This is a genomic window from Moraxella caprae DSM 19149 (genome assembly GCF_000426885.1).
GTDB lineage: Bacteria > Pseudomonadota > Gammaproteobacteria > Pseudomonadales > Moraxellaceae > Moraxella > Moraxella caprae.
This window is the reverse complement of record NZ_AUGF01000006.1, coordinates 1-57,671: the sequence shown is the minus strand read 5'-3', so window position 1 is coordinate 57,671 and position 57,671 is coordinate 1. Positions and strand designations below refer to the sequence as shown.

Sequence of the window (57,671 nt, the reverse complement as noted above, 5' to 3'; positions counted from 1 at the left end):
GATGACCGCTTGCCAATGCACGCCCAACGCCACCAAATCATCCACCACCGCCATGTTATGCTCGGCACGGAAAAACTCATGGATATTTTTGGCGGTAATCTCGCCAATGTCCATCACCTTTAACAGCTCGTCTACGCTTGCCGATTGTAATTTATCAAGCTCGCCAAAATGCTCGGCTAAGTTTAATGCCGTACTCTCGCCCACCCCACGAATGCCTAAGGCAAAGATAAAGCGTGGCAGGGTTGTAGCTTTTGATTTGTTAATGGCGGATAACATATTGGCAACCGACTTTTCGCCCAAGCCTTCTAGGTTTTGTAAAACTTCCACCTTATCCGCCAAACGATAAATGTCCGCCACAGTCTTAATTAGTCCCATATCAAAAAACTTAATGAGCCACTGCGAACCCAAACCGTCAATGTCCATCGCCTTTCGTGAAACAAAATGTATTAAAGCTTCTTGGGCTTGGGCGGTGCAAACAAGTCCGCCCGTACAACGTGCCAAAGCTTCGCCGTCTGGTAGCACCACGGGCGAATCACAGACAGGGCAAGCGGTCGGCAAATGTATCGCACGCATGTTGTCATCACGCAGATCACTCATCACGCCTGAGACTTTGGGAATCACGTCCCCTGCCCGATGAATGCTCACAATGTCGCCTATCATGACCCCAAGCCGTCCAATCTCGCCAAAGTTGTGCAAGGTAACGTTGCTCACGGTAACACCCCCGACATTGACAGGGTCAAGTTTGCCCACAGGGGTAAGCTGTCCTGTCCGTCCCACTTGCCATTCTACGTCCAAAAGGCGTGTCGTGGCGGTCGTGGCAGGGAATTTGTAAGCGGTTGCCCAACGTGGTTCACGACTTAAAAAACCCAAATCATCTTGTAGGGCAAGCAAGTTTACCTTAACCACCATGCCGTCAATCTCAAAGGGCAAATCATCTCGCCCTGCTATGGTCGCTTGATAAAAGTCATCAATATCTTGTAAATTTGCCACGACTTTAAAGGGCGACACATCAAACCCCTGCGACTGCAAAAAGCTCATCGCCCCGCTTTGGGTCGTGATGTCATCGGGCAAGCCTTGATTGATCGAATAGCCATAAAACGCCAATGGACGGGCTTTGGCAATGGCAGGATTTAGCTGACGCAATGACCCTGCGGACGCATTTCTGGGGTTGGCAAATGTTTTCTCGCCACGCTTTTGGCTTTCATTGTTTAATTTTAAAAATCCTGCTTTTGGCATTAACACTTCGCCACGCACTTCTAAGAGCTTAATGTCCCTGCAATCATCAAGCACCAGTGGCAAGTTACGAATGGTGCGGACGTTGTGCGTGATGTCTTCGCCCACCCGTCCATCCCCACGAGTTACGGCTTGACTAAATACGCCATTGATATATTTTAAAGACACCGCCAAACCATCCAGTTTAAGCTCCATTTCAAATTCGGGATTTTGGTTTTTGCTGTCCAAACGGTCATTGACACGGCGGATAAAATTTGCCATGTCATCGGCATTAAACACGTTACCAAGCGACAACATAGGCAAATCGTGTGTGATTTGGGTGAAAAACGGCAAGGGCGTATCGCCCACGTTATCGGTCGGGCTGTCGGATTGTTTTAGCGTGGGAAAATCATTTTCTAGCTCAATCAACTTGGCACGCAAACTGTCATATTCGCCGTCTGTAATGGTTGGGTTGTCTAGCACATAATAGGCGTGGTTATGGCGTTTTAGGGCGGTGATGAGCTGTCGCATTTGGGCGATAATCGCTTTATCGTCATTGGCAGGTGTATTGGCAGATAAGTTGGCAGAAGTAAATAAATCAGTCATGGTGTTTTTAGGATTTTAATTGAATAATTTAAAAATAGGTAAATTTTAACGTTTAAAAAACCGCCCTATCAAAGACGGCTTTTCAATCATGGTTGATTAACGGTAATCAGCAACTTTGGCACGCAGTTTTGCCAAATACACCCCGTCTAAGATATAGCCTTCATCATCATGCACATCGGCATTGATGTCTTTGGCTATCATCTGAGCGACCGACACCATGCTGTCAAAACCACGCAAGGCATGGGGGTGTGGCAAAGACAAGAACAACGATAATGCACTAAAATGACTGTCAGTTAAGGTGTTTAAATCAAAGCCTTCCACCGAACCGTCATAGCCCACACCCAACATGCTAAACCACAGCTTGCCCGTGCCGTCTTCACGCTCATAACGATGATACATGTTCATCACGCCATATTTTAGCCCATAGGCTCTAACGATATCAAGCACCGCCCTGCCTGAGAGTCCATTGTATTGGTCTTTGGGGGTGATGACGACCGTGACTGTCTCTTGGGCGTTGAGCAAGGGGTCGTTGTCTTGGTCAAAGGCTTGCTGTTCTTCGAGATGACGGTCAAGCACAGGCGAGTTTTGGACAAAGTCACTTGACGGCTCGGTAAACCGCTCTTTTTTAATGGGTTCATCGGCTAGTATGTCGGCATCATCATCTTGGGGGGCGTTATGAGCATTAGGGTCTTGGCTTGCGACCATGGCAAGGCTTGACAGGGCGTCCGCTTTGGCCTCATCAGCCAGCTCTCGCCCTGATTTGACAGGCTCGGCACTGACCGTCTCATTTTGGCTCTGTGTTTCCACTGATAGTGCCGACTGCCCCCGCTCATCTCGGGGCAAAATCGGCAAACCGTCCTTGTACGCCAATGTCTTGGTATCGCCTTCAAAATCCTTGGCAAGCATACTGCGGATAATCAACCATAGCCCCAGCAAAATGACCAATACAATGACTATCGTCAAAAAAGTACTCATAGCACCAAATCCCAAAAATCTTTTTCAAATAAATTTTGTTAGTTTATCACGCCTGCTTGATTTAGTCATCTACTTTGGCGGTAAAATTTTGGTATTTGAGTATAAAATTGGCATAGCAAAGCACACTCACAAATACCGCCCCACCATGTCCGCCATGAGCTTGATATGTCGCTCATCGGTATTTAGGGCAGGGATATATTGATACGACTTACCGCCAGCGTTGATAAAGTTATCACGGTTCTCCACCGCCAGCTCTTCTAAGGTCTCCAAGCAGTCAGCAGAAAAGGCAGGGCTTAGCACTTGTACTGATATGCCTTGATTGCCCCATTCGGTCAGAAGCTCATCGGTGTAGGGTTTGAGCCATTCTTGGGCTCCAAAGCGTGATTGAAAACTGATTGCCCATTCATGCGTGGCTAGCCCTAACTCGCTTGCCACTAGCACTGCTGTTTTACGACACTCATCGGCATAAGGGTCACCCTTGTCAGCATAGGGCTTAGGAATGCCGTGAAAGCTCATGAGTAGTCTGTCCGCTCGCCCATGCTGTGCCCAAAATTTGCGGATACTGTCCGCCAACGCCTGTATATATAACGGGTGGTCGTGATAGTCTCTGGTAAACTGCACGGCAGGCATATTACGCTTTTTCATGCAATACTCTGCCACTTTATCAAACACCGCCCCTGTGGTCGTTGCCGAATACTGTGGATACAACGAAAAGACGATAAAGTCATCATAGCCTTTGTCTTGTAAATCCGCCATGACCGCCTTGATGTTAGGATTGCCATAAGTAGTCGCAGGGACAACAGGGACGTTTTTGCCCTGCTTGGCAAGGTGGTCTTGGAGCAGGCTTGCTTGCTGTTTTAAAATCGCTAGCAGGGGCGAGCCGTCTTTTGTCCACACGCTTTGATACGCATGAGCGACACGTTTGGGACGAGTGGTTAATACAAACAGATTAAGGATAATTTGCCAAATAAAGGGCGGAATCTCAATCACCCGAGTATCGGACAAAAACTCACGCAAATAACGGCGAACCCCCTGTGGGGTTGGTTCGTCAGGCGTGCCTAGATTGACAAGGATAATGGCGGTTTTCATGAATGTTTATCATTTAAAAGTTTAACTTAGTTTATCATTTTTTGGAAAAATTGCGAGAATTATTTGACAAATTTTATCATTGAGAAATTTAATGAAATTTTAATCATCTTTGGATAATCTCATAAAATCCCAATCACTCATTTTTATCAATCACATGACCCCATTTGGCATCATAATCCGCCTTTTGCATTTTATAAATTTCAAATACACACAGCTCATCACAGCCATTATCACAGCATTCATAATCTTCGGGCGGTTCGGGTGGGGGTGGAATGCCGTTTGAGATTTCGGTTTCTAATGAATGGTCGCTTATAATGGTCTTCCGCGGTTTAGGTAAATGATTTTTGATAATTATTTTGATAAATGGTATTATACCCCCTAATTAAGCCTTTTTAAACTTTTTAAACAAATAAAAGCCACATCATGAACACCCAAACCGCCCTAACCCATGCCCTAACCGCCCTGCACCCCACGCACATAACCTTAGATAACGAAAGTCATATGCACGCAGGGTACTTTGACGGTAAAGAGAGTCATTTTAAACTCATCATCGTCAGTGATGAATTTGTCGGCAAACGTCTGGCGTCTCGTCATCAGCTTGTCTATGGTTTGGTCAACCCCTATCTGACCACACAAGGCGGTACGGTACACGCCCTTGCCATTCACGCCTACACGCCTGATGAATGGGCAAGCCTATCATCTGCCCCAAACAGCCCCAACTGTGCCGGACAAAATAAATAATCCCAGCCTTTATACTTTACACACCCTTTTTAAATAGGTATCTTTATGAAAAAAACACTCATCTTACTGACAGTTGTCGCTGTCTCTCTCACAGGCTGTGCCACCACCAACATCGCCCCCCAATACGTCAATCCTGCCAATTATCAAGGCCATGATTGCACCGTCCTACAAAGCGAAGTGGCACGCATTAGCCAAACCGCCAAAGCCACCGAAAATCAAAACATCGGACTGTCCGCCACAGGTATCGGCATTGGTCTTGCTGGCGGTCGTGGCGGTATCTACCCAACCATCAGTGTGGGGGCAGGGCTTGGCGGTGGGGCAAGACAAGCCAAAACCAACACCCTAGCCAAACTCTATGGCGAGCATGATGCGATGATTGTCGCCGCCCGTCAAAAAGGCTGTGCTTTTGCTCAAAATGTCAAGATTTATGGCGAGTAATTAGAGCGTACCTGTCTTTTATATTTGCAATAAAAAACAAGATTTGGTCATGTAGTTTATTTCTACAATATTTCTAAAATTGACATTATGTGATAAAGGCTCAACACGCTCTAGTTAAAAAGGACTTGCCATGCCCCACGCAAACACCTCCAACACCCAAAACCTATTTTCCATGATAGGCTTGGTCATCGGCTGTGTGCTGTTTGGGCTTGGCAGTCTGATTGTCGCCCATGTGGATGGCGTGGGGGCGTATGCCATGGCGTTTTGGCGACTGAGTGTGTCGGCTGTGATATTTTTGTCGCTTGCCCCGAATTTCGCCAGCCGTTTCCTGGTTCACGCCGTGCGGTGGTTTTGGCACTCATCTCAGGCGGTGCGTTGGGGCTTGATTTGGGGCTGTGGCATGAGAGCATCTATGCCGTAGGGCCGGGCATTTCTACTTTATTAAACAGTTTGCAGATTTTCTTTTTGGCGTTCATCGCCTTTCTTTGGTTTGGCGAAAAACAGACCAAATTACAACTGTTTAGCTTAGTGCTTGCGTCCATTGGCGTGGCACTCATCGCAAGCCCTGAATTTGCTCACAACTCGTCCGCTTTGTGGGGTTTTGTATCGGGTATTTTGTCAGGGGCGTTTTTGGCGGTGTCCATGTCCTTTGTCAGACGCACGCATGAAGTGGCAGATGTGGCGATTTTTCCCATGATGACTTTGGTGGGCGTGGGCGGTACGTTGGCTCTGTTGCCACTCATGCTGATGTTTGATGTGGGCAAAATCATGCCAACCACACTGCCCGAATGGGGCTGGATATTGGTCTATGGGGCGGTCATGCAGTGCATGGCGTGGGGGCTGATTGCGTATTCTATCCCAAAAATCACCTTGTCTTTGACGGGGCTGTTGCTTTTGACTGAACCTGTTGCCACGCTCATCATTGATTATTTTTGGCTAGATAAACCGATTAACGCCATGCAATGGGGTGGGGCGTTTTTGGTGATGTTCGCCATTTATTTGGGTTCGCCTAGAAAGGGGTAGTTAAAAAACGGCGGTAAATTGGGCAAGGAATTTACCCAATTTACCGCCGTTTTGAATTATTGTCCCAACACCGTTTTAATCAACTTTTCGGCATTGGCAAGGGTATTTGCCACATCAGACGGCTGTATTTGACTACCTTTAATCAGCTCATTGGTAGGGGTGTAGATGACTTGCACTTGTCCGTTTGTTTCGGTGATGAGTACTTTTAAGGGTAGCACTAAGGCAAACGCAGGGTCTTTTTGCATGAGTGGCGTACCTGCTTTGGGGCTGCCGTAGATAAGGACGGTGGCAGGTTGCATGTTCATGCCAACTTCTTGGGCAGATTTGGCGTGGTCAATGACGGCAAACACGGTCATGCCCTTGCTTTCAATGGTGGATTTTAGGCGATGAACGGTGGTATCAAAATCATAAGGACTGTTTAGGGTGGCGTGGGTCATGGCGATGGCTTTTGTAGGTTCGTGAACAGGATTGGTGGTGGCACACGCACCAAGCGACAAGGCTAGGGCGAGCAGGGGTAGGGCGAATATTTTCATGATAATTTCTTAAAAATAAAAATATCCTAACACCAAATGAGGTGAAAGTAAAGCCAAAAATTTTAGTAAAATTTTAAAAAAATACTTGCAAATGCCAAAAATATGTATATAATAGCAGTCCTTAACACCCTTAGGCGACTGGCTCAATTGGTAGAGCAGCGGACTCCAAATCCGCAGGTTGGGGGTTCGAGTCCCTCGTCGCCTGCCATCTTTTTATTTCCCCCTTTTTTTTAATCATCACTTCCTTATTTTAAGGAAATCTTTTGCATGAGCGACAATAAGAATAATCCCCAAAACGACACCAAAAGCGATTTAGAAACTCGCTTGGCAGACGCCAAAGCCACTGCCGAGAGCCTACTAAATAAACGCAAAGCCGTTGTCGTCTCCGAAGAAAATGTCGTTGATGTGGCAACCACTCGCTCTGGCGTAGACATCGTGCTGTGGCTCATCGCCATTGTTGCTTTAATTAGCTCTACACTCATTTCTACCTATTTGCCACGTTATTGGGCACCTGCCACCGAGTCAATCACTCAGCTACTTATCACGGCAGGACTTGTATTGTTAGCGGTGATTTGTCTTGCTTTTACCCATCAAGGGCGAGCCTTTAATGTATTGCTAAAAGATGCAGGCATTGAGCTTCGCCGTGTGACATGGCCGACCAAAAACGAGACCTTTAAATACACATGGCAGGTCATTGTGGTGATGATTATCGTGGGTTTTATCGTGTGGCTACTGGATAATTTATTTAATTATCTGCTTGGGTTTATTTTGCATTAATCTTATCTCTTATCGGCTTATATCATTAGGAAAATCATCATGCGTTGGTATATCATTCAAGCATTTTCAGGTTACGAAAAACAAGTTCAACGTGCCTTAATTGAACGTATCAAAAGAAGTGAGCTGTCCGAGTATTTCGGTGATGTGCTTGTGCCGACCGAAGAAGTGATTGAAATGCGTGATGGCAAAAAACGCACTGTTGAGCATAAACTATTCCCAGGTTATGTGCTTATTGAGATGGAAATGCGTGAAGATACATGGCACGTGGTCAAAGACTGCCCGAACATCTCAGGCTTTATCGGTGGTACCAAAGACCAACCTGCACCCATCACCAAGGTCGAAGCCGACCGCATTCTAAACCGTATCAACAAAGGTGCAGATGCTCCAAGACCGAAGACCATGTTTGAGCCAGGTGAAGAAGTGCTTATCATTGACGGGCCTTTTGCCGACTTTAAAGGCATGGTCAAAAAAGTGGATTATGAAAAATCCAAACTATCTTTGACGGTCAGCGTGTTTAGTCGCCCAACAGACGTTGAGATTGAATTTACAAAAGTTGAAAAAACAGTTTAATTTTTTATAAAAACCTGTTATAATAGTCTTTTAGCTCTGGACAGATGTTCGGGGCTTTTGATTGACAGACAAATCAGCACCGAGCTGATTGTCATTTAGGTGAATTTGAAAGCATTTTCAGATTTGAACATCATGGGGAGCTATTTTAGCGTTATCACCCACCATTGGAGAGTATTCTCATGGCAAAGAAGATTGATGGCTACATCAAGCTACAAGTGCCTGCTGGCAAAGCAAATCCATCGCCACCTATCGGTCCTGCTTTGGGTCAAAAAGGCGTGAACATCATGGCGTTCTGTAAAGAATTTAACGCCGCTTCTGCAAACATCGAACCAGGTCTGCCAATTCCTGTGGTTATCACTGTATTTAATGACAAGTCATTTACGTTTGTGATGAAGTCACCACCTGCGGCAGTATTGCTACGTAAAGCAGCTGGCATTGCCAAAGGTTCTGCTGTTCCTAACAAAACCAAAGTTGGTACAGTAACTCGTGCTCAACTAGAAGAAATTGCCAAAACCAAAGAAGCGGATTTGACCGGTGCTGACCTAGACGCAGCGATACGTACCATCGCTGGTACTGCTCGCTCAATGGGTCTTAATGTGGAGGGTGTGTAATGGCTAAGCTAACCAAGCGTCAAAAGCTAATTGCTGAAAAAGTAGATAGCAACAAACTATACACCATCGAAGAAGCGGTTGAGGTTCTAAACAGCCTACCTGCCTCTAAATTCAAAGAGTCTATCGACATCGCCATCAACCTAGGTGTTGACCCACGTAAATCAGACCAAGTGGTTCGTGGTGCGACCAACCTACCTGCTGGTACTGGTAAAACCAAACGTGTTGCGGTATTTGCCCAAGGTGCTGCTGCTGACGCCGCTAAAGAGGCAGGTGCGGATGTTGTTGGCTTTGAAGACCTAGCAGAGAGCATTAAAGCGGGCAACCTTGACTTTGATGTGGTCATCGCTTCTCCTGATGCGATGCGTGTTGTTGGTCAGTTGGGTACTGTATTGGGTCCACGCGGCTTAATGCCAAACCCAAAAGTTGGTACAGTCACTGCCGATGTTGCTACTGCGGTTAAAAACACCAAAGCAGGTCAGGCTCAGTATCGTGTAGATAAAGCAGGTATTATCCATGCTTCTATCGGTCAAGTAGGCTTTACTGGTGAGCAAATCGAGCAAAACGCAACTGCTCTACTAAATGACCTAAAACGTGCTAAACCAGCAACTTCTAAGGGTATTTATATCAAGAAGATTACGCTATCTAGCACCATGGGTCCTGGTCTTGCCATTGACCCAGTACCACACCGTGCCAACAAATAATCCTTGATGGATTTGGGCGAAAAATCACAAATTGCTTGCTTTTTGAGATTTTTCGCTTATAATGGTGCAATTTTGTGACAAGTTACCCGTATGACTTACTCATAAAAACAGATTTTAAGACATTAGCTCAGCACAACGGGTTGTGCTGTCTAAGACCGTAGGTGTTGGTGGTTATTCTTAAACATCAGCCTAATGAATGGGTAAAATCATTCGCCTACGCAGACGGTGAAAATCTCGCCGTATATTCGGTGCAAGTCTTTATTTATATTGGCTTGTAAAATTAATTATCACTTAGTGATAAATATGGAGACAACCCATGGCACTAAATCTTCAAGACAAACAAGCAATTGTTGCTGAAGTAAATGAAGCTGCCAAAGTTGCCCTATCTGCTGTTGTTGCCGATTCTCGTGGCGTGACAGTGGGTCAGATGACCGAACTTCGTAAACAAGCTCGTGCAGCAGGCGTTGAGATGCGTATCGTACGTAACACGCTACTACGTCGTGCCTTAGAAGGTACTGACTATGCTTGCATGAATGATGTTTTCGTAGGTCCTACCTTGATTGCATTTTCAAATGAACACCCAGGTGCTGCGGCACGTCTGTTCAAGGAATTTGCCAAAGGTAATGACAAGTTCGAAATCAAAGGTGCAGCTTTTGAAGGCGAATTTATTGATGCAAAATCTATTGATAAACTCGCAACCCTGCCTACTTACGACGAAGCGATTGCACGTCTGATGGGTACCATGAAAGAAGCCGCAGCGGGCAAACTGGCTCGTACACTTGCCGCTCTTCGCGACAAAATGGAAGCCGAAGCCGCTTAATCTTAGACATCGGTTATCGCTTTTATTTAATCAAACTTTTTATTCAATCTTTATTTCATAGGAATAATTGCTATGTCACTAACTAACGAACAAATCTTAGATGCTATCGCAGCTAAATCAGTTATGGAAATCGTTGAGCTTATCTCTGCGATGGAAGAAAAATTCGGTGTATCTGCTGCTGCTCTAGCTGCTGCTCCTGCTGCTGGTGGCGACGCTAGCGGTGCTGCTGAAGAAAAAGATGACTTCAACGTTGTTATCACTTCTGGTGGCGACAAGAAAGTTGCTGTTATTAAAGTAGTGCGTGAAGTTACCGGTCTAGGTCTAAAAGAAGCCAAAGACCTGGTTGAAGGTGCACCACAAACTATTAAAGAAGGTGCTTCTAAAGCTGAAGCTGAAGAGCTTAAGAAGAAACTTGAAGAAGCTGGTGCTTCTGTTGAACTTAAATAATCTAAGTTTAACCGCTTAACTCATTTTTCTTAGATTGATAATCATCAATTTAACACAAGAAATTTGATAAAAACCCCATTTTGTTATTGCAAGATGGGGTTTTTTACTGTATAATTGGGTATTTGACCTTTTGTGTTAGCACGGTCTTTTAAGCTGGTGTCAGCACACTTCAAAAAGGACAAACGCTCCCTATGCACAAGCCATATTTTCAAAGTTTTTGATAAGCTAAATGCGATATCGTGTTTGGCGTGTTTTTGTGTCTTTGATATTTAAAAATGTAGGGCAAAAGAGCGGTGGTTAATTTTTTGAAGGCTGGTAGTTTTCTGGTACTCAATCAGAGTGCTTTTCTTAGTTTAACGTAAGGATTCTTAATGGCATATTCTTATACTGAAAAAAAACGTATTCGTAAAAGTTTTTCTCGTCTGCCTGATGTGATGGACGTGCCGTACTTGCTCGCCATTCAGGTGGATTCTTACGAGCAGTTTTTACAAGAACACAAAAAACCTGCTGCCCGTGCCAACATCGGTTTGCAAGCAGCGTTTTCATCAATTTTTCCTATTACCAGTCATTCTGGCAATGCTGAGCTACAATACGTTGAATATTATCTGGGTGAGCCTGAGTTTGATGAGCGTGAATGTATCATGCGTGGCTCAACCTTTGCTGCTCCCCTACGCGTCAAAATTCGCCTAGTAGTCAAAGACAAAGACGCCAAAGACAAAGAAAGCAAAGCAGCAATTAAAGACATTCGTGACCAAATCGTGTACATGGGTGAGATTCCGCTCATGACCGATAATGGTACGTTCATCATTAATGGTACTGAGCGTGTGATTGTTTCACAACTTCACCGTTCACCCGGTGTGTTTTTTGACCACGACAAAGGCAAATCGCATTCTAGCGGTAAGGTACTTTATAACGCCCGTATTATTCCTTATCGTGGTTCATGGCTTGACTTTGAATTTGATGTCAAAGACTTGGTGTATGCCCGTATCGACCGTCGTCGTAAATTGCTTGCAACCATCATCTTGCGTGCCATTGGCATGAATACAGAAGATATTTTGTCTACATTCTTTGAGACTGTGGATGTCTTTAAAGGTGATAACGGTTTTGAAGTTGAGCTTGTACCTGAGCGCCTACAAGGCGAGATGGCACAGTTTGACATTGTCTCGCCTGAAGGCAAGGTCATTGTTGAGCAAGGTAAGCGTATTAACGCCCGCCGTATTAAGGAAATCCAAGCGTCTGGCATGACCAAATTGGCGGTGCCTGACGAGTATTTGTATGAGCGTATCCTTGCCGAAGACGTGATTTATCATGATGAAGTGCTTGCCCGTGCCAACAGCTTGATTGACCATGAATTGCTGGTTAAGCTGGCTGATAAGAACATCAAAGGCTTTAAAATCTTGTTCACCAATGACATCGACCACGGGGCGTATATCGCTGATACACTGCGTGCTGACACGATTACCACGCGTGAAGAGGCGCTCATTGAGATTTATAAGGTCATGCGTCCAGGCGAGCCGCCAACCTTGGAAACTGCCGAAAAACTGTTCGAATCGATGTTTTTTAGCCATGAGCGTTATGACTTATCAAACGTTGGTCGCATGAAGTTTAACCGTCGTTTGGGCCGTGATTTTGTAGACAGCGACAGTATTGACGTGCAACGTGAGCAGGGCGTGTTGTCCAATCAAGACATCATTGATGTCCTAAAAGAGCTGATTGAGATTCGTAACGGTCGTGGTGAGGTTGATGATATCGACCATCTAGGTAACCGTCGTATTCGTTCGGTGGGCGAGATGACCGAAAACCAATTTCGTATCGGTTTGGCTCGTGTGGAGCGTGCGGTCAAAGAGCGTCTGACCGTTGCCGAATCTGACAACTTATCGCCCCAAGACTTGATTAACTCTAAGCCTGTGGCGGCGTCTATCAAAGAGTTTTTTGGTTCATCACAGCTGTCTCAGTTCATGGACCAAAATAACCCCCTGTCAGAGATTACGCACAAACGTCGTGTCTCCGCCTTAGGTCCTGGTGGTTTGACTCGTGAACGTGCAGGCTTTGAGGTGCGTGACGTACATACCACGCATTATGGTCGTGTGTGTCCGATTGAAACGCCCGAAGGTCCAAACATTGGTTTGATTAACTCATTGGCGGTCTTTGCCAAAACCAATAACTTCGGCTTTTTAGAAACGCCTTACCGTCGTGTTGTAGATGGCAAAGTAACCGATGACATCGAATACATGTCCGCCATCGAAGAAGTGGGTACGGTTGTTGCCCAAGCAGACTCGCCCATGAATGAACACGGCGAGCTGACCGAAGAGATGGTGATGGTGCGTTATCATGGCGAATCGGTGCGTATGAGTCCCGATAAAGTAACGCACATGGACGTCTCGCCACGTCAGGTTGTGTCGGTGGCGGCAAGTTTGATTCCGTTTTTGGAGCATGATGACGCTAACCGTGCCTTGATGGGTTCGAACATGCAACGTCAAGCCGTACCAACCTTGCGTGCTGACAAACCGCTTGTGGGTACAGGCATGGAGCGTCACGTGGCTCGTGACAGTGGCGTGTGCGTGGTTGCCAAGCGTGGCGGTGTGATTGAAGATGTTGATGCCAGTCGTATCATCGTGCGTGTCAATGAATCTGAGATGACCGCAGGTGAGGCAGGCATTGATATTTATAACCTTATCAAATACACTCGCTCCAACCAAAACACCTGTATCAACCAACGTATTATTGTCAATGCCGGCGACGTGATTGCTCGTGGCGACATCTTAGCTGATGGTCCATCTACTGACCTAGGCGAGCTTGCTTTGGGTCAAAACATGCGTGTGGCGTTCATGCCGTGGAATGGTTATAACTTTGAGGATTCTATTTTGCTCTCTGAGCGAGTGGTGCAAGAAGACCGTTTCACCACGATTCATATCCAAGAGCTGACCTGTGTGGCTCGTGATACCAAGCTTGGACCAGAGGAGATTACAGGCGATATTCCAAACGTAGGCGAGGCTGCTCTATCAAATCTTGATGAAGCGGGTATCGTTTATATCGGTGCCGAGGTAGATGCAGGCGACATTTTGGTGGGTAAAGTAACACCAAAAGGCGAAAGTCAGCTGACGCCCGAAGAAAAACTGCTACGTGCCATTTTTGGTGAGAAAGCGGCGGATGTCAAAGACACGTCTTTGCGTGTGCCATCATCAACCAAGGGTACGGTCATTGACGTGCAAGTCTTTACCCGTGATGGATTGGAAAAAGACAGTCGTGCCAAGGCTATTGAAAAAGCCATGCTTGATGACTATCGCAAAGACCTAAAAGAAGAACTTGTGATTTTTGAGGCGGCAGCACGTGGTCGTATCATCACACTATTAGATGGCAAAAAAGTCTCAGGCGGTGCAGGCTTTAAAGCAGGCACGGTGCTGACAGGTGCTGACATGGAGAGCTTGCCCTTGGAGACTTTGCTTGACATCCAACCTGCCGAAGAAGAGATTTCTGAGCGTCTAACTCAAATTGCTGAGTATCTAACTGATAAGCAAAAAGAGATTGATGAGAAATTTGCTAAGAAAAAAGCCAAACTAACCGCAGGCGATGACCTAGCTCACGGCGTACAAAAAATCGTCAAGGTCTATCTGGCGGTAAAACGTCGTATCCAACCTGGCGATAAAATGGCAGGTCGTCATGGTAACAAGGGTGTTGTCTCTCGTATCATGCCCGTTGAAGACATGCCTTATGACGAAAACGGCAATCCTGTGGACATCGTGCTAAACCCACTGGGTGTACCATCTCGTATGAACATCGGTCAGGTGTTGGAGACGCATTTGGGGATGGCGGCACGTGGCTTGGGTGATAAGATTAATGCCATGTTACGCTCGCAAGCCGCTGTTGGCGAGTTGCGTGAATTCTTGGATAAGATTTATAACCAAGTTGGTGGCGAGCAGGTGGATTTGGACAGTTTGTCCGATGAAGACATCCTAGCCATGGCTGAGAATTTGCGTGCTGGTGTGCCAATGGGTACGGCGGTCTTTGATGGTGCCAAAGAAACCCAAATCAAAGAGCTGTTGGAGCTTGCAGGGCTTGATAAATCAGGTCAGCAAACGCTATATGACGGACGCACTGGTAAGAAGTTTGACCGTCCTGTCACGGTTGGCTACATGTACATGCTAAAACTTAACCACTTGGTTGATGATAAGATGCATGCCCGTTCAACTGGTTCTTACTCACTGGTTACTCAGCAACCACTTGGTGGTAAAGCCCAGTTCGGCGGTCAGCGTTTCGGTGAGATGGAAGTGTGGGCGTTGGAGGCATATGGTGCAACCTACACCTTGCAAGAGATGCTGACTGTGAAGTCGGATGATGTTGAGGGTCGTACTCGCATGTATAAGAACATTGTGGACGGTGAGCAGTACATGAATCCCGGCATGCCTGAGTCGTTTAACGTACTGACCAAAGAAATTCGCTCTTTGGGTATTAACATTGACCTAAAAGAGAAAAAGTAATTGCTGTTAAGTTAGGTGCTTGTCTTTGATAAGCACCAGCTTGCGATGACATAAAACTAAGCGGAGAAGTCATTTGAAAGATTTATTAGACATCATGAAAGGCCCTGCTGATGGCGGGGTAAAAGAGTTTGACAGCATTCAAATTTCTTTGGCAAGCCCTGACACCATCAAATCATGGTCGCATGGCGAAGTCAAAAAACCAGAAACCATTAACTACCGCACCTTTAAACCTGAGCGTGACGGTTTGTTTTGTGCCAAAATCTTTGGACCTGTCAAGGATTTTGAGTGTTTGTGTGGCAAATACAAACGTCGCAAATTTCAAGGTATCATTTGTGAAAAATGTGGCGTAGAAGTGACTGCCGCCAAAGTTCGTCGTGACCGCATGGGTCATATCGAGCTTGCTTCGCCTGTTGCCCACATTTGGTTCTTAAAATCCTTGCCAAGCCGTATCGGTCTACTGCTTGATATTACCTTGCGTGATATCGAGCGTGTGCTGTATTTTGAAAGCTACATCGTCACCGACCCTGGCATGACAGGTCTTGAAAAGTACCAACTGCTAGATGATGAACAATATTTTAATGCCTTAGAACAATACGGCGATGAGTTCATTGCCAAGATGGGTGCAGAAGCCGTTCAAGACTTGCTAAAAGATATTGATGTCGATGGCGAGATTGATGAGCTGCGTGCGACCATTCCCCAAACAGGCTCTGAGACTAAACTTAAAAAGATGTCAAAACGCTTGCAACTATTAGAGGCGTTCCGTGATTCGGGTAACAAGCCTGAATGGATGGTGATGACAGTTTTGCCTGTATTGCCACCTGATTTGCGTCCATTGGTACCACTTGAAGGCGGACGTTTTGCCACGTCTGATTTGAACGATTTATATCGCCGTGTCATTAACCGTAATAACCGCCTAAAACGCCTGTTGGAGCTAAATGCCCCCGACATCATCGTGCGTAACGAGAAGCGCATGCTTCAAGAAGCGGTCGATGCTTTGCTTGATAACGGTCGTCGTGGACGTGCCATCACAGGTTCAAACAAGCGTCCATTAAAATCGCTTGCAGACATGATTAAAGGTAAGCAAGGTCGTTTCCGTCAAAACCTTTTGGGTAAGCGTGTGGATTATTCAGGTCGTTCGGTGATTGTGGTAGGTCCAACCCTACGTCTGCACCAATGCGGTTTGCCTAAGAAAATGGCATTGGAGCTATTTAAGCCGTTTACTTACGCAAAATTATTGCAAAACAACATTGCCCAGACCATCAAAGCTGCCAAAAAAATGGTAGAGCGTGAAGAGCCTGTGGTGTGGGATATGCTCGCTAGCGTCATTCGTGAACATCCTGTGCTACTGAACCGTGCCCCAACACTTCACCGTCTAGGCTTGCAAGCCTTTGAGCCTGTGCTTATTGAGGGTAAAGCCATTCAGCTCCACCCACTTGTGTGTGCGGCATTTAACGCTGACTTTGACGGCGACCAAATGGCGGTACACGTGCCATTGACCCTAGAAGCTCAGCTTGAAGCTCGTGCCTTGATGATGTCTACCAATAACATCCTATCGCCTGCTAACGGCGAGCCGATTATTGTGCCATCACAAGACGTGGTGCTCGGTCTGTACTACATCAGCCGTAGCCATGTCAATGCCAAAGGCGAAAATATGGCGTTTAGTACGGTCAATGAAGCCTTGCGTGCCATCGGTTCTGATGACTTATCTGTCAATGCCAAAATCAAAGTACGTGTTACTGAGACGATTTTGGATGAAAGAACTGGCGAGAAAAACACCAAGACCGAAATCAAAGACACGGTTGCAGGGCGTTTGCTGATTTGGAACATCATGCCAGAGGGCATGGCATTTGAAGAATGCAACAAAGAGATGACCAAGAAAAACATCTCTAAACTGCTAAACTCATGCTATCGCAAACTGGGTGTTAAAGAATCTGTTCTGTTTGCTGACCATTTGATGTATCTAGGCTTTGCCCAAGCGACCTTATCAGGTATCTCAATCGGCATGGAAGACATGGTGATTCCGCCGAACAAGAAAGAGATTGTTGATACTGCGGACGCTGAGGTGCGTGAGATTGAACAGCAGTTTGAGGGTGGTTTTGTTACCGCAGGTGAACGCTATAACAAAGTGGTTGATATTTGGTCTCGTACGTCTGATAAAATCGCCAATGCGATGATGGATAACTTATCGACTGATGAAGTGGTGAACAGTCAAGGTGAGATTGAGAAAGAAAAATCCTTTAACTCTATCTACATGATGGCAGACTCGGGGGCTCGTGGTAGTGCCACGCAGATTCGTCAGCTTGCTGGTATGCGTGGCTTGATGGCAAAACCAGACGGTTCTATCATTGAGACACCGATTAAAGCGAACTTCCGTGAAGGCTTGACGGTATTGCAGTACTTTATCTCAACACACGGTGCCCGTAAAGGTCTTGCTGATACCGCCCTAAAAACTGCTAACTCGGGTTATCTGACCCGTCGTTTGGTAGACGTAGCACAGGACTTGGTGATTACGCATGATGACTGTGGCACCGATGCAGGACAGCTTATGACCCCCGTGATTGATGGTGGTGAGATTGTTGAGCGTTTGGGTGACCGTGTATTGGGTCGTGTGACCGCCAAAGATGTCATCAATCACGATGGCGAGGTAGTTATCCCCACAGGTACGCTGATTGATGAACGTCTGGTTGAAGTGCTGGACAACAACGCCATTGACGAGGTGTATGTACGTTCAGTTATCACCTGTGAAGCAATGCAAGGCGTATGTGCTAAGTGTTATGGTCGTGATTTGGCTCGTGGTCATCTTGTCAATATCGGCGAGTCAGTTGGTGTTATGGCAGCCCAGTCCATTGGTGAACCAGGCACACAGCTAACCATGCGTACGTTCCACGTGGGTGGTGCGGCAAGTGCAGCATCAGTAGACAACAGCGTATCAGTGGGCAATAACGGTACAGTGCGTTTTCATAACATGAAAACCGTAGAACACACTGATGGTCATTTGGTGGTCGTCTCTCGTTCGGCAGAGATTGGTGTGGCAGATGCCCAAGGTCGTGAGCGTGAGCGTTATAAAGTGCCTTATGGTTCTAACATCTTGGTGCGTGACGGTGCCGAAGTGGGTGCAGGCGATGTTATTGCCAAATGGGATCCGCATACTCATCCAATCATCACCGAGTTTGCCGGTACAGCACGATTTAGTGATATTGCCGATGGCATGACCGCAACGGTTAAGGTGGATGAAACCACGGGCATGAGCTCCTTTGAGATTTTGGCAAGTAAAGACCGCCCAAGTCTCTCCAAAGACTTACGTCCTGCCATCATCCTAGATACGACAGATGGGCGTGAAGTGGTATACTTCCTACCTGCTGAGACCGTGATTCGTGTGTCAGAGGGCGAAACGGTAACCGCAGGTTCGGTGCTAGGTCGTGTGCCACAAGCCACATCAGGTACCAAAGACATTACCGGTGGTCTGCCACGAGTGGCTGATTTGTTCGAAGCTCGTAAACCAAAAGACCACGCCATTATGGCAGAGGTGAGTGGTACGGTGTCATTTGGTAAAGAAACCAAAGGCAAAAACCGCTTTGTCATCACCGATGAAGAGGGTAACGAACACGAAGAGCTCATTCCAAAATGGCGTCAAATCAACGTCTTTGAGGGCGAGCATGTCGAGCGTGGTGAGATTGTCTCTGATGGTCCACAAAATCCACATGACATCTTACGCTTAAAAGGCGAGACGGCATTGGCGAATTACGTGGTTAATGAGGTCCAAGAGGTTTATCGCTTACAAGGCGTGAAGATTAACGATAAGCACATCGAGGTTATCGTTCGTCAAATGCTCCGTAAAGTAGAAGTGATTGATGGCGGTGATTCTAGCTACTTCAAAGGCGACCAAGTGGAATACACCAAAGTGCGTGCCTTAAACGAAGAGCTTATCGCCAATGACAAATTCCCAATCGTTTATGAGCGTCAGCTACTAGGTATCACCAAAGCATCGCTTGCCACCGAGTCGTTTATCTCGGCAGCGTCATTCCAAGAGACCACACGTGTCTTGACGGCGGCGGCAACGATGGGTAAAGTGGACGATTTGTCTGGTCTCAAAGAGAACGTGGTGGTTGGTCGCTTGATTCCTGCTGGTACTGGTTTGGCGTATCATCAAAACCGTCAACGCCTTGCTGAGCGTGGTTTGGAACCGGTCATTACCGTAACCGAAGACCTGTACACCAAGCCTGCTGACCCACTACTGGCTGGAACAGATGTTAAAGATGACTTTGCAGCGGCATTTGCCAGTGAATTTGGTCAAAGTGAATAATCTCTAACAATAAAAAAGCTCGCTTAGGCGGGCTTTTTTATGCCTTCTAAAATTCAAAACCAAAACTGATACAGCTAACAAATTTGAATTTTACTACGGAAACCGCAGTGCTTTTTCATTTTGTAGAGCGTGCTTTTTATCAAGGCAAATTGCCATTCATTTGATGGATTATGGGTAATCTGTGTGTTGATTTTAGGGCGTGCCTGCCTTTGGTATTTGCAATGAAAATCACGAAAAATCGCCCGTTTTTCAAGGAAAAAACTTGAGGCTGTGAGTCTTCTATCAGACAAGTTTTGGACTTCGAGCCACAAGATTTAGCCATTTTTCATGCAAAAATTAATTTAAAATGTTAGGTTTTTAACTTATTGTATAAAAATGTTATCAATGGTAGGCACGCCTAATATTTTTAAAAATTTATTTAACATAATATTTTAAAATAGTCCATTTTCATTTGTTTCTCAACCAATCATCAAATTATCATTTATACTAATGATATATCAATAAAAAATTATGAATAAATTCTTTTTTATCAAAATAAATCGTTTTTCATTTGAGTGAAAATTTGCCATACTATGCCCAACTTATAATTTTTCATTATCTACCAATAGGATAATCTCATGAAAATGATTAGCGTGGTGTTAAAACCATTCAAGTTAGACGCAGTGCGTGAGAGCCTATCGGAGCTTGGCGTTGCGGGTATGACGGTTAGCGAAGTCAAGGGTTTTGGTCGTCAAAAAGGACATGCCGAGATGTATCGTGGGGCGGAGTATGTGGTGGATTTTTTGCCAAAAATTCGTCTGGACATTGCTGTTAGTGATGACATGGTACAAAGTGTGGTGGCATCTATCATGAGCGTGGCACAGACAGGTTATATCGGTGATGGTAAGATTTTTGTTATGCCGTTAGAGCAGGTGATACGCATTCGCACTGGCGAGATGAATGAGCAGGCTCTATGACTGGGTGAATGATGGATTGGTAAATTTAATAAAGGGTGATTATGAAAATTTTAGCAAACAAATGGCAAATCGGCTGGCTACTGCTACTTACCACAACCGTCCAAGCTGATGACGGCATCAACCACGGCAATAGTGCGTGGGTGCTGACCGCCACGGCGTTGGTGCTGATGATGACTTTACCAGGTTTGGCACTGTTTTATGCTGGCATGGTGCGTAAGAAAAATATCTTATCAACCATGATGCACAGCTTTGGGGCGACAGCGGTGGTGTCGGTGCTGTGGGTGGCGATAGGTTATTCGTTGGCATTTAGTGATGGTGGTGCTTTGCAAGGGTTTATCGGTGGCACAGCACACGCCATGCTCTCTGGGGTAGGCATTGCCGAGAATAGTGGTGATATTCCTTTGGCGTTGTGGGTGATGTTTCAGATGACATTTGCGGTGATTGCGGTGGCGATTTTGGCGGGGTCATTGGCAGAGCGGATGAAATTTGGCTCATTTTTGTTGTTCTCAGGCTTGTGGGTATTGCTTGTCTATGTGCCAGTATGTCATTGGGTGTGGGGCGGTGGCTGGCTGACAGGCGATGCGTTGGACTTCGCCGGCGGGACGGTTGTTCATATCAATGCCGGTGTGGGCGGTTTGGTGTTGGCACATCTGCTTGGCAAGCGTCAAGACTACGGGGGAGCCAACCTTGCACCGCACAACCTTGTCTATGCCTTAATTGGTGCAGGGCTATTATGGGTAGGGTGGTTCGGCTTTAACGGTGGTTCGGCTCTGGCAGCAGATGGCGTGGCAGCGATGGCAATCATCGTCTCGCAGGTGGCGGCAGCGATGGGGTTATTGACGTGGCTGTTGTGTGAATATGTGGTGCGTAAACGGGCATCGGCACTGGGCGGTGCATCAGGGGCGATAGCAGGTTTGGTGGGCATCACGCCAGCGGCAGGATTTGTGGGTGTGTCAGGGGCGATGGCGATAGGCGTGCTGACGGCATTGGGCTGTTTTGCGATGATACATTATGGCAAAAAACGCCTAGGCGTTGATGATACGTTGGACGCTTTTGGACTGCATGGCGTGGGCGGTATCATTGGGGCGGTATTAACTGGTGCGTTTGTCAGCCAAGAGTTATATCCTGATGTGGGACATGAGAGCCCACTAACACAGCTGTGGCTACAAACCGAAGGGGTGCTGGCAACCATGGCATATTCGGCGGTGGCAACTTTTATCATTGGCATGGCAATCAAAAAGACCATGGGACTGCGTGTTGATGATGAAGCTGAGTATCAAGGGCTTGACTTAGCCATTCATGGCGAGAAAATTGGTTAAATCGATAAGCAAGGGCAGGATTTGTCCTTGCTTTTTCCAAAGGGTTTTTCCAAAGGGTTTATTTAACACAATCTTTTTTTTGACAAAACAAAACCGCCAATGTTTTGACGGTTTTGCAATCAAGTAAGTATTAAAACCTTAAAACTCGCCCGTTACCGACCAGCCATTGACTAGCGGATAACGGCGTTCACGTCCAAAGGATTTTTTGGTAATCTTAGTGCCGATTGCCCCTTGACGGCGTTTGTGTTCGGCTCTGTCTACCATGGTCAGTACACGTTCAACGACCGCAGGGTCAAAACCTGCCGCACAGATGGCTTTATAGCCCAAATCTTCATCAATGTACATCTTTAAGATGGCATCAAGTAGGGCATAGTCAGGCAAGCTGTCTTGGTCTTTTTGGTCGGGACGTAGCTCGGCCGATGGCGGACGAGTGATGATACGCTCAGGAATGACAGGGTTGTCTTCTAGGCGATTGCGATAATCGGCTAGGCGGTACACGTCGGTCTTGTAGACGTCTTTTAGCACATCAAATCCGCCAACCATGTCGCCATATAGGGTAGAGTAGCCGACCGCATTTTCTGATTTGTTGCCAGTTGAGATGACCATGTGTCCAAATTTGTTGGATAGAGCCATGAGTATCACGCCCCTTGCCCGAGCTTGTAGGTTCTCTTCGGTCACGTCAGGGGCTGCCCCTGCAAAGAGTGGGGCGAGCGTGGATTTGAGACCTGCCACCGCATCATGGATGGGGCAGATGGTATAAGAGACGTTGAGACGGGCGGCTTGGGCGGCGGCATCGTCCAGACTCATCTGCGATGTATATTCATAAGGCATCATCACCGCATAGACTTTATCAGCACCTAATGCATCCACAGCGATGGCAAGGGTCAAGGCACTGTCAATGCCCCCCGAGAGTCCGACAATCACACCCTTAAAGCCTGAGCGATTGACATAATCACGAAAACCGACGACTAAGGCTTGGTAGATTTGCGACTCTTCAGATAAGTCAAGTGGTGGTTTGGCTTGGGTGTCAAAGCGTCCGCTTGATACATCAAAGGTCGCCATAATCAGCTGATTTAAGAATCTTGCCCCTTCGTGAGCAATCTCGCCGTCCGCTTGACTGACGATAGAGCCACCATCAAAGACGATGTCATCTTGGGCGCCGACGGTATTGACATAGATGATGGGTAGCTTGTGCGTTGATGATTGACGGGCGATGAGTGCTTTACGTTCGGCTTGCTTGCCGACTTCAAAGGGTGACGCATTTAGCACGACCACCATTTCTGCCCCTTCGTCTTTGAGTGCTTTGATGGGTGCTTCATGCCAGATGTCTTCACAAATGAGCAGTCCGATGGTCAGCCCTTTGTAGTCAAATAAGACTTGATTGCGACCTTTTTTAAAGTAGCGTTTTTCATCAAACACGCCATAGTTTGGCAGGCATTGTTTGTGATAAAAGCCTTTTTGATTACCGCTTTGTAATATCGCCGCCGAGTTAAACGTGCCGTGATTGTCCACGTGTGGATAGCCCAAAATGGTGACAATGCCGTCTATCTTGGCAAGTTCATTCATGGCAATCTTAACACGCTCAGCCAAGGTAGGACGCAGTAGCAAATCTTCTGGCGGATAGCCGATGAGTGCCAGCTCAGGAAAGATGACGATGTCTGCCCCACGAGCTTTGGCATCTAGGGCAAGGGCTTTCATCTTGCCCACGTTGCCCTTGATGTCGCCCACCCAAAAATTTGTCTGCATGATGGCAAAAGTAATCGTACCGTTTGGGGTGCTAATTTCGCTAAAATTTTCTTGTATTGACATTTGTAATTATCCAGTAAATGTATTGGTGGTTGTCGCCTGTCGTCAATCCATGTTTATCGGCAGGCAATGATGAGTTTGATTTGTCAAGTCAGCTTGATGTTTGTATAAAACTAATTAAAACCAATCTACACAAATCAACTTAGTATAGCACACTATCGCTTATTTTTGTGATATAGTAGGCATTATTTTGTGACTTTGATGTTTGCCATGTTTGCTTTTTTAATCAATCTTATCATCATCGCCATTGTGATGAAAATCTTCTTTAAATTCATGTATCCAAAACCGCCCAAGCATTTTTTTCCAAAAGCAGGCGATGATGTCAGTATCAGACGATGCGATTATTGTGGGCATGAACTTGCCACCTATCGGGGTATTTTGCAGATGGATGTGGCAGGCGATGGGCGTGAGTATTTCTTTTGCAATGGCGACCATCAAAGTGCTTATTTTCGTGGTGATGTCTATCAAACCGATGATGACTATGATGGTCTGCCCACCAAAAAGCCGTTGAATGACGATTAAAGACGTTTAGAGAGAAATAGTAATTTAAAAAAACAAAAGACGTCCTAAAAACGTCTTTTTGTCATTGATAATTAAGCAACTCATCAAGCCATGTTTGCCAACTCTTCTTGAATGACGGATTCCATCTCTTTGGTACTGACTGTCGGGGCGAAACGCTGGGTTACTTTGCCGTCTTTATCGACCAAAAATTTGGTAAAGTTCCATTTGATGTCATTGCCTGTACGGGTCTCATTCATCTGAGCAATGATCTCAAGCAGTATCTCATATTTGCTGTTGGCTACTTCTTCACCTTTTTGCTCTTTTAGATAAGCATAAAGTGGGTGAGTGCTCTCGCCATTGATGTTAATTTTGGCAAAGATGGGAAAGCTGATTTGATATTCTTCTTTTAAAAATTTGGTAATTTCTGCATTGTCTTCGACCGCTTGTCCAAATTCGTTACTGGGAAAGTCCAAAATAACCAAACCTTTATCTTTATACTTCTGATACAGCTCTTCTAAATCATCATACTGGGGTGTCAGACTGCATTTGGTCGCAGTATTGACAATGAGCAAGGTCTTGCCTTTAAAATCGCTTAATCTAACTTCTTTGCCATGAATGTCTTTAACTGAAAAATCATGGATTGACATCGCTTAATGCATCCTTAAAAGTGTGCCAAAAATCATTGCAAAAACCATCATGCAATCTACCAACAGGGATAAAATCATACAAACCCATAAGACTATTATATATAATTTTTTGGAAAGTAAAAGTGATAAAAAACGATGGATTAATTAGTAAAAATTAATAATATGAGTATGATTCTAGTGGTAGCCATCAAATTTTGTAAGTTAGATTTTTTAGAAAATCTAAAAAGCCAAAAATAAAGGACGATTTACGCCCTTTATTTTAATTTAACCCATATCACATATTCGGATAATTAGGCCCGCCACCGCCTTCTGGCGTTACCCATGTAATGTTTTGGGCGGGGTCTTTGATGTCGCAAGTTTTGCAATGCACGCAGTTTTGACTGTTGATGACAAACCTAGCTCCGTTTGGGTCATTCTCATCCGCCACCACTTCATAGACTCCTGCAGGACAGTACAGCCGAGCAGGTTCGCCGTAGAGCGGTAGGTTTTTGGTAATTGGCACAGTCGGGTCGGTCAGTTTTAGATGACAAGGTTGGTCCTCGGCGTGGTTGGTGTTTGAGATAAACACGCTGGATAATTTGTCAAAAGTCAGCTTGCCGTCAGGTTTTGGATAATCAGGCTTATAAGCGTGGTCGGCTTTGTCAAGTTGAGCAAAATCATAACTGTTGTCATGAATGATAAGGGGCATTTTACCGCTTAATAGGTTTTGCTCCACAAAGATAAACGCACCGCCCATCCACGTTCCCATGCGGTGCATGGCAGGCGAGAAGCTTTGGGCGGATTTGGCATCATCAAACAGCCACGAATTTTCAAAATTGGTCTGATACTCGCTGACTTCATCGTGTTGTCGTCCGTCTTGGATTGCCTTAAAAATCGCCTCACCAGCGAGCATGCCCGACTTCATGGACGTATGCGTGCCTTTGATTTTGGCGGGGTTCAAAAATCCTGCGTCATCGCCCACCAGCACACCCCCTGCAAAGGTGAGTTTGGGTAGGCTATTTAGACCGCCTTTGACCAACGCCCTTGCCCCATAGGATAGGCGTTTGCCTCCTTCTAGGATAGGGCGGATAAGGGGGTGTAGTTTAAGCCGTTGCAATTCATCAAAGGGCGATAGGTGCGGATTGGAGTAAGACAAATCCACCACCAAGCCAAAGCTCACTTGATTATTTTCGGCAAAATACAGCCACCAACCGCCAGTTGCCCCTGTGTCATTTAAGGGATAGCCCGAGCCGTGCAAAATCACGCCTTCTTCGTGCTTATCAGCGTCAATCTCCCACAGCTCTTTTAGTCCAATGCCATAATGCTGGGGGTCTTTATCCTTGTCAAGATGAAAACGGCTGATGAGACGTTTGCCCAAATGCCCACGACAGCCCTCGGCAAACACGGTATATTTGGCAACAAGCTCATAACCTGCCTCAAAAGACGGCTTAGGCTCGCCCTTGGCATTGACCCCCATGTCGCCCGTTTGGATACCACGCACCGAACCGTCAGCGTTGTAGAGAATTTCACTGGCGGTAAAATTAGGAAACAGCATAATCTCCATGCTTTCGGCTTGTTCGGCAAGCCAGCGAACCACGTTGCCAAGCGAGACGATATAGTTGCCTTCGTTGTGCATACTGGCAGGGACGATGGAGCTTGGCAGTTTGATTGCCTTTTTGGCGTTGGGGAGCATATACACACGGTCTTCGGTTGCCTTGACTGTGATTGGGGCATTCATGTTTTGCCAATCAGGGAACAGCTCGTCCAAGGCACGGGTTTCCATGACCGCCCCCGATAAGATGTGGGCTCCAAACTCCGAGCCTTTTTCCACGACACAGACCATAAATTCATCAAGTCCTGCATCTATGGCAAGCTGTTTTAGGCGAATGGCACAGGACAGACCCGATACGCCACCGCCGACCACGACCACGTCAAATTCCATTGACTCACGTTGTATCTCTTGCATGGTGTTTCCTTTTTGGCTGTTTAAGGTGAAACCTTGTAATGGCTAAAAAACAAATGATTATCAAATACAATGTTTGATAAATCAAATAATTATAAAATGGTATATTTTACCAATCTTGTCAAATTAGGCAAGTTAATTATACCCTTATTTTTGATAAAATCATGACTGATACGGTTGTAAAAAGTTGTTGGGGGAATGGGTTGTGCTTTTAAAGGCTAGAATTTGGTAAATGTGATTTGTTGTGCTTTTTAAATCCTTAAAATTTATTTGCTTTTTTATAAAAATTTAGGCAAAATTAAACACTCTTTTTAAATGATGAGGTAAGGATTATGATGGATAATATTGACAAAAATGCCAATAAAGACAATGATTTAGCCAAAATCATCTCATCGCTTGGCAATGAGCGTAAAATTCCGCCATTAGATAAATGGACACCTAAGACGATAACGTCTTTTGACATTGTCATTAATGATAATGGCGAGTGGCATCATGACGGGGTTAAAATCGCTCGGCAGTCGCTTGTGGATTTGTTTGCTAGCGTGCTGTGGGCGGACGTGGACGGTGAGCAAAAACGCCACTTTTTAAAAACGCCCACCGATAAATACGAAATCACCGTGATAGACACGCCACTTTTCATCAATACTGTGGATAAAGTTACCAAAAATGGCGATGAATGGATAGTGTTTGGCACAACCAATGGCGATAACATTGTGCTTGATGATAAGCCGTTGTATTTTAAAACCGTGGTGCGTGATGATGTGGCGGACGATAGGCTATATATAGACACCCGTTTTAACCTAACCGCTCGCATTGGGCGTAATGTGTTTTATCATCTAATAGAGCTTGGCGAACTGTCGGACGAGCAGGGGCAGACGGTTTTGACCTTGCAAAGTGGCGGTAAAACGCATCGTATTATCGCTCCAAATTTTAATTAGAAAAATTAAACAATATGATAAACCAGCGCCCTGATTTTAAAGATGACCCTACCACCCCGATTGGCGTATTTGATTCGGGCGTGGGAGGCTTGTCGGTGTATTTGCACCTAAAAACACTCATGCCAAACGAACGCTTTATATACTATGCCGACACCGCCAACGTGCCGTATGGGGGCAAATCAGGCGATGAGATCTTGCTTTTGACCTTAAAAGCGGTGGCACGGCTGTGTAAACGGGGCTGTAAACTCATCGTCATCGCCTGTAACAGTGCGTCCGCCCATGCCCTAAAAGCGTTGCGTGAGCGGTGTAGCGTGCCGATTGTAGGGCTTGTCCCTGCGGTCAAACCTGCGTGTAGCCTAACCAAAACCCGCCAAATTGCCGTGCTTGCCACTCGGGCGACTTTAAATGGCTATCTATTAAACGATGTCATTAATGACGTTGCCAAGCCACAAGGGGTCATGGTGCATAAGCATTTTGAGCCGACATTGGTGCCGTGGGTGGAGAGCGGTATGCCGATTGACAGTCAAGTGGCAAATCTACTCATTAGACAAACCAAACAATGGGCGGACATGGGCGTGGATGTCATTGTGCTTGGATGTACGCATTATCCGTTTTTTAAGGAGTTTTTGCAGACCTTTATACAACAAGAAAATCCGGACGTGCAGTTGATTGACTCAGGACTGGCAATCGCCCAACGGGTCAAATCCTTGCTTGATTTTTTTAATATCGCAAGTCCCACACCAAACACCGCCCCCATGCAGTTGTATGCCACACGCTTGGATGATGACCTGCTTGCCACCGCCGAGAAGTTAAGCGGTGAGCCATTTATTGAACTGATTAATTATGATGAATGACTCTGTAAGGCAAAAGCACGGTAAATGATGTGCTAATTTTAACCATTTATATGTTATTGTGTTACTTTTGCAAATTTTGGCGTTTTTGTTCATCTTGGGTATTTTTATTTTGATAAAAATTCTTTATAATAAGGGATTATTTTGATAAAAAAATCACTTGTTCTACTATTTTTAAATTGTCATACTTTTATCACTGATTTTGGGCGGACGTTCCTTAACACCAATCCACTATTAACCTTGGGGTTTTTGTGTCAAATCATCGTTATCATGTTCATGTCGCTTGTGTGGCTGATGACCCACTGTTGGTTACTGCCCAAGATGATGTGGCGATATTTTTTGAGAGTCGGGCTTTTTTAACCAAAGACTTGGTGATTGCTCGTGCCGAATCTGCCAGTTATAGTTGGCGATGTGTTAATTCTGCCGATGTGGTACTCATACTCATTGGTAACAGCTACGGCAAAGTCAATGCGTCAGGGGTGAGCCAGCTTCACGTTAGCTATACCAATGCCAAAGCTAAGAATAAGCCCATGCTGATATTTGTACACTCGGATGTACTAAATAAGCCAACGGGCAATCGGCTGATTGATTTTGTGGGGTCACTAGAATCCCAAGGTGGCGATGTCGTTCATTATTTTGATGATAATACCAATTTCCCCAAGCTCTTAGAGATGGCGTTTAATACGCTTGATTTTGACAAAACCAAAGGGTGGCAGACAGTAGGGGTAAGCATTCGTAGTACCCTCCTTACCTCACCCCAAGAGAGTCAAACAGCCAATATAGACAAAACAGAGAAAACAGTGGGGGTAGATAAGGCAAAACCAGCCATAAATTTTGATGAATCGCACCACGCCAAAAACCCTGATTTGCATTCTGCTTTAAAACCCGCCTTGGTGCTTGATAGTGAATTTTTGGTAAGTTGTACCGCTCATGCGTTTCGCGGTGGTACGCTCATTGAAGTATCTTTTGTTATCCCACTACGCTGGCGACACATCGTTGCCATGCTTGCCAATGTCGTCATGCCATTTTCCGAGCAGGGGTTGGGGCGCGCCTTAAATGAAATCGTGGATAAGAGTCTAGCAAGCCAAATCGTCTCTCGCCAACACCCTGATGTCCATGCGGTCAGTCGCATACAGGTTGTTAAGGCGGATGCTTTATGGATATTAGATGAGCTAGAGTTGGCAGGATGGATTGAACCTGTGGGGCAAGGCTCACTATGGCAAGCGACAGAAAAAGCCTCAGGTGTGACTAAATAGGCTTGGCTAACAAAAGTCATATTCTGTCATGATGTGTACATACTTAGCAATAATACAGCAATAAAGCCTTGTTATGATGACTTCATCATTTTTGTTTTTAAGGAAAAATTATGTCAAACCAAGCAGACAATCCAAGCATTAACACTCAAGAGCTAGACAAGCTCACCGATACCATGCATGATGCAGAAAAATCACGCACCTTAGAAGAACAGGTGGCGTATCTCAAATCACAGGGCATTAACCCATCAAAGACTTATGCCAAATGGGATGATGATCCAGAAGAGTAGCCTTCTCTCGACTTGACTCTAAGCACAGCCGATGACGACTGTGCTTTTTTATGATTTTTATAATACAATCAAAATGGGAAAAATACTACCCCAAATGCTGTTTCTGGGGGATTATTGTCGTGGACAAGTGTTAATAGTTTGCTATAATATAAAACTTTATGTTATTAACCCACGTCTTAACTTGCACAAATTAAATAAATTTTGTTTGATACTAAGTGACTAAGTTTTGGAGGTGTGTTGTCAAGTTGTTAGAGTCTACACAGCATGGATGGCATCGTCAAGCCAGTTTGTGCAAAGAGATATGTTATGATTACCCTGCAAAAATTTGAACGCCTAATTACTGCACCATTGGCACAAAAATCCATCGCGCTGACCTATTTTGACCAGACAGGTGCCAATCTTAGCACATGGGCAACCATGCTTTCTGCTAAATCTAAACATGAGCAGTACACTGAGCTTAGGGTAGCACTTAGCGAGGTGTTGGTCTGCGACATCCATGATGGTCAAAAATTGACACTCATGGATGAGCTGATGGTGGTTGTTGAGCGTGTGGTTGGGCAAATGCACACTAACTATGTCTATGAACATCAAAGCTTATCCGATGAACAGCAGTCGTCAATTCATGAAGTGCGTAGTTTGTACTTTTTGATGATTTTGGTGTATCGCAACATTGCCGTACGCCATCAGAAAGCTGTTGTTTTGGCAAGTAGCGGGAGCAAAAAATGGCTTAGTAGAATCATTTCTGCCAAAAAAGCAGGCGTGCTTACCGCCGAGCGTGACATCTTTATTTATGCTGTACATCAATTTATGGTGCTGTATGTCAAGCTTTTGATGGAGTATGCGTTAACCTATCAAAGATCTCCTAAGGTTATTTGGCGAGAAGTAAATATCTGGTATCTGACCACGCTTAATCTGGGGGTTTGCCATCAAAATATTCAAGATTTTGATAAAAATTATCCCAAAACGTCCATTCATGACAGATACATGCAGGCGTGTGGGGCAAGTTTCGGCAACTTTTTTGCCTATCGTCGTCAAGATATTTTAAATGCTTTTAAAGTTTTGCCTTTGTGGGTTAAATATTTTAAAACAACCTTTGATGCCAACCCTGAGTTTCGTGTTTTTGTCAATCTACAAGGTGTCGAGCCACCTGAGGTTATCACGCCATACGCATCGGTCAATCCGTACAGTGATGAGCATCGCTGTTTGTTTTTTGATTTAGAGAGTTTTACACGGCACATGGAGCAGGTGTCATCAGGCGAATACATAGATGGCACGGCACAGTCGTTGTTTGAGATGCGTTTTGCTAAAATGGTGCTACTTGCCTTTGAACAGCGTGCATCACACGAAAGACAAGGCGGTGGTCACGAAAGAAAAGCTGAGCTACTGGTGGGGTTTGCATCCATTTTTAATGAAATCTCTGGCGGTCAAAATCTATCTAACGTCATAAGAGAACGGGGGTTGCCTGCTGATTTTCACGTCAAAATCAGTGCATCCGCCATCGGCATGGTCGCCCCCAAAGAGATTGTTAAGGTAAGTTATAAAAATGAGGCGGTGGCTCGTTTTCGCTTTGGCGAAGAGGGTGTGGATGAAAAAGAAGAGGTGCTACCATCTCGCCCACTCATTCATCTTTACGGGCTTTTTGCCTTAAAATCAGCAGTCTCAACCAATAAAAATCCTTGGCGTCTGGGCATGGCACATTGGGTGGAAAAATCGGATAACTCAGTGGCGGTGGATGGGCGTTTTTTGGGACGAGTACTGATGGCGGTCGGTGTGCGACTACGAAAACAGGATGGTCGAAGTCAAGAATTTGTTCATGCTTTATTGGTCGATGGTGACGAACTCAACGAACAAAGTACTCTCATTATGCCTCGTTATCATTTTAAGGTGGGAGATTATGTTGTTTTGCGTATTGATACCAAGGAGATGGAGCTAAGATTGGAACGCAATCTTTTGACCACTGATGAGATTGAGCAATACCAAATCGTGCGTTTAAATGGCTAATTGATTAAATGTCTGTTATAATATGGCATCTTTTTTGATACACCCACCATCAGTCTTTATTGTGGTTTGTAATGTTTTGTAAAAATATTTCAAAATATTACAAATTGGTACAAATATTGCAAATATTTTGGGTAATCTAACGCCAGTCTTTCTGCATCGATTTTAATACACTGTATGTCTATGAAAAAAAATATCCTAAACCTGTTGTTTATTGATGAAGAGCAACTCTATGCTGAGCATCTTATCAGTCACTTGTCAGAATATTTTGATGAGGTCAATTTGGGCTTTTGGGATGAAAAGGCAGAGTTTGTCAAATCCCTACGCCAAGACTGGGACGTGCTTGTTTTTCATCGTGCCTATGACATGAATTTTGCAGATGTGGTGGGTATCCTACAAGAAGAGCAGATAACTCTGCCTGTCATTCATTTGGTGCATGATGATACGCAGGCAGCTGTTAATGGACATGGCAATCCTGAGGTAGTTCATGGCGACATGATTAAATCATTGGCAAAAGGCGATGACAGACTTATCGTTTCTGCCATTTGTCTGCAGACGGATTATGTGCGAGCCAAACGCCAAACCGCCCATCTAAAAGCCATCTTAAAAGAAGCCGAACAACGTGCTAATATTTTGATAAGAAACTCAAAATCTGCTGTGGCATACATCGATCAAGGCGTACATATCTTTGCCAACGACCCATACTTGGAAATGTTTGGCTATAACAGCATGGAAGAGATTATTGGTGTGCCGGTGGTGGATTTGATTGCCGGTGGGGACAATGTCAAAGGCTTTAAACAATTCTTACGCAAATTTGACAAGGGTGACCGCTCACAGGTGGAGTTTTCCTTCGAGAGCAAACGTACAGATGGCTCAACCTTTGCATCCAAATTGCAACTGGCGGCGGCGACCTTAGATGGCGAGCCTGTCACGCAGATGATTATTCAACAAAATGAAAATAACAGTGCTGAGCTTGCCAAAAAACTTGCCGAAGCAGAGCGTCAAGATGCCCTAACAGGACTCTCCAATCGTCTTGCCTTTACCGAATCATTACAGGGCACCCAACAAGAAGTTGCACGTGGTGATATTAAGTCAGCTGCTTTGTTATATATTCGCATGGACGGCATGGGCAAGATTCATTCAAGCACAGGCTTAACGGGAATAGATACCGCAGTCAAACAAGTGGCTTGGGTGCTTGATGAGACCGCCAAAAAAGCACATGATGCCAGCGTGAGTAGATTTAGTGATACCAGTTTTGCGTTGGTGGTCGATGAGATAAACAAAGAGCAAGCGATGGCTTTGGCAGAGCAACTTGCTGAGCGTGTGGCAAATATGCTCATCGAGGTGGGCAGTCGTACCGTTGCTGCCACACTGTCCATCGGTGTGGTAATGATGGATGTCAATGCTCCTGAGGCAGGCGTGGTATTAAGTCGTGCCATGGATACTGTTCAGGACATCAATCCTGATGACGAAGGCATAAAGGTCAAAGCTTTTGATATTAGTGCCATTGCAGGCGAGGATGATACAGTGATGGCGGAGTACATCCAAACTGCCTTAACCCAGAATAAATTTGTGTTAAAATATCAGCCGATTTATGATATTGATACCGACAGTAGTAGCTTGTTTGAGGCGTTTATAACGTTGCCTCAAGCTGATGGTACAGAAATGACCTACGATAAGCTAACCCCCATTGCTAAAAAACACAATCTACTTGAAAAAATTGACCGTTGGATGCTTATCAATGCCAGCAAACATTTGGCAAGCATTCGCCAAAGTGAGCCTACCGCACGCCTGTTAATAGGGTTGTCATCGGCATCACTGGCGGATACTAATTTGGCAGGCATCATCACTCAGCTGACCCGAGCCATTGGCGGTGGTAGTGAGGTGCTGACATTGCAGTTTAGTGAACAAGATTTAATGGATTATATGGCGGTCGCCAAACGTCAGTTTATCGCCCTAGCCAACATCGATTGTCCTGTGGGCATGAATGGCTTTGGGGTAACTGCTAAATCCGCCGAGGTGCTAGATTATCTGTCGCCCAACATGGTGCGTCTTGCCCGTAGTTATACCAAGGACTTAGACAGAGAGGCGAATTTAACGGCCTTGCAAGGGCTGGTCAATACAGCAACCGAAAAAGGGGCAAGCACGCTCATGCCATACATCGAAGAGGCATCCACCATGTCTATGGCGTGGTCGGTGGGGGCAAGATACCTACAAGGCGACTATCTGCAACCTGCCAATACCGAGATTACTTTCCCGCCCCCTGCTGAAGCGTAACTGCCATAATAGCGAACACCCAACACATCGTTGGGTGTTTTTTATGTAAAAAGTTTGCCACAATAACGCTTGTCATACAAAAAATTTTTAAAAAAATTGATATAATTATTAGGGAATGCCTGCCCTTTATAGCACTATTTACAATACAGAAATATTTTAGAAAAACCAATCGTTTTTGCATGAAAAATGGCTATCCGACCACTTAATTTTTAGATAATAGTCCAAAAAGTATGCCAAACTAGGTTTTCCGTTCGCCCTGAGCCTGCCTGCGGGTAGGAAAACCGTTATGGGCAGGCATAGCTCACCACGAACGGTTTTCTTTATAGCATACTTTTTGAACCAGAGCCAATATTTTTTATTCGAGTGTTTCATGTCACACATCCAGCCCAAAATCCAAACCTTACTTGACAAACTAAACCAAATCGTCCTTGATAAAGAAGAAGCCGTAACCCTTGCCGTGTCCTGCATTTTGGCGGATGGGCATTTGCTACTGCAAGACTTACCTGGTATGGGTAAGACCACGTTGGCACACAGTCTTGCTATCCTGTTAGGGCTAGATTTTAACCGTGTGCAGTTTACCAATGACATGCTTCCTGCCGATATTTTGGGAATGATGATATACAACCAAAGCGAGCAGAGTTTTGCTTTTAGAAAAGGGGCGGTGTTCACTCAGCTACTTCTTGCTGATGAGATTAACCGTTCAAGTCCCAAAACGCAGTCAGCACTGTTAGAAGCGATGGAAGAAAAACAAGTAACCCAAGATGGACAAACGTATGTTCTACCCAAGCCCTTTTTTGTCATCGCTACCCAAAACCCTGCCCAACAAGCAGGCGTGTATCCATTGCCTGAGTCACAGCTTGACCGCTTTTTGATGTGTGTCTCGCTCGGCTATCCGTCACCTAAAGCTGAGCGTGAACTGCTAGAGGGGAGAGACCGTAGAGCGATGATGGGCGAGCTTGTCCCGATTTTGACCAGCGAAGAAGTGACACAAGCTCAGCGAGAAGTCAAAGACATCTACATCGCCCCTGTGGTGCTAGACTACCTACAAAAACTGGTCGCCAAAACCCGTTCAAGTCAAGAATATCACGGCTTATCCCCCCGTGGCGTGTTGGCGTTAAAGCGTGCTTGCCAAGCCTATGCCTATGTATTAGGGCAGGACAATGTGGCGATAGATGACGTGCAGGCGGTGTTCTCGGCGGTCGCTGACCACAGGCTAGGACAGCGGTTTGTGCCGTTTCATCATCTGGGTGGTCTGACTGAGATGACCATTGCCAGACGTATTTTGGACGAAGTGGCGATTGATTGATGGCGGATTTGCCATTTGTCATTAACCCAATCAATCTATCTGTATGCCCATGAAATCATCTGCTCATCGCCTAACTCGCCCACTGACCAATCCCATAAAGAACAAGCTCAACGAGTTCTTTGCCAGACGCTCGCCACGCAAAGATACGGTGTCGCTCGGGCTACGTAATGTCTATATCTTTTTTAGCCGTCAAGGACTGCTGTTTGCTCTACTACTCATCGCCACTTTTGTGACGGGGGTCAATTATGGCAATAACTTGGTACTGGGGCTGTGCTTTTATCTGTTCGGCATTTGGCTTGTGACGGTGTTTTATACCTTTGTGCAGGTGGCGAGCATTGATGTGCGGTTTGTCGAGTCTAGCTTGTCTGAGGCAGGGTCGATAGGTTATGTGACTTTGGAGTTATCCACCAGAAGTGGCAAGGCGTCACGGCAGATAGAAGCGGTGTTTGATGATAAGCATGAGATTGTCCAAAAAATGCTCAAAGGGCAGGCACGAGAAGACTTCATGAATGCTCGCACTATCATCACGCCAACGCTGGGCAAATCGGTGCTGGTCAGATTGCCTGTCTATACGCCCACTCGGGGGGTGATGACCCTGCCCCGTTTGGTCATCAGCAGTTGCTATCCGCTCGGGGTCATGCGTGCGTGGGCGTATGTGTATTTGGCAAGTCCGATGTTTGTACATCCCAAGCCTACCCCCTTTGACTGGCAAAACGACAAGCGAGCGGTGGCAAGCGAGAGCGATGAGCGAAGTGCCATTAGTGTGGCAGGGCAAAGCGACTTTGAGATGTTGGACGAATACCAAGAAGGCGAGAGTTTGGCACGGGTGTCATGGTCGCACGTGGCACGGGGGGCGGGCATGCTCACCAAGCACTTTGGTGACTCGCTCGGGCGTGAGTGGTGCTTGCACTATGATGACATGCCGTCAGGGGTGCATGAGACCCGCCTAAGTGAGCTGACCCATGCGGTGCAAGCCATTGCCAGCCAAGGCGCGCCCTTTATGCTTGTTTTGCCCAGTGGGGCAGGGCAGATAGGCGTGGGCGATGAGTTTGTCCGCCAATGTCTGCTAAGACTTGCCAAAGAGCCTTGATGGGTTTTGGCAGTTGGCAAAATTGGCGGTTTATATTATCCGTTTTAAAGTCCTTTTAAAGCCGTTTAAAAGCATTTTTGAGTTATTCTATTTATAAAAAAGATTTGGTTTGATAGTTAATAAATTGATGATAAATAAAAAGGTTGGTATTTGCCTAATTTCACCAAATCATTTACCCTAATTTTACCAAATCATTTATCGGGCAAAACCACACGACACAGACACCATGAACAGCACTTTTCACGATTTTGGTCAAGGTAGAAAAACCCTAACCACAAGCCCCCAAAAATTTTGGCAAAAAATCCTTGCTCTGCCTGCCTATCACTGGCTACTGCTTGCCATGGCATCGCTTGTGTTTCCCCATGCGATGGGCGTTCCTGCATGGCTACTGGTCGCACTCATCATTAGCATCATCATGCAAAAACCCAGTATCAAGGCACACCTGCACCGTCTAAGTGGTGGGCGACTACGCCGTATCTATCAAGTGGTGCAGGTGCTACTGTTTTTGGTTGGCACGGTGGCGATTTGGGTGGGTTTTGGGCAGGCGTTTGGCGTAGATGTGGCGGTCAGCTTTTTGGTGCTGTGCTTTGTGGCAAAGGCGTGGGAGCTGTATGAGAAGCGGGACGCTTATGTGGCGTTAAACCTTGCGTTATTTACGCTGGCGTCGGCGTTTTTGATACGGCAGGATTTGAGCGTGGCGGTGGTGGGACTGCCGACACTTATGATGATATTGGTGGGTTTTATCGCCATTAGTGATGATGATAATGCTGATAGTTCGGGGCGACTGCGTGCACTGGCTATGATAACTCTGCCTGCCATTCCCCTGCTTGTGGTGCTGTTTTTGTTTTTTCCCCGCCTGCCCCCGATGTGGTCACTGCCGATGGCGGGCAAATCTGTGACAACGGGTGTTTCAGATAGCATGTCACCGGGGGATTTTTCTAATCTGAGTCAATCGACTGAACTGGCGTTTCGTGCCGAATTTGATGGGCAAATGCCAAGCCGTCATGAAATGTATTGGCGTGGGCTGGTGTTTAGCGATTTTGATGGGGTGACGTGGCGACAAAGTGAGTTTTCGCCTCATTTTTGGTCGTCACGAGATAGTGATAAGCCCCCAGCATGGTCGATGAGTGCTTATCAAGGCATGGAACATCATTATCGGGTTATCTTGGAGCCAACCGAGCAAAACTGGCTGTTTGCTCTTGATTATCCACGCCTGCATCCTGAGCGTGGCATGGGCATGACGGGCGATTTTACTCTGCGTCATTATTACCCGATTAGTACCCAAAAACGCTATAGTGCCAGTTATTTTAGCCAGCCTAAGGTGGATATTGAGCTAACTGACATCCAAAAACGCATTAATCTACGCCTGCCCGAAGATGGTAATGAGCAGGCTCGTGCCTTTGCCAGTGAACTCTATGCCCAGACAGGCGACCCTGTCCGCTATGCACAAGCGGTGCAAAACTTTATCACCACGGGTGGATTTAGCTATACGCTCTCACCTCCTGTACTGCGAGATGACCGCATTGATGAGTTTTTGTTTGGGACGAAGGCGGGGTTTTGTGAGCATTATGCGTCCAGTTTTACCTTTTTAATGCGGTCGGCAGGCATTCCTGCTCGAGTGGTGGCAGGCTATCAAGGCGGTGAGCTTGGGCGTGATGGGCAGAGCTGGGAAGTGCGTCAGATGGATGCTCATGCATGGACAGAAGTATGGTTTGATGGGCAGGGCTGGGTGCGTATTGACCCGACCGCCTTTGTCTCGCCTGACCGTGTGGAATTAGGCATGAATGCGGTAACTGAAATGGGCGGTGCGTCCATGTTTGGCGATGGTATGACAGGGCAATGGAGTTATCAGCAGTTTAAGATGCTACAAACATTGAGACGTTACTCTGACCAGATGGGCTATTATTGGCAAAAAAACGTGGTCGGCTATGACCAAGATGAGCAAAAAAACTCGCTCTTTAAATGGTTTAATATCACAAGTTTTGCTCAGCAGTTTTGGATATTGGTTGGGGGCGTGGGGGTGCTTGCTGTCTTATTTGTGGGTGTGATGATGTACCGACGCAGACGGCAGTATCATGGGCTAGACGTGCCACTTGTGAAGCTCTCGGCAGGGCTTGCCAAGCAGGATAAGGCATGGAGCAAGGGGGCGAGCGAGCCTTATTTGACTTGGCTTGACCGTCTAAAAACGCCAAATAATTCCGAAGACATTGATGAATTAAAGGGTCTGTATCGCAAACACCGCTATGGGCGAGACGGACGGGTAGATAAAGCGGTAGTCGGTCAAATGATGGATGTCGTCAAGCGGTTGGTGGGGCGTGCTAGATGAGCGTGGCTGAGATTGGGGTTTTTTGTGTTTTTCGATTGTGCTACAATGACTTATCTTTTAAAAGGAGTCATTCATGATAGCCCTAGACCTACCCCCACAAGTAGAAACGCAGATTGTACAAATTGCCAAACAACAAAATATGTCGGCAAGTGATTATCTTGTGTCAATGGCAGAAAAGTTGGTTGCTGAGCAACAACCCCCAATCCTTTTTAGCAACCCAAGAAGAGATTGGTGATGACGGTAAAGAGCTAACGGGTATTCGCTCTTTACCGTCATCAGCCAATGCCCAGCCATAGTCATGTCTTCATTCCCGACAACATCAGCTTATTGCAAGATGAACTTATCAATTGGCAACATATTCAAGGCTCAAAGCAATTAACGGACGCTTGTCAAATACAACCACGCTGTTTTTGTATCGCTTGACAACCGCATTGCCACGCATACCGCTATCGGTATTGGAAGCAGGATTTTATCAGTTTAATGGATTGACTTATTTAAAAAATCGATACCAACGATTTTTCAAATACATCGTCATCGCTGTTATTTTACGTTATAATAACCCAACCTTTTTTTGGAGAAAACCCATGACCAGACATTTTGATTATATTACCATCGGTGGCGGTAGTGGCGGTATCGCTTCTGCCAACCGTGCCAGTATGTACGGCAAAAAAGTTGCCGTGATTGAAGCAAAACACGTTGGTGGAACGTGCGTTAACGTGGGCTGTGTGCCAAAAAAAGTGTTGTGGTACGGGGCGAACATGGCAACCGCCATTCACAACTATGCCCCTGATTATGGCTTTGATTTGGACGTCAAAAACTTTGATTTTGCCAAACTCGTTGAAAACCGCACCGCCTACATCAACCACATTCATCAATTTTATAAAAACACCTTTGAAAAAAATGGCGTAACGCTCATCAACGGCTTTGCCAAATTTTTGGATAAAAATTCGGTAGAAGTCAGCTATGAAAATGGCGAGACCGAGACCATTACCGCTGACCATATTTTGATTGCCACAGGTGGTCGCCCACACCGTCCCAACATACAGGGGGCAGAATATGGCATTGACTCGGACGGCTTTTTTGATTTGACCGAATTGCCAAAATCGGTGGCGATTGTTGGTGGTGGCTACATTGGCGTTGAGATTGCAGGCGTGATGAATGCCTTGGGTGTGGATACGCATTTGTGCGTGCGTAGCGGTATTTTAAAGAGTTTTGATAAAGATATTGTAGAAGTTTTGCAAAATGTCATGGTCAAAGACGGCGTTACGTTCCATGCGGGCGTAAATCCTGTTAAAATTGAAAAAAATGACGGCTTGACCGTGTATTTTGACAATGGCGAAACCCTAAATGTGGACTGCCTGATTTGGGCGACAGGGCGTGTGCCAGCGACTGATGTCATTGACTTGCACAAAACAGGCGTGGCAACCAACGAAAAGGGTCAAATCATCGTGGATAAATTCCAAAACACCACGGTGGACGGCATTTATGCGGTGGGTGATATTATTGAAAACGGCATTGAGCTGACCCCTGTGGCGGTGGCGAGCGGTCGCAGACTGTCTGAACGCCTGTTTAACAATAAGCCCGATGAACACCTAGATTATAGCAATGTCGCCACGGTCGTGTTTAGCCACCCACCCATTGGCACAGTCGGCATGAGCGAAAAAGACGCCATTGATGAATTTGGGGCGGACAAGGTCAAGGTCTATAAATCCAGCTTCACGTCCATGTACTCTGCCATTACCGCTCATCGTGAGCCGTGTCGCATGAAACTTGTGTGCGTGGGCGATGATGAAAAAGTGGTCGGCTTGCACGGCGTGGGCTTTGGCGTGGACGAGATGATTCAAGGCTTTGCTGTCGCCATCAAAATGGGGGCGACCAAACGTGATTTTGATAGCACTGTTGCCATTCATCCCACAGGGTCTGAAGAGTTTGTTACGATGAGATAAGTATTTGTTTTATCATTAAAAAGACAAATTGCCTAGGCAATTTGTCTTTTTGTTGTTGGAGTTAAAGTTGCCATTGAAAGGCCTATAAAAAGCCCATTTAAAAAACAATACTAAATGGGCTGTGTGTCTAAATCCGTGGTTTGCTTTGGGTGAAATCACATCCCATCCAAGTACTTCTCCGCATCTAACGCTGCCATACAGCCTGTCCCTGCCGATGTGATGGCTTGGCGGTAGATATGGTCTGCCACGTCCCCACAAGCAAACACGCCGTCAATGCTGGTGGCGGTGGCATTGCCGTCCAGTCCGCTTTTTACCACGATATAGCCGTCTTTCATAGTAAGCTGACCGTCAAAAATGGCGGTGTTTGGCTTGTGTCCGATGGCGATAAACATTCCCATGGCGTCTATCTGTTTGGTGGTGCCGTCTGTGTTTTGGATAATCACGCCTGTTACGCCCATGTCATCGCCCACGACTTCTTTGACACTGCTGTTCCATTCAATCGTGATGTTGCCGTTTTTGACTTTTTCAAACAGTTGGTCTTGCATGATTTTTTCGGCTCTAAGGCTATCACGGCGGTGGATTAGGGTAACATGGCTTGCGATGTTAGATAGATACAAGGCTTCTTCTACGGCGGTGTTGCCCCCACCGATGACGACGACTTTTTGGTTTTTATAAAAAAAGCCGTCGCAGGTGGCACACGCTGACACGCCACGCCCCATAAATGCCGTTTCACTCTCCAAGCCTAGATACTGAGCAGTTGCTCCTGTGGCGATGATAAGAGCATCACAGGTATAAGTGCCGTTGTCGCCTGTTAAGGTAAAAGGGCGGTTTTGTAGGTCGGTGGTGTGGATATGGTCATAGATAAGCTGTGTCCCAAAACGTTCGGCGTGTTCTTTCATGTTATCCATGAGTTCACCCCCCGTTAAGCCCTCTTTTCCGCCTGTCCAGTTGTCAATCTCGGTGGTGGTGGTAAGCTGTCCGCCCAGTTGTAGCCCTGTGATAATGACGGGGTTTAGGTTGGCACGGGCAGCGTACACCCCTGCTGAGTAGCCTGCTGGTCCTGAACCTAGAATGATGAGTTTGTGATGAGTGGTCATAATATTTCCAAAGGTAAAAAGGTAAGATGATAAGATGAATGCGTTTAACTTTTAACTGTAAGTCATCAGTCACTTAAAGTTAAAACCAAGGCAAAAAGCCAAAGAGTAAAGCCATAATATGCGTCTGCCCGCCCAAATTGCAAGCACTACGCACGCTAAAATTTAAAATCCGATGATTGATAAATACGATGATGGCTTGCTTGGATAAATTTTAAACAAAGTCAGGCACGCCACTATGAAAGCGTAGCTCCCCATCAGGGCTATCTATCAGCTCCGCTTCCACCGCCCGAAAAAACGCCACTCGCTCATCTATTGGCTCATCAGATACCGACTGGGCAAGGGCAAGATAATCTTCATAATGACGGCTTTCGGATTTGAGTAAGTATTTATAATACTTTGATAACTTTTCATCATCAATCACATCCGCCAATGCCGAAAATCGCTCACACGAACGAGCTTCGATAAACGCCCCGATAATCAGCACGTCTATCATGCCGGCAGGCTCCCACGTGCGTTTGTGCTTTAATAGCCCCTTGGCATATCGCCCCGCAGGCAGGTGCGACCATGCGATGCCACGCTCTTTCATGAGTTCTAACACCTGCTCATAGTGGAGCATTTCTTCACGTACCAGCTGGGCAAGTTTTTCTTGCAAATCCCTGTGAAACTCATAACGAAAAATCAAATTCATCGCCGTCCCTGCTGCTTTTTTCTCGCAGTTGGCGTGGTCTTGCATGAGTAAGGGGAGATTATCTTTGGCGACAGCGAGCCATTTATCGCTAGTTTTTGCCCCCAAAAATGCATGAATATGGCTGATGTCGGTTTTGGCTTTGGCACGGCTAGCGATGACGTGCAAGTCATCTTCGGGCAGTATGTCAGTCATAAATATTTCCAATATTGATTAAACATTAAAATTATGGATATATTTTAGCATGATTTAACCATCTGTGAACCCGTTTTGGTTGTCACGTACAGCCCCAAATTGATTATTTTTCACACAATAGCGCAATATAACACATATAAAACATTAATACATTGATCTAAAATTAACGCTATATAACTTCATGTCATGTCAAAAAACACCATCCAATTAAAAAATATTCTCAATGCTTACAAAATTTTTGGAAATCAGTAATATTATAAATTATTGATAAATATAATATTTTTAAAATTTATGCAAAAAAGTGTGAATTTTTGTGATAAAAGGTGTTGCAAAATATGACAAAATTGCTATTCTATACACACGGTATGGAATTAATGACTGTTTTTGTCTATTGTGTTAAGCTTATGCAAAATTTGATACATGATTATCAAAAAATGTAAAAGTTATCACAAATATGTCACGAAACTATGATGAAATACCCATATTGGCAATAACTTAAAAAAGCCGTGATAAGCTGTTAAGCGATTTATGGTTTATCACACTGGGTGCAAGCGTACAGCAGCCCCATCACTAAAAATGTCAGTGGAGAAACCCATGAAAAAACTACTTTTAGCGTCAGCCGTTGCTGCTCTGTCTATCACAGCTGCTCAAGCTGCCCCACAAGTTTACGGTAAAGCGTTTTTAACTCTTGACGTACAAGACGGCAATAGTAACAGTGCAAGCAGAGACTCTCGTAGCCAACTAAACTCTAACACCTCTCGTATCGGTTTTAAAGGTTCAGAAGCTCTAACTGCCAATACTGACCTTGTGTATCAATTAGAATATGGTATTGATGTTGATGCCAATGAAGATCAATTCTACTCTCGTGATACGTTCCTAGGTCTATCTAACAAGCAATATGGTACTTTGCTTGCTGGTCGCTTGAGTGCGATTGATGGCATGGTTGACTATGCTAATGTAACAGAAGGCGGTGTCATCGGTGGTGATAATGTGCTAGCCACTATTGATAGTCCACGTGCTAACAATACCCTTGCGTATGTCTCTCCAAAATATAACGGTCTTAACTTCCTAGGCATGTATGTTCTTGATGAGAACAACAATACAGATACTTTGGCTCGTGATGCATGGGGTGTTGGTGCTCAGTTTGAACCCGAGAGTGCCCCATACCGTGCAGGTGCTACTTATGTCCAATCAGGTAAGACTAAAGCGATTCGTGTTAGTGGTGCTTACGACCTAAGCCCTGCTACTACTGTAGCTGCCCTATATCAAAATACTCAATGGAGTGCGTTACATCGTACCGCTTTGGGTGCTGGTACCGAGAAAGAAAATGCATTCACTCTATCTGCTGAGCATAAACTAGTACAAACTCCTTGGTCTACTTATGGTCAGTTAGACTATGTTGATAATGCACGTGGCAACAAAGATGCTGAAATTTTCCGTACTGTAGTTGGTGGCAAGTATGCCTTTAACCAAGCAACCACTGGTCATCTATATGGTGCTTACCAACGTTCTGAAGGTGTTAACCTAAGAAATAATGCTACTGGCAACAAAGCAAATGCTTATGGTGTCGGTGCAGGTCTAGAATACAAATTCTAATTTGTATCACACCCTTACAAAAACCCGCCTGATGGTGGGTTTTTGCTGTTTTATGTCCTGTCTTTTTTAGCCACCCTTTAATGTCAAACTTCGTCCACCGTCCACCGCCAAAATCTGCCCTGTGATATAAGGAGCAGTTGCCAAAAATAGCACCGCTTGGGCGATGTCATTGGGCGTACCGATTTTTTGCAAAGGAACCGATTTTGTTAGCTTGTCTTTGATGGTGTCGTTTAATTCATTATTTTTATTGTCTTCTGGAAAAATGTTCACACCAGGGGAGACGCCATTGACCCGTACGCTTGGAGCAAACTCCAACGCCAAGGACTGCACCATGCCCAGATGTGCCGATTTTGCCATGTTATAAATGGGATAGCCGATAAAGGGTTTATCTCGTGCATGAATGTCAAGCAGGCTAATGATTGCTCCATGATTTGTGATAAGCTCATCTTTAAAAACATGACTTAAAAATAGTGGAGCTTTGGCATTGGTCAAAAACAAATCGTCCCAGTCCGTTTGCCATTTATCAAACTCATCATTGACATCACTTGGATAAAAACTTGACGCATTATGCACCAAAACATCAATCCGCCCAAATAAAGCTATGGCGTGATTTTTAAAATCTGCCAATGTATTTTTATCATTAACAACACTCAAATCCGCCTTGATGATTTTGGCACTATTATCACAAATGGCATTTAATTCATCTGCCAAATTTTGAGCATCTGTTTGGCTATGATGATAATGGATAATGACATTAAAGCTGTTGTTGTGAAAGGCTTGGACGATTGCCTTGCCAATGCGTTTTGCTCCGCCTGTGATTAGGGCGACTTTTTTCATAAAATTGCCTTTTTTAAAAATTCGCTTAATTTTAATAAGCGTAACCGTGTCAGCTCATCGCCAATTTGTTTGCCTTTTAATGACTTATCAATATCATTAATCGTTACCGATTGATAAAGGCTAATGGAGTGATGAAAAAATTCACGATTGATTGTTTTATTATTCACTATTTCTACCGCATCAATCAAATCAAATAATATCGTTTTGTCTTTTTGGGCTTTGGTATTTTCTATTAACATTAATAATTTATCAGCAGAAATGTCTTGATAATGGGTTAATTCATCAAAATGCGTGATGAATAATTGGGCAAATTGCGTAATGGCTTTGGGCGTTAATAACCGCTCGCACAGTTTTGATAAATCCGCTTTATTGTCCAAAAATCCATAGGTTAATATGGCAAATTTGATATGCAATGGCTTATCGTGGGCGGTTTTTAATTTATCAAATGTGATTTGGCGAATGGTGTTATCTTGCCAAATGGTGTTTAGCTCGGGTAGAATTTGTTTTAAAATATCTAAGTCAAATAACAACTCAAAAAACGCAAACGCACACATCTCATCAAAAGCCTTCACGCATTCCGTCCAAATCCGCTCACGGCTAAGGTGCAAAAGCTCCCCCTGACTGGCAATGGCTTGCATAAGGCGAGCGGTGTCAGGGTCGACCGTAAAACCCAGCTCATAAAAGCGAGCATAAAAGCGAGCGACTCGCAACACACGAAGCGGGTCTTCGCTAAATGCAGGGGATACATGGCGTAAGAGCTTGTGGCGTAGGTCATTTTGTCCGCCATAAAAGTCCACCACTTGCCCTGTGCGTGGCGTGTCGTCAAACAGCCCGATGACTTCTATGGCAAGGGCGTTTATCGTCAAGTCTCGGCGAGCTAGATCGTCTTGTAGGCTAACCCCGTCCGTCTGTACGGCAAAACCTTGATAGCCTTTGCCGTTTTTGCGTTCGGTGCGGGCAAGGGCGTACTCATTATGGGTGTGCGGGTGTAAAAACACAGGAAAATCCGCCCCCACTTGGGTAAAGTCATGAGCGAGCAGGTCGGCAGGTGTTGCCCCTACCACCATAAAATCTTTGTCTTTGATAGGGCGACCTAAGAGCGTATCACGCACCGCCCCACCAACTAAATATACTTGCATGGTAAATTTTTTTTGATAAATTTGGCTCATTGTAGCGTAAATTTAAGCATAAAAAAAGCACCCTGATGAGTGCTTTTTTGGGGTATGGTAGGCTTATTTTGCCATTTCTTGAGCGTCCGACACCGTCAGAGCTGTCATATTGACAATGCGGCGAGCGGTCGCAGAAGGTGTCAAGATATGCACGGGCTTATCCGCACCAAGCAAGATAGGTCCTAGGGCAGCCGAGCCTGTGGCAGATTTTAGCAAGTTGAAAGCAATGTTAGCACTATCAAGCGTTGGCGTGATAAGCAAGTTGGCATTGCCTGTCAAGGTGCTAAACGGTGCTGCCATCTCACGCAGACGGCTATCTAGGGCGGCATCGCCGTGCATTTCGCCATCAAATTCAAAATCCACGCCTTTTTGGGTAAGGATTTTGTGAACTTCACGCATCTTAACGGCAGACTCTTTGTCGGACGTACCAAAGCTTGAGTGCGACAACAAAGCAACTCTTGGCGTTACCCCAAAACGGCGTACTGCTGCCGCTGCCAAGATGGTAAGCTCGGCAAGCTCTTCGGCAGTTGGGTCTTCGTTGATATAAGTGTCAGCAATAAAGATGTTGCGGTTTTGCATGAGTACGGCATTCATGGCATAGAAGTTTGAGACGCCCTCACGCTTACCGATAATGCGTTTTAGGTAATTTAGGTGCAAATCATAAAATCCAAACGTACCGCACACCATGCCATCGGCATCGCCAAGCTCCACCATCAACGCCCCATGCAGGGTTGTCTTACGGCGAACATCACGGCGAGCAAGCTCCAAGCTTACCCCTTGACGTTGCACTTTGCCATAGTAATGCTGATAGTAGGTGTCATTTTTGGGATTGGTATGTGGATCGATGATGGTGATGTTCTGACCGTCCACCAAACGCAGTCCCAACGATTTGATTTCTTGATTGATGATGTCATGACGCCCGATAAGAATCGGCTCGGCAATCTTCTCATCAACCACCACCTGCACCGCACGCAAGACGTTGATGTCTTCACCTTCGGCATAGACAATGCGTTTTGGGTTGGCTTTTGCTTTGTTGAAAATGGGCTTCATGGCAAGGGCTGAGTTATAGACAAACTCAGACAATTTTTGGCGATAGGCATCAAAGTCTGCAATCGGCAAGGTTGCCACGCCTGTGTCCATCGCAGCCTTGGCAACAGCAGGGGCAATCTCTAGGATTAGATTTGGCTCCAAAGGACCGGGGATAAGGTATTCACGCCCAAAGCTTTTGCCAGTTTCGTCTTTTTGACTGTCTACAGACGGGGTGGATTCGGTGTGAGCCATCGCTGCGATGGCGTGTACGCACGCAAGCTTCATCTCTTCATTAACGACAGTCGCCCCAACGTCCAATGCCCCACGGAAAATATAAGGGAAACATAGGGCGTTATTGACTTGGTTGGGGTAGTCTGAGCGACCTGTTGCCATGATGACATCATCACGCACCGCATGAGCAAGCTCGGGCATAATCTCAGGGGTTGGGTTGGCAAGGGCAAAGATAATCGGGTCTTTTGCCATTGAGCGTACCATGTCTTGGCTGACCACGTCTGGCCCTGACAGACCTAAAAATACGTCGGCACCGTTCATGACTTCGGCAAGGGTGGTCTTGTCGGTATCACGAGCAAAGCGGGCTTTGGATTCGTCTAGGTTTTCACGGCTTGTCGTGATAACGCCTTTTGAGTCAAGCACATAGATGTTGTTTTTGTTGGCTCCAAGTGCCACAATCAAATCAAGGCAACTAATCGCTGCCGCCCCTGCCCCTGAGCAGACAAGCGTAATCTCGCCGATGTTTTTGCCGTTAAGTTGTAGAGCGTTTAGCAGGGCAGCGGCTGAGATGATGGCGGTACCATGCTGGTCGTCATGGAACACAGGAATGTTCATGCGTTCACGCAGTTCACGCTCGATTTTGAAGCACTCAGGCGCTTTGATGTCTTCAAGGTTAATCCCGCCAAAGGTTGGCTCTAGGCTTGCCACTGTCTCGATGAATTTGTCGGGGTCGGTCTCATTAATCTCAATGTCAAACACATCAATGCCAGCGAACTTCTTAAATAGCACGCCTTTACCTTCCATGACAGGCTTGGACGCCAATGCACCAATGTTGCCAAGACCGAGCACAGCAGTACCGTTGGTAATCACGCCAACTAGGTTTGAGCGGGCGGTGTATTTGGCGGCAAGTTTGGGGTCTTTTTCGATTTCAAGACAAGGCACCGCCACGCCAGGGGAGTAGGCAAGAGCTAGGTCTCGTTGGTTGGCGATTTGTTTGGTGGGAGTGACAGAGATTTTACCAGGACGGGGGTGTTCGTGGTAATGTAGGGCGTTTTGTTCAAATTGTAAACGCTGAGCATCCGCTTCGGATAAAAAAGCGGTGTCGTGAGTTTTGTCCTGTGCAGGAACATCTTGATGAGTCATAATGCTTTTCCAGGTTGTTGAGAATAAAAACTATGAATAAAAATCGCTTTATTTTAACATGATTTTGGGGGTCATGCTAGGATTTGTTTATGGGTGTTTCTGTCTATTTTTTGGTTTGAAAAAAAACACCGCCCAAAGGCGATGCATGGATTAACACAGCGCAGTTTGTTTTTTTTTGCCATTTTAACATTCAATAGTAACATGGCAATGACCACCCCAAGACCAATAACGTCCGTCATGGTCTCAGGCACGATAAGGCAAAACGCCCCAATAGCAGTAACAACCCTCGCCCATGTCGGTAGCGTGGTCTTAAAGTAACCCTCTACGGACGCTGATAGAGCAAGCACGCCAATGATGGATGTGGTGACAACAGTAGCAATAACGTGCCATGCTGGCATGGCAAACTCTTTGGCGGTAACTGCCATGTCGGTAACATCAATCATCATCATGTTGGGGTTATAGACAAACATAAATGGCACGATAAAGCCAGCCAATGCCAGTTTGAGTGACTGCCAGCCTGTTTTCATGGGGTCACCCCCAGAAATACCCGCTCCTGCAAAGGCGGCTAATGCCACAGGTGGTGTGATGTTGGCAAAAATCCCAAAATAAAACACAAACATATGAGCCACCAAAATCGGCACATCAAACGTTGCCAAAGCAGGGGCTGCCATGGTTGCGGTGATGATATAAGCAGGAATGGACGGCAAGCCCATGCCAAGCACCATGGACGCAAGCATGGTTAGGAGTAACGTCAAGAACAGCGAGCCTGCCCCAAGCGTTACGATGGACGATGTCATGACCGTGCCAAAGCTTGTTAGGTTTACCACGCTGATGACTACGCCCACGACCGCACACGCTGCCATGACCGACAGCGACTGTTTGGCACTGTCTTCAAATGCCCCTAGAATATCCTTAAAACCCATGCGAGTCTCAGGGCGTAGCCAGTTAATCACGATGGTCGCTGCGATGGTATAGGCAGCGGTATAGCCAATCGGCACGTTTTTGGCAAGTAGTACCACCAAAAACACGATGGGCAGGAGCATATGTCCACGAGCTTTTAGAACTTCTTTGGCACGGGGCAAATCCGCCTTGGGGATGCCACGCAAGTTAAGCTTACCTGCTCTAAAATGCACCTGAGCAATCACGCCCAGATAGTACAGTAGGGCAGGCAGTACCGCCGATAGGGCGATGGTGCTGTATTTGACCCCTGTGGTTTCTGCCATGATAAAGGCGGCCGCTCCCATAATGGGTGGTAGGATTTGTCCACCGACAGACGCACTGGCTTCCACCGCCCCTGAGAACTCTTTACTGTACCCCACACGCTTCATAAGTGGAATGGTAAACGCCCCTGTGCCAACCACGTTAGCAACAGCAGCTCCATTAATAGAACCCATAAAGCCACTAGAAATCACCGCTACCTTGGCAGGACCGCCTTGTTTATGACCTGCCAACGCCAACGCCAAATCGTTGAACAACTGTCCCATACCAGAGCGAGCCAAAAACGAGCCAAATAAGATAAACAAGAAAATAAAGGTAACAGACGCACCGATGGCGGTCGAGTATAGCCCTTCGGTTTTTAGGTATAATTGTCCAAAAATATCGCCAAAATCATAAGGGCGTGTCAGTAGGCGATCAGGCATAAAATCCATGTGGCTGATAAATGGATACGCCAAAAAAACTAAGGCAAAAATTGGTAAAATCCACCCTGTAATCCGCCGTGCCATTTCCATAACCACCACCACCGTGATGATGGCAAAGACGATGTCCATTTGGTTGGGGATACCACCCCGTATGGTAACGATGTCTTGGTATTGCCATATCAAATAGCCAGCACCGGACAAGGCAAGAGCCGTCCAAATCCAGTCATACCAAACGACCTTTTGACGGCTGGATTTTTTGGCGGGGGGATAGATTAAAAAAATAAGAGCCGCCCCCACCGCCACGTGGATAGAGCGTTGCACTAGTTCGGGCAGGGGGTTGAAGGTGATGTATAAATGAAAAATCGAGTACAAAATGGCAATGCCAGCAATCAGATAACGCACCCAGTTGTCTTTGGGGTTTCGAGTGACAGATTCTCGGTCAAATTTTTCTAAAATCTCTTGAGCTTTACTGTCTGATATGCCAGTATCGTCAGGGGTTTTTGCATTTGTCATGTTATTCTCTTTGTTGTTTTAAACATGAAGGGATGTGATAAAACTGCCAAAAATTCAGCTGCTCTGGACTGATATGGATTTGGCTATATTCGGGGACGATTTTATAAAGCGATAACGTGTGAGTGTCGCTCAAAATCTCGCCTTGCATGTTGGTTGAGACTATCCAGCTGATTTGAGGTGTGGACTGATTGATAAGTTGTCCCACATAGCCTTCGGGAGCGCTGATGGTCTTGCCTGTACTAGGCACGCCCGCTCCGAATGTTTGGATATAAGTCTTGGTCAAAACCAGTACATCCTTGTCTAACTCATACACTTCTTGCCAATACTGCTTTTCTACTGAATGTCGCCATTTTAAAATAAAGCCATCAGGCAGACGACAACGAGCGAGCGTGTGGTGATGAGTGTCGGTGGTTAATATTACCGCATTGTTGGTAGGGGCAAATATCCCCGTCAGACAAAGGATAGCCATAGCCATGCTGATGATGACTATGGTTTTTGGGTGCTTGATGATAATGACTTACTTCTTCTCTTCGGTGGTCGTTTTAACAGTTTCGGTAGTTGCTTCGATCTCTGTGGTTTGGACGGTGTCGCCAGAGATGGGCTCGTTGGCAGTAGTAGCACTCATTTCATCATAGTAACGTTTTGCCCCTGCATGTAGTGGTGCAACCAAACCTGTCTGAGCCTTAGCAATATCAATGTCTTTGGCGGCTTGGTGAGCGTTTTGCAGGGCAGGCAAGTTTTCAAAGAGTGATTTGGTTAAAAGATAAACGTCATTTTCGCTCAAATCACTACGCACCACAAGGGCGTTCAAAATCGCCGCCGTTGGCACATCTTCGGTATTGCTGTAGGTACCTTTGGGAATATTCATGGGGACAAAGTAAGTTTTGGTTTTGGCAATCTTGGCAAGTTTGTCAGCAGGGACGGCAACCATTTGTAATTGAAAGCCTTGTTCTAGCTCCATGAGCGATGAGTTAGGCAGACCACTGGTCAAAAATGCCGCGTCTAACTTGCCTGATTTTAGACCGTCAGCCGCTTCGGCATAGCCTAAATAATCCACCTTAACATCGTTATAAGTGATACCAAAGCCCTCAAGCAAAGCACGAGTGGCAACTTCTACGCCTGAGCCTTGGGCGCCAACAGCGATACGTTTGCCACGCAAATCTTCAATGCTTTTAATTCCCGAGGCTTGTGAGGCAACAATCTGCACATAGTTGGGTATAGCGTGGCGATTTGTGACACGCTGGTAAGTGGGGTCTTAAAGTTACCTGTACCGCTTACCGCTTCATTAAGAGCGTCGCTCATGACAAATGCCATTTCTAGTTTTTTCTGGTCAAGTAGGTTTAGGTTCTCAACCGATGCCCCTGTGGTTTGGGTTTTGGCGTTGGCACCGAACTGACTGGCATAGCCTTCAGCAAGTGAGGTGCCGATGATGTTATAAGGACCTGACGCACCGCCTGTGCCGATGGTTACAAATTTGGTTTCCAACTTATCGCTTGCAGTATTGCTTGTGTTTTGGCTACTGTCAGTTTTTTGCTCGGCAGATTTGTCGCCACCACAAGCGGTGAGCAGGGTAGATATACCGATGATACAGGCGAGGGTAAGTTTGTTGAATGCTTTCATGAATTACTCCTAAAATAAAAAGAATTGACATTGTCATCATTTAGACACAATCTTAACAAGATAATACAGTCAAAAAAGTTGTCAATAAAAAAATTATGTTTTTTGAAATCATGGAGTATTTAATTTGCCAAAAGCACAAAAAACACCACCCAAAGGCGACATTTGATTTGGAGCGATTTGTTTGGGTTTTGTGGATGGTTTTATGTGTAAGCTGTGGTTTTAAGTGATAATGGCATGATGACTTAATTTTATTAAAACATCGCTCCCAACCACCCAAATTTGACCGCATTGTCATGGATGATTTTTAGGGCGATGATGGTCAAAATATAGGGTAGGGCAGTTTTTAGCCATGCCATTGGGATTTTGTGGCGAAGTTTGACCCCAGCCCATGAGCCTAGCGAGGCAGAGATTGCCATCAGTACAATGACCTGCCAATATGCCAAAAATTGAAATCCCAATATCGCATAAATTACCAACTTAAACACATGAACAATCGTCATCATGAGCGAGCCTGTGGTGACGATGACATCATTATCCTCATATTTTTTCATGAGTAAGGGCATATGAAGTGGACCGGGAGCTCCGACAAATAAACCTATGCCCGTTTGTAAAAAACCAATTAAATAAAAGTTTTCAAAACTTTTTAATAAGCGATTAATGGTTTTTGACCATTGGGTAAGTAAAATATAAATCGCAATAAATAACGGAATAAGTTCTAAATGGATAAATTGCACCATCGTACCAAATACTAACATACCTGCCACCGCCCCCACCGCAAAAGGATGGACATAGGTAAAATCCATTTGATGACGACCAAACCAAATGCGACTGACATTGCTGGCAAGCTGTGCTGAGCCATGCACGGGAATGATGGCACTGGCAGTTAGAAACATTGGCATGAACCCCAGTAAAATCGTGCCACCGCCAAGCCCTGTAATGCCAGCAAGAGCAGATGTAAAAAAGTTGATAATCCCTAAAATAAACTCATTGGACATGGCAATATCAGCATCATAAACATGGCATTAATGTAGCAATATTTCATATAAAATACAATCATGTATTTTATATATTGCACCATTTTTTTTATAAAATTTATATATTTTTTTGTTGCAAAATGTTTTTTATTTTTATATGATAAGTGAAGTTTTGTGATAAGCCGTTTAGATTAATGATAAATTATCGCAAAATGAATATTGGACTTATCCCAATAAAGCCACTGAGTTTAGGTATGAAGGGTGTGGTTTTATTGGGTTTTTATACCTTAAAATATCGGAGTGGTATATGAAAGCTTTTAAATACGGAGCGATTGCCCTATCTATCTTGGCACTGACTGCATGCGGTGGCGATAAACAACAAGCTCAATCAGGCACAACAGGCGGTGATACAAGCGTAGCAGGCGAAGCCCCAAAACGCCCTGAATGTATCGCCCCTGCCAAACCAGGTGGCGGTTTTGACCTAACTTGTAAACTTGCTCAATCAGGCTTACAAGACTTAGGTCTGCTTGATAAACCCATGCGTGTTACCTACATGCCCGGTGGCGTGGGTGCGGTGGCATACAACAAAATCGTTGCCAACGACCGCAAAAATGGCGATGCGATTGTGGCGTTCTCCACAGGCTCTATCCTAAACCTATCACAAGGCAAATTCGGTCAATTCACCGAAAAAGATGTGAAATGGCTTGCGGCGGTGGGTACAGATTATGGTATGGTGGCGGTTAATGCTAACTCGCCTTACAAAACCCTGAACGACTTGGTGGATGCCCTTAAAAAAGACCCCAAATCCGTCTCCTTTGGGGCAGGTGGTAGTGTGGGCGGTCAAGACTGGATGCAAACAGCTCTACTTGCCAAAGCGGCTGGCATTGACCCAAATACTATGGGTTATGTGGCGATGGAGGGTGGCGGTGAGGCAGTAACAGCGGTACTTGGCAACCACATTCAAGTGGTGTCAGCAGGTATTGCTGAGGTCATGCCTCATGTGAAAGCAGGCAAATTGCGTGTACTTGCGGTGTTTTCTGCCGAGCGTTTGGAAGGCGAGGGCTTTAAAGACATTCCTACCGCCAAAGAGCAGGGTTTTGACATTGAGTGGCCTGTGATTCGTGGTTACTACATGGCACCAGAGGCATCTGATGCGTCCTATAACTGGTGGAAAGGTCAATTTGACAAAATGCTGGCTGACCCTAAATTTGCTGAACTTCGCACCAACCGTGAACTTCTGCCATTTGCCATGACAGGCGATGAACTTACTAAGTATGTCTATGAGCAAACAGAGGAGCTACGTGCTTTGTCGGCTGAGTTTAACTTGGTTGAAGGTAATGTAACCACGCCAAAAGCAGAAGAAAAGCCTGCTGATGCTCCTGCCGAAGAAGCTAAACCTACTGAAAAAAAATAATCATCTCATGATGACAAAACCAATCCTGTTTTGGGATTGGTTTTTTAAAAAGGAAATTTTATGGTAGATCGTATATTTTCAGGGCTTATGCTTTTGGTGTCGCTCATTTTGCTTGTCATGGCATGGGGCTATACCGCACCCATCTCTTACGACCCCATCGGTCCCCGCCCTTATCCTGTCATGCTATTGACTCTTTTGGCGGTATTGAGTGCGGTGATTGCGTTTCGTCCTGCCAAATTTGCCGAAAAAATCGAGTTGGGTCTCAATAAGCCCATCATCAAAAACCTAGCGTTTTGTACCATTGCCATGACTTTGTATGCTGTGCTGTTTGAAATGCTTGGCTACATCGTGGCGACCACGCTCATGGCATGGGCGGTGGGTGTGTTGTTTGATGGTAAATGGCACAAGACACTCATCGCCTCTTTGGTAATGGCGGTAGGCACATATTATTTGTTTAATGGTCCGCTAGAAGTGAGCCTGCCTGCGGGTATTTTGAAGCCAATTTTGGGGTAAATCATGGATGCTTTAAATTTTTTAATACAAGGCTTTGCCGTTGCGACCACACCTCAAAACCTAATCATCGCTTTGGTTGGGGCATTTATTGGTACGATTGTGGGTATGCTCCCTGGGCTTGGCCCGATTAACGGCGTGGCGATTTTGCTACCGATTGCTTATGCGATGGGTCTGCCACCTGAGAGTGCGTTGATTTTGCTTGCTGCTGTTTACTTAGGCTGTGAGTATGGCGGTCGTATCTCAGCGATTTTACTAAATGTGCCGGGGGATGCGGCGGCGATCATGTCCACGTTGGACGGTTATCCGCTTGCCAAACAAGGTAAGGCAGGGATTGCCTTGTCATTATCCGCCCTAAGTTCGTTCATCGGTTCGATGATTGCCATCACAGGGGTGGTGTTGTTTGCACCGCTTTTGGCAAACTGGGCGATCAGCTTTGGTCCTGCTGAGTATTTTGCCCTCATGGTCTTTGCCTTGACCTGTCTTAGTGGCTTGGTGGGCGATGCTCCCCTAAAAACAGGTATTGCGGCAGTCATTGGGTTGCTGCTTGCCACTGTTGGTGTTGATGCGGTAACGGGTGTGTATCGTTTTACCTTTGGTTCGGTCAATTTGTCTGATGGCATCGCCTTTACCACCATCGTCATCGGCTTTTTTAGTGTGAGTGAAATTCTCATCATGCTAGAAAAGACAAGCGTGGGTCAAAAAGCCCTAGAACAAGGCAAGCGTGGCATGGTCAATGTCAAAGAGTTCATGTCGGCAGTAGGTGCGATTGTGCGTAGTGGCTTAACGGGCTTTGTGGTGGGTGTACTACCAGGGGCGGGTGCGACCATCGCCTCAGCGATGACCTACTCAAACGAGCGTAAAATCGCAGGCGAGAGTGGCAAGTTTGGCGAGGGCGACCTACGAGGTATCGCAGCTCCTGAGGCTGCCAACAACGCCTCTGCTTGTGGTTCGTTCATTCCCATGCTGACGCTCGGTGTGCCAGGTTCGGGTACGACTGCCGTGATGATGGGTGCTTTGACCCTGTACAACATCACGCCCGGTCCTCAGCTTTTTGCTGAGCAACCTGACATCGTGTGGGGCTTGATTGCGTCTTTGTTTATCGGTAATGTGATTTTGCTGGCGTTAAACTTACCGCTTGTCAAATTCTTTGCCAAACTGCTCGACATTCCAAACTATATCCTAATCCCAGCCATTGCCGCGGTGAGCTTTGTGGGTGTGTACTCAATTCACAGCACCACTTTTGACCTCATGCTGATGATTGGTTTGGGTATTTTTGGTTATTTCTTGCGTAAGCTGAACTTCCCATTGTCTGCCTTGATTTTGGGTTATGTACTTGGTCATTTGATGGAATCTAACCTACGCCGTGCGTTGTCCATTTCACAAGGCGATTTGGGTATCCTATGGCAAAGTGGCATTTCCATGACTTTGTGGGTGCTTGCTATTATCATGGTGATTTTGCCGATTTATCGTGTGATTAAAGGTAAAAAAGTGAAAAAGATTCACTAATTGCCTTATTGCCAAAAAATCCGTCCAATGATAGGTGAACCGCACCCCAAAAGTTAGACACCAAACTAACCTTTGGGGTGCTTTCTATGGCAAAATACACCACCGACTTTAAACTTTCTGTCATTGCTCATTATCAAAGCAATCACAGCTACAAACGCACAGCAAAACATTTTGGTTTAGACCACAAAACCGTAGAGCTGTGGGTCAAACTCTATCAAACACACGGCATTGATGGTATTCAAAGACGAAGTACCAAAGCCGTCTATGACACAGACTTTAAACTTAATGCAATCAAACAACTTCAAAATGGCAAATCCTTAACACAGCTTTCCATAGAGCTTAATCTACCAACCCCATCTTTACTGTCAAACTGGTTAAAATCCTACCAAACCTTTGGTATAATGGGATTAGAACCCAAACCCAAAGGCAGAAAAGCAATGTCAAACAAACACAACGCCAATCAAAACAAATTAACAAACAAAACAACAAGCAAACCAAGTTGGCAGGCCAAACCAGACAATGAAAAAAGCGTTGATGACTTACTTGCTGAACTTGCCTATCTTAGAGCAGAAAACGACTACCTAAAAAAGCTCGATGCCTTAATTCGTCAAAAGGAACAATTAAAGAACAAGTCCTGATTGTTCAAGAATTAAGGCATAAACACAAACTTAACAACCTACTGGCAGTTTCAAACCTGCCAAGAAGTGTGTTTTACTACCACATACGCCAAAGCACAAAA

At 45.6% G+C, this 57,671-nt stretch carries 45 protein-coding genes, 1 tRNA gene and 2 pseudogenes (1 of these 48 running past the window's edge); 31 read left to right on the top strand and 17 right to left on the bottom strand.

Translation table 11 applies throughout. The features are described 5' to 3' along the window. The 4 genes from ligA to K941_RS16690 form a co-directional block, all read right to left on the bottom strand. Nucleotides 1-1,818, bottom strand: the 5' portion of a protein-coding gene (gene ligA, locus K941_RS0102190; RefSeq protein ID WP_029102321.1) for an NAD-dependent DNA ligase LigA. The gene continues 258 nt to the left of window position 1, outside the view; 1,818 of the gene's 2,076 nt are visible here — the first part of the coding sequence; it begins with the start codon at nucleotides 1,816-1,818; the stop codon falls past the left edge of the window. Nucleotides 1,819-1,914: 96 nt separating this feature from the next. Next, nucleotides 1,915-2,793: a cell division protein ZipA C-terminal FtsZ-binding domain-containing protein gene (locus tag K941_RS0102185; RefSeq protein ID WP_036387268.1), complete on the bottom strand. Its 879-nt coding sequence runs from the start codon at nucleotides 2,791-2,793 to the stop codon at nucleotides 1,915-1,917. Nucleotides 2,794-2,919: 126 nt separating this feature from the next. Then, complete coding sequence (hemH, locus tag K941_RS0102180) at nucleotides 2,920-3,882, bottom strand: ferrochelatase (protein ID WP_029102319.1); 963 nt, start codon at nucleotides 3,880-3,882, stop codon at nucleotides 2,920-2,922. A 133-nt stretch (nucleotides 3,883-4,015) separates the two neighbouring features. Further along, nucleotides 4,016-4,156 carry an oxidoreductase-like domain-containing protein gene (locus tag K941_RS16690; RefSeq protein ID WP_228130352.1) on the bottom strand — a complete coding sequence of 47 codons (141 nt, stop codon included), beginning with the start codon at nucleotides 4,154-4,156 and terminating at the stop codon, nucleotides 4,016-4,018. A gap of 149 nt (nucleotides 4,157-4,305) precedes the next feature. On the opposite strand from K941_RS16690, the gene K941_RS0102175 reads away from it, so the two are divergent. From K941_RS0102175 to K941_RS14450, 3 genes and pseudogenes are all read left to right on the top strand, one after another. Continuing rightward, the gene (locus tag K941_RS0102175; RefSeq protein ID WP_029102318.1) at nucleotides 4,306-4,623 is read left to right on the top strand and encodes a BolA family protein; all 318 of its coding nucleotides are present in this window, start codon (nucleotides 4,306-4,308) and stop codon (nucleotides 4,621-4,623) included. Nucleotides 4,624-4,668: 45 nt separating this feature from the next. After that, the gene (locus K941_RS0102170; RefSeq protein WP_029102317.1) at nucleotides 4,669-5,061 is read left to right on the top strand and encodes a hypothetical protein; all 393 of its coding nucleotides are present in this window, start codon (nucleotides 4,669-4,671) and stop codon (nucleotides 5,059-5,061) included. 130 nt (nucleotides 5,062-5,191) lie between these two features. Then, a pseudogene (locus K941_RS14450) lies at nucleotides 5,192-6,084 on the top strand (DMT family transporter). A gap of 56 nt (nucleotides 6,085-6,140) precedes the next feature. Here K941_RS14450 and K941_RS0102160 read toward each other — a convergent pair. Continuing rightward, nucleotides 6,141-6,617, bottom strand: a complete 477-nt coding sequence (locus tag K941_RS0102160; protein ID WP_029102316.1) for a DUF302 domain-containing protein — start codon at nucleotides 6,615-6,617, stop codon at nucleotides 6,141-6,143. Between the two features lie 132 nt (nucleotides 6,618-6,749). Here K941_RS0102160 and K941_RS0102155 point away from each other — a divergent pair. From K941_RS0102155 to K941_RS14445, 11 genes are all read left to right on the top strand, one after another. Continuing rightward, nucleotides 6,750-6,825, top strand: a tRNA-Trp gene (locus K941_RS0102155). A 59-nt stretch (nucleotides 6,826-6,884) separates the two neighbouring features. Then, nucleotides 6,885-7,394, top strand: a complete 510-nt coding sequence (gene secE, locus K941_RS0102150) for a preprotein translocase subunit SecE (protein WP_029102315.1) — start codon at nucleotides 6,885-6,887, stop codon at nucleotides 7,392-7,394. Nucleotides 7,395-7,430: 36 nt separating this feature from the next. Further along, nucleotides 7,431-7,964: a transcription termination/antitermination protein NusG gene (gene nusG / locus K941_RS0102145; protein ID WP_029102314.1), complete on the top strand. Its 534-nt coding sequence runs from the start codon at nucleotides 7,431-7,433 to the stop codon at nucleotides 7,962-7,964. A 179-nt stretch (nucleotides 7,965-8,143) separates the two neighbouring features. Further along, complete coding sequence (gene rplK, locus K941_RS0102140; RefSeq protein ID WP_029102313.1) at nucleotides 8,144-8,575, top strand: 50S ribosomal protein L11; 432 nt, start codon at nucleotides 8,144-8,146, stop codon at nucleotides 8,573-8,575. Continuing rightward, nucleotides 8,575-9,276: a 50S ribosomal protein L1 gene (gene rplA, locus K941_RS0102135; RefSeq protein WP_029102312.1), complete on the top strand. Its 702-nt coding sequence runs from the start codon at nucleotides 8,575-8,577 to the stop codon at nucleotides 9,274-9,276. Before rplK ends, rplA begins: the two co-directional genes overlap by 1 nt. A 316-nt stretch (nucleotides 9,277-9,592) precedes the next feature. Further along, nucleotides 9,593-10,096, top strand: a complete 504-nt coding sequence (rplJ, locus tag K941_RS0102130) for a 50S ribosomal protein L10 (protein ID WP_029102311.1) — start codon at nucleotides 9,593-9,595, stop codon at nucleotides 10,094-10,096. Nucleotides 10,097-10,168: 72 nt separating this feature from the next. After that, nucleotides 10,169-10,543 carry a 50S ribosomal protein L7/L12 gene (rplL, locus tag K941_RS0102125; protein WP_029102310.1) on the top strand — a complete coding sequence of 125 codons (375 nt, stop codon included), beginning with the start codon at nucleotides 10,169-10,171 and terminating at the stop codon, nucleotides 10,541-10,543. Nucleotides 10,544-10,914: 371 nt separating this feature from the next. Next, a complete protein-coding gene (gene rpoB / locus K941_RS0102120; RefSeq protein ID WP_029102309.1) occupies nucleotides 10,915-15,021 on the top strand; it encodes a DNA-directed RNA polymerase subunit beta in 4,107 nt (1,368 codons plus the stop codon). Between the two features lie 73 nt (nucleotides 15,022-15,094). Next, complete coding sequence (gene rpoC / locus K941_RS0102115) at nucleotides 15,095-19,324, top strand: DNA-directed RNA polymerase subunit beta' (protein ID WP_029102308.1); 4,230 nt, start codon at nucleotides 15,095-15,097, stop codon at nucleotides 19,322-19,324. 617 nt (nucleotides 19,325-19,941) lie between these two features. After that, the gene (locus tag K941_RS0102110) at nucleotides 19,942-20,280 is read left to right on the top strand and encodes a P-II family nitrogen regulator (RefSeq protein WP_029102307.1); all 339 of its coding nucleotides are present in this window, start codon (nucleotides 19,942-19,944) and stop codon (nucleotides 20,278-20,280) included. A 41-nt stretch (nucleotides 20,281-20,321) separates the two neighbouring features. Next, nucleotides 20,322-21,599 (top strand): ammonium transporter, encoded by a 1,278-nt coding sequence (locus K941_RS14445; RefSeq protein WP_051225803.1) that lies wholly within the window; start codon nucleotides 20,322-20,324, stop codon nucleotides 21,597-21,599. A 138-nt stretch (nucleotides 21,600-21,737) separates the two neighbouring features. Here K941_RS14445 and K941_RS0102100 read toward each other — a convergent pair whose 3' ends face one another. Beyond that, nucleotides 21,738-23,408, bottom strand: coding sequence for an NAD+ synthase (locus K941_RS0102100; RefSeq protein ID WP_036387263.1), 1,671 nt, complete (start codon nucleotides 23,406-23,408; stop codon nucleotides 21,738-21,740). A gap of 207 nt (nucleotides 23,409-23,615) precedes the next feature. On the opposite strand from K941_RS0102100, the gene K941_RS14440 reads away from it, so the two are divergent. Beyond that, nucleotides 23,616-23,927 (top strand): eL24 family ribosomal protein, encoded by a 312-nt coding sequence (locus K941_RS14440; protein WP_051225811.1) that lies wholly within the window; start codon nucleotides 23,616-23,618, stop codon nucleotides 23,925-23,927. Nucleotides 23,928-24,010: 83 nt separating this feature from the next. Here K941_RS14440 and K941_RS0102090 read toward each other — a convergent pair whose 3' ends face one another. Next, nucleotides 24,011-24,553, bottom strand: a complete 543-nt coding sequence (locus K941_RS0102090; RefSeq protein WP_029102305.1) for a glutathione peroxidase — start codon at nucleotides 24,551-24,553, stop codon at nucleotides 24,011-24,013. Between the two features lie 274 nt (nucleotides 24,554-24,827). Beyond that, nucleotides 24,828-26,498, bottom strand: a complete 1,671-nt coding sequence (locus K941_RS0102085) for an electron transfer flavoprotein-ubiquinone oxidoreductase (RefSeq protein ID WP_029102304.1) — start codon at nucleotides 26,496-26,498, stop codon at nucleotides 24,828-24,830. A 329-nt stretch (nucleotides 26,499-26,827) separates the two neighbouring features. Between K941_RS0102085 and K941_RS0102080 the strand changes: the two genes are divergently transcribed. The 11 genes from K941_RS0102080 (at nucleotide 26,828) to gorA (ending at nucleotide 40,770) form a co-directional block, all read left to right on the top strand. After that, nucleotides 26,828-27,433: a DUF1285 domain-containing protein gene (locus tag K941_RS0102080; RefSeq protein WP_029102303.1), complete on the top strand. Its 606-nt coding sequence runs from the start codon at nucleotides 26,828-26,830 to the stop codon at nucleotides 27,431-27,433. Between the two features lie 14 nt (nucleotides 27,434-27,447). Continuing rightward, on the top strand, nucleotides 27,448-28,287 hold the full coding sequence (murI, locus tag K941_RS0102075; RefSeq protein WP_029102302.1) for a glutamate racemase: 840 nt from the start codon (nucleotides 27,448-27,450) through the stop codon (nucleotides 28,285-28,287). Nucleotides 28,288-28,535: 248 nt separating this feature from the next. Further along, nucleotides 28,536-29,540, top strand: coding sequence for a hypothetical protein (locus K941_RS0102070; protein ID WP_029102301.1), 1,005 nt, complete (start codon nucleotides 28,536-28,538; stop codon nucleotides 29,538-29,540). A gap of 110 nt (nucleotides 29,541-29,650) precedes the next feature. Next, nucleotides 29,651-29,827 carry a hypothetical protein gene (locus K941_RS17315; protein ID WP_167539580.1) on the top strand — a complete coding sequence of 59 codons (177 nt, stop codon included), beginning with the start codon at nucleotides 29,651-29,653 and terminating at the stop codon, nucleotides 29,825-29,827. Nucleotides 29,828-30,133: 306 nt separating this feature from the next. Continuing rightward, nucleotides 30,134-31,828, top strand: coding sequence for a hypothetical protein (locus K941_RS0102060; RefSeq protein WP_029102300.1), 1,695 nt, complete (start codon nucleotides 30,134-30,136; stop codon nucleotides 31,826-31,828). A 180-nt stretch (nucleotides 31,829-32,008) separates the two neighbouring features. Further along, nucleotides 32,009-34,102, top strand: coding sequence for an EAL domain-containing protein (locus tag K941_RS0102055; RefSeq protein WP_029102299.1), 2,094 nt, complete (start codon nucleotides 32,009-32,011; stop codon nucleotides 34,100-34,102). Between the two features lie 370 nt (nucleotides 34,103-34,472). After that, a complete protein-coding gene (locus K941_RS14435) occupies nucleotides 34,473-35,408 on the top strand; it encodes an AAA family ATPase (protein ID WP_036387261.1) in 936 nt (311 codons plus the stop codon). A gap of 49 nt (nucleotides 35,409-35,457) precedes the next feature. Further along, on the top strand, nucleotides 35,458-36,498 hold the full coding sequence (locus K941_RS0102040) for a DUF58 domain-containing protein (RefSeq protein WP_036387282.1): 1,041 nt from the start codon (nucleotides 35,458-35,460) through the stop codon (nucleotides 36,496-36,498). A gap of 226 nt (nucleotides 36,499-36,724) precedes the next feature. Continuing rightward, nucleotides 36,725-38,824, top strand: coding sequence for a transglutaminaseTgpA domain-containing protein (locus K941_RS14430; protein ID WP_051225801.1), 2,100 nt, complete (start codon nucleotides 36,725-36,727; stop codon nucleotides 38,822-38,824). A gap of 73 nt (nucleotides 38,825-38,897) precedes the next feature. Continuing rightward, complete coding sequence (locus tag K941_RS17010; protein WP_156892289.1) at nucleotides 38,898-39,059, top strand: hypothetical protein; 162 nt, start codon at nucleotides 38,898-38,900, stop codon at nucleotides 39,057-39,059. 349 nt (nucleotides 39,060-39,408) lie between these two features. Beyond that, nucleotides 39,409-40,770 carry a glutathione-disulfide reductase gene (gorA, locus tag K941_RS0102020; protein ID WP_029102296.1) on the top strand — a complete coding sequence of 454 codons (1,362 nt, stop codon included), beginning with the start codon at nucleotides 39,409-39,411 and terminating at the stop codon, nucleotides 40,768-40,770. Between the two features lie 155 nt (nucleotides 40,771-40,925). Here gorA and trxB read toward each other — a convergent pair whose 3' ends face one another. Both trxB and miaE read right to left on the bottom strand, forming a co-directional pair. Next, entirely contained in the window at nucleotides 40,926-41,867 is a 942-nt protein-coding gene (gene trxB, locus K941_RS0102015; protein WP_029102295.1) for a thioredoxin-disulfide reductase, read from the bottom strand. Between the two features lie 211 nt (nucleotides 41,868-42,078). Further along, nucleotides 42,079-42,747 carry a tRNA-(ms[2]io[6]A)-hydroxylase gene (miaE, locus tag K941_RS0102010; protein ID WP_029102294.1) on the bottom strand — a complete coding sequence of 223 codons (669 nt, stop codon included), beginning with the start codon at nucleotides 42,745-42,747 and terminating at the stop codon, nucleotides 42,079-42,081. Between the two features lie 594 nt (nucleotides 42,748-43,341). Here miaE and K941_RS0102005 point away from each other — a divergent pair. Further along, nucleotides 43,342-44,343 (top strand): porin, encoded by a 1,002-nt coding sequence (locus K941_RS0102005; RefSeq protein ID WP_029102293.1) that lies wholly within the window; start codon nucleotides 43,342-43,344, stop codon nucleotides 44,341-44,343. 66 nt (nucleotides 44,344-44,409) lie between these two features. Here K941_RS0102005 and K941_RS0102000 read toward each other — a convergent pair whose 3' ends face one another. The 7 genes and pseudogenes from K941_RS0102000 to K941_RS0101970 form a co-directional block, all read right to left on the bottom strand. Further along, on the bottom strand, nucleotides 44,410-45,180 hold the full coding sequence (locus K941_RS0102000) for a pteridine reductase (RefSeq protein WP_029102292.1): 771 nt from the start codon (nucleotides 45,178-45,180) through the stop codon (nucleotides 44,410-44,412). Beyond that, entirely contained in the window at nucleotides 45,177-46,319 is a 1,143-nt protein-coding gene (locus K941_RS0101995; protein ID WP_029102291.1) for a hypothetical protein, read from the bottom strand. Before K941_RS0101995 ends, K941_RS0102000 begins: the two co-directional genes overlap by 4 nt. A gap of 93 nt (nucleotides 46,320-46,412) precedes the next feature. After that, entirely contained in the window at nucleotides 46,413-48,752 is a 2,340-nt protein-coding gene (locus K941_RS0101990; protein WP_029102290.1) for an NADP-dependent malic enzyme, read from the bottom strand. Between the two features lie 71 nt (nucleotides 48,753-48,823). Then, nucleotides 48,824-50,905, bottom strand: coding sequence for a TRAP transporter permease (locus K941_RS14425; protein WP_084137647.1), 2,082 nt, complete (start codon nucleotides 50,903-50,905; stop codon nucleotides 48,824-48,826). A 1-nt stretch (nucleotide 50,906) separates the two neighbouring features. Further along, entirely contained in the window at nucleotides 50,907-51,374 is a 468-nt protein-coding gene (locus tag K941_RS14420; protein ID WP_167539579.1) for a DUF1850 domain-containing protein, read from the bottom strand. Between the two features lie 147 nt (nucleotides 51,375-51,521). Further along, nucleotides 51,522-52,525 (bottom strand): annotated as a pseudogene (locus tag K941_RS14415) (TAXI family TRAP transporter solute-binding subunit); the annotation flags it as partial. Between the two features lie 251 nt (nucleotides 52,526-52,776). Next, nucleotides 52,777-53,520 carry a sulfite exporter TauE/SafE family protein gene (locus tag K941_RS0101970; protein WP_029102289.1) on the bottom strand — a complete coding sequence of 248 codons (744 nt, stop codon included), beginning with the start codon at nucleotides 53,518-53,520 and terminating at the stop codon, nucleotides 52,777-52,779. Between the two features lie 286 nt (nucleotides 53,521-53,806). On the opposite strand from K941_RS0101970, the gene K941_RS14410 reads away from it, so the two are divergent. The 4 genes from K941_RS14410 to K941_RS0101950 all read left to right on the top strand — a co-directional run bounded on the left by K941_RS14410 (nucleotide 53,807) and on the right by K941_RS0101950 (nucleotide 57,570). Continuing rightward, nucleotides 53,807-54,913, top strand: a complete 1,107-nt coding sequence (locus K941_RS14410) for a Bug family tripartite tricarboxylate transporter substrate binding protein (RefSeq protein ID WP_084137646.1) — start codon at nucleotides 53,807-53,809, stop codon at nucleotides 54,911-54,913. 60 nt (nucleotides 54,914-54,973) lie between these two features. Beyond that, the gene (locus tag K941_RS0101960; protein ID WP_029102288.1) at nucleotides 54,974-55,426 is read left to right on the top strand and encodes a tripartite tricarboxylate transporter TctB family protein; all 453 of its coding nucleotides are present in this window, start codon (nucleotides 54,974-54,976) and stop codon (nucleotides 55,424-55,426) included. 3 nt (nucleotides 55,427-55,429) lie between these two features. After that, a complete protein-coding gene (locus tag K941_RS0101955; RefSeq protein WP_029102287.1) occupies nucleotides 55,430-56,932 on the top strand; it encodes a tripartite tricarboxylate transporter permease in 1,503 nt (500 codons plus the stop codon). A gap of 86 nt (nucleotides 56,933-57,018) precedes the next feature. Then, entirely contained in the window at nucleotides 57,019-57,570 is a 552-nt protein-coding gene (locus K941_RS0101950) for a helix-turn-helix domain-containing protein (protein WP_029102286.1), read from the top strand. Nucleotides 57,571-57,671 lie beyond the last annotated feature (101 nt).

Excerpts from the sequence above, each read along its gene's own strand:
- K941_RS0102185 (WP_036387268.1), bottom strand. The coding sequence starts at position 2,793 with ATGAGTACTTTTTTGACGATAGTCATTGTATTGGTCATTTTGCTGGGG.
- hemH (WP_029102319.1), bottom strand. The coding sequence starts at position 3,882 with ATGAAAACCGCCATTATCCTTGTCAATCTAGGCACGCCTGACGAACCA.
- K941_RS0102175 (WP_029102318.1), top strand. The coding sequence starts at position 4,306 with ATGAACACCCAAACCGCCCTAACCCATGCCCTAACCGCCCTGCACCCC.
- K941_RS0102170 (WP_029102317.1), top strand. The coding sequence starts at position 4,669 with ATGAAAAAAACACTCATCTTACTGACAGTTGTCGCTGTCTCTCTCACA.
- K941_RS0102160 (WP_029102316.1), bottom strand. The coding sequence starts at position 6,617 with ATGAAAATATTCGCCCTACCCCTGCTCGCCCTAGCCTTGTCGCTTGGT.
- secE (WP_029102315.1), top strand. The coding sequence starts at position 6,885 with ATGAGCGACAATAAGAATAATCCCCAAAACGACACCAAAAGCGATTTA.
- rplK (WP_029102313.1), top strand. The coding sequence starts at position 8,144 with ATGGCAAAGAAGATTGATGGCTACATCAAGCTACAAGTGCCTGCTGGC.
- rplA (WP_029102312.1), top strand. The coding sequence starts at position 8,575 with ATGGCTAAGCTAACCAAGCGTCAAAAGCTAATTGCTGAAAAAGTAGAT.
- rplJ (WP_029102311.1), top strand. The coding sequence starts at position 9,593 with ATGGCACTAAATCTTCAAGACAAACAAGCAATTGTTGCTGAAGTAAAT.
- rplL (WP_029102310.1), top strand. The coding sequence starts at position 10,169 with ATGTCACTAACTAACGAACAAATCTTAGATGCTATCGCAGCTAAATCA.
- rpoB (WP_029102309.1), top strand. The coding sequence starts at position 10,915 with ATGGCATATTCTTATACTGAAAAAAAACGTATTCGTAAAAGTTTTTCT.
- K941_RS0102110 (WP_029102307.1), top strand. The coding sequence starts at position 19,942 with ATGAAAATGATTAGCGTGGTGTTAAAACCATTCAAGTTAGACGCAGTG.
- K941_RS14445 (WP_051225803.1), top strand. The coding sequence starts at position 20,322 with ATGAAAATTTTAGCAAACAAATGGCAAATCGGCTGGCTACTGCTACTT.
- K941_RS0102100 (WP_036387263.1), bottom strand. The coding sequence starts at position 23,408 with ATGTCAATACAAGAAAATTTTAGCGAAATTAGCACCCCAAACGGTACG.
- K941_RS14440 (WP_051225811.1), top strand. The coding sequence starts at position 23,616 with ATGTTTGCTTTTTTAATCAATCTTATCATCATCGCCATTGTGATGAAA.
- K941_RS0102090 (WP_029102305.1), bottom strand. The coding sequence starts at position 24,553 with ATGTCAATCCATGATTTTTCAGTTAAAGACATTCATGGCAAAGAAGTT.
- K941_RS0102085 (WP_029102304.1), bottom strand. The coding sequence starts at position 26,498 with ATGCAAGAGATACAACGTGAGTCAATGGAATTTGACGTGGTCGTGGTC.
- K941_RS0102080 (WP_029102303.1), top strand. The coding sequence starts at position 26,828 with ATGATGGATAATATTGACAAAAATGCCAATAAAGACAATGATTTAGCC.
- murI (WP_029102302.1), top strand. The coding sequence starts at position 27,448 with ATGATAAACCAGCGCCCTGATTTTAAAGATGACCCTACCACCCCGATT.
- K941_RS17315 (WP_167539580.1), top strand. The coding sequence starts at position 29,651 with ATGTCAAACCAAGCAGACAATCCAAGCATTAACACTCAAGAGCTAGAC.
- K941_RS0102060 (WP_029102300.1), top strand. The coding sequence starts at position 30,134 with ATGATTACCCTGCAAAAATTTGAACGCCTAATTACTGCACCATTGGCA.
- K941_RS0102055 (WP_029102299.1), top strand. The coding sequence starts at position 32,009 with ATGAAAAAAAATATCCTAAACCTGTTGTTTATTGATGAAGAGCAACTC.
- K941_RS14435 (WP_036387261.1), top strand. The coding sequence starts at position 34,473 with ATGTCACACATCCAGCCCAAAATCCAAACCTTACTTGACAAACTAAAC.
- K941_RS0102040 (WP_036387282.1), top strand. The coding sequence starts at position 35,458 with ATGAAATCATCTGCTCATCGCCTAACTCGCCCACTGACCAATCCCATA.
- K941_RS14430 (WP_051225801.1), top strand. The coding sequence starts at position 36,725 with ATGAACAGCACTTTTCACGATTTTGGTCAAGGTAGAAAAACCCTAACC.
- K941_RS17010 (WP_156892289.1), top strand. The coding sequence starts at position 38,898 with ATGATAGCCCTAGACCTACCCCCACAAGTAGAAACGCAGATTGTACAA.
- gorA (WP_029102296.1), top strand. The coding sequence starts at position 39,409 with ATGACCAGACATTTTGATTATATTACCATCGGTGGCGGTAGTGGCGGT.
- trxB (WP_029102295.1), bottom strand. The coding sequence starts at position 41,867 with ATGACCACTCATCACAAACTCATCATTCTAGGTTCAGGACCAGCAGGC.
- miaE (WP_029102294.1), bottom strand. The coding sequence starts at position 42,747 with ATGACTGACATACTGCCCGAAGATGACTTGCACGTCATCGCTAGCCGT.
- K941_RS0102005 (WP_029102293.1), top strand. The coding sequence starts at position 43,342 with ATGAAAAAACTACTTTTAGCGTCAGCCGTTGCTGCTCTGTCTATCACA.
- K941_RS0102000 (WP_029102292.1), bottom strand. The coding sequence starts at position 45,180 with ATGAAAAAAGTCGCCCTAATCACAGGCGGAGCAAAACGCATTGGCAAG.
- K941_RS0101995 (WP_029102291.1), bottom strand. The coding sequence starts at position 46,319 with ATGCAAGTATATTTAGTTGGTGGGGCGGTGCGTGATACGCTCTTAGGT.
- K941_RS0101990 (WP_029102290.1), bottom strand. The coding sequence starts at position 48,752 with ATGACTCATCAAGATGTTCCTGCACAGGACAAAACTCACGACACCGCT.
- K941_RS14425 (WP_084137647.1), bottom strand. The coding sequence starts at position 50,905 with ATGACAAATGCAAAAACCCCTGACGATACTGGCATATCAGACAGTAAA.
- K941_RS14420 (WP_167539579.1), bottom strand. The coding sequence starts at position 51,374 with ATGGCTATCCTTTGTCTGACGGGGATATTTGCCCCTACCAACAATGCG.
- K941_RS0101970 (WP_029102289.1), bottom strand. The coding sequence starts at position 53,520 with ATGTCCAATGAGTTTATTTTAGGGATTATCAACTTTTTTACATCTGCT.
- K941_RS14410 (WP_084137646.1), top strand. The coding sequence starts at position 53,807 with ATGAAAGCTTTTAAATACGGAGCGATTGCCCTATCTATCTTGGCACTG.
- K941_RS0101960 (WP_029102288.1), top strand. The coding sequence starts at position 54,974 with ATGGTAGATCGTATATTTTCAGGGCTTATGCTTTTGGTGTCGCTCATT.
- K941_RS0101955 (WP_029102287.1), top strand. The coding sequence starts at position 55,430 with ATGGATGCTTTAAATTTTTTAATACAAGGCTTTGCCGTTGCGACCACA.
- K941_RS0101950 (WP_029102286.1), top strand. The coding sequence starts at position 57,019 with ATGGCAAAATACACCACCGACTTTAAACTTTCTGTCATTGCTCATTAT.